Here is a 56,185-nt window from a genome sequence, read left to right on the forward strand (position 1 = left end):
GTCTGTACTGGTCAGAGTCAGAATCGAGTCTGTAGTCCCGCCCACCCCTTCAAGTCTAAACATACAAGCGGGCTTGCTCGCGAAGGCGTCGTGTCAGCCGGCATCATCGCTGACTGACACACTGCCTTCGCGAGCAAGCTCGCTCCCACAGGGATTGGGGGTTGAAGGGGCTCAGGGTTATTCGGTGCGGCCCGGCAACATCCGCACCAGCGTGTTATCCCGCACCCAGTAGTGGTGAAACAGCCCCGCCGCCGCGTGCAGGCCGATCAACCAGTAGCCGGCGCTGCCCAGCGTTTCATGCCAGTACTTGAGCTGTTTGGCGAAGTCCGGGTCGATGGCGACTGGTGCCGGGACGTGGAAGCCGAAGTACGGGAACGGTTTGTCGGCAGCAGCGAGCATCAGCCAGGCGAGGATCGGCGTGGCGATCATCAGCACGTACAGCGCCAGGTGCATCAGGTGCGAGATGCCGGTCTGCCAGGCTGGGGGCTTGGGAGTGATCGGCGGGCGTGGGCTCAAGCGGCCGAGGAGACGCACCCACACCAGCACGAAAATGCTCGCGCCGAACAGGCCATGGAAGCCCATCAGCAGGCCGCGCGCTTCGCTGCCCTTGGGCATGAAGCCTTTGATTTCGACACAGGCATAGACGCCGACGAACAGCGCCAGCATCAGCCAGTGCAACGTAATTGACAGTTTTCCATAACGGGTTACGGCGGTGTCGCGGGTCATAAGTAGCGCCTCGTGATTGTCGTGAGTGACGGTCGATTCGTTCGACAGTCTCGATCCGGTTGCAGGGCGAACCGACGGTGCCACCCTGCCCTTGCAGTCTTAAGACAATCTGAAGATTGCCCGTTGATTAACCTTTTTTCACCTTCAGACTTCGTTAAGAAACGCCTCCGATACTGCGCTCAAATCATTGAGGGAGGCGTTCTGCCCATGCCCGATTTCGACTGGAACATTCCCCTTCCCCTGCGCTTCGGTCAAGCCGAAACGCCGCAGATGACGTTGACCGGCGCCTTGCCCGACGACGCGCTGCGAGAGACTTTCGAAGCTTTCATCCAGCAGCGTTTTCGCAAAGCCCACGGCGCCGACATTCGGCACTTTATGCCCGAGCTGTTCGGCATGCACAACGGCGACGGTGAGCTGTGTGCGGTGGCTGGTGTACGTCGTGCACATCAAGAGCCGCTGTTTCTCGAGCGCTATCTGGATGAACCGATCGAACCGTTGATCAGCGCTGCAGCGGATCGTCCGGTGGATCGCACCGGCATCGTCGAAGTCGGCAACCTCGCCGCCAGCGACACCGGCAGCGCACGCATGAGCATCATCGCCATCACCTATCTGCTGGCCATGGGCGGCCTGGAATGGGTGACGTTCACCGGCAACATCGGGCTGGTCAACAGCTTCCATCGGCTCGGTCTGAAGCCAGTGACATTATGCGCCGCCGACCCGGATCGCCTGGGTGACGAGCGTCAACACTGGGGCAGTTATTACGAAAGCAAGCCGTGGGTGCACGTCGGCAACATCCGCGCCGGCTTCATCCATTTGCGCAATATCGGCCTGTTCACTCGATTGGGACTGCCGACCTCGATTGAAGGAGCCTGCCATGTCGCTTGAACTGCAACGCTTCCAGGAAACCCTGCGCGACCACGCCCGGCGCAATGACAACAGCACCGCGCTGTGGGGCGATACGCTGAAACTCGATTACGCCACTGTTTACGCCGAGGTGCTGTATCGCCAGGAGCGCCTGCGCGATGAACAGGCGCAGGTGATCGCCTTGGCACTGGATAACGGCGTCGATGCGATGCTGTGGGATCTGGCCGTGCTGTTCGAGGGCTTGACCTGCGTGACGCTGCCGGCGTTTTTCAGCTCCGCGCAACGTGCCCATTGCCTGGAACAGAGCCAGGCCGAACGGGTGATTGCCGAACCGGAGCTGGACGCCGAGCTGCTCGCCGCCGGTTACGAGAAGCACGGTGAGTTCTGGTGCCGCACGTTCGATGGCCCAAGTCGCCTGCCAGCCGGCACCGCCAAACTGACCTTCACCTCCGGCACCACCGGCACACCGAAAGGCGTGTGCCTGAGCGCCAACAGTTTGCTGCGTGTGGCGCGTGAGCTGGATCAAGCGAGCAAATCCACCGATCCGCAGCATCATCTGGCGTTGCTGCCACTGGCGATTCTGCTGGAAAACCTCGGCTGCTACGCCGCGCTGTACGCCGGTGCGACGCTGAGTCTGCCGAGCCAGAAAACCTTGGGCATACAGGGCGCCAGCGGCGTCGATGTACCGCACCTGCTGGGTTATCTGGCCGGACGTGCGCCGGAGAGTCTGATTCTGGTGCCGCAACTGTTGCTGATGTTGGTCAGCGCTGCCGAACAGAAAGCCTTCGATCCACAAAAACTGCGTTTCGCCGCCGTCGGTGGTGCGCGGGTCTCGGAGGACTTGCTGCACCGAGCGCAGCGTGTCGGCCTGCCGGTTTTCGAAGGTTATGGCTTGTCCGAATGCGCCTCGGTGGTGTGCCTCAATCGCCCCGGCGCACGGCGTCCGGGCAGCGTCGGCCAGCCGCTGCCGCACGTTGAAGTGCGCCTGGCCGAAGACGGCGAAGTACTGATCAAGGGCTCGGCGCTGCTCGGTTATCTGGGGGACGCGCCATACGCTGATGAATGGTGGCCGAGCGGCGATCTGGGCGAGTTCGACCCCGAAGGTTTCCTCTACCTCAAGGGCCGCAAGAAGCACCAGTTCGTCACCAGTTTCGGGCGCAACGTCAACCCGGAATGGGTCGAGTCGGAACTGACCCAGCGCCGCCATATCGCCCAGGCTTTCGTCTACGGCGAGGCCCTGCCGCACAACCACGCCTTGCTCTGGCCGCACCGTGCCGATTGCAGCGACGCGGAGCTGGCGGCAGCGGTCGCCGAAGCCAACGAAGCCTTGCCCGATTACGCCCAGGTGCACCGCTGGACGCGCCTGCCGCAACCGTTCACCGCCACCAATGGTTTGCTCACCGCCAATGGTCGCCCGCGCCGCGAGGCGATTGTCGCGCTGTACCACGCCCAATTGACTGAATCCGCTGTTTCCGAGGAGTCCGCATCATGAGTTTTTTCGACACCCTGCAAGAAGCCACGCAGCAGGAACGCCACGAGCTGTTCAACCTGCCGATCATCCTCGATGCCCTGCAAGGCAAGGTCAGCCTGGAAAGCTATCGGGCATTTCTGGCTCAGGCGTATTACCACGTGCGCCACACCGTGCCGTTGATGATGGCCTGCGGCGCGCGCCTGCCGACACGGCTGGAGTGGCTGCGCAAGGCCGTCTGCGAATACATCGAAGACGAATACGGCCATGAACAGTGGGTGCTCAACGACATCGCCGCGTGTGGCGGTGATCGCAACGCGGTGCGCGACGGGCAGCCATCGCTGCCGATCGAATTGATGGTCAGCTTCCTCTACGACCTGATCGCCCGAGGCAATCCGGTGGGCCTGTTCGGCATGGTCAACGTGCTTGAAGGCACCAGCATCGCCCTGGCCACCCATGCGGCGGGGAGCATTCGCGAGCGTCTGGCGCTGCCGGACACCGCGTTCAGCTACCTCAGCTCGCACGGTTCTCTGGACATCGAGCACATGCAAACCTATCGCCACTTGATGAATCAGCTGGAAGATCCAGAGGATCAGGCAGCGGTGATCCACGCCTCGAAAGTCGTCTATCGCCTGTACTCCGACATGTTCCGTGGCCTGCCGCGTGACGCGGAGGCTCAACATGCAGCTGCGTGATGCGCGGGTGGTGTTGACTGGCGCCAGTGGCGGCATCGGCATGGCCATCACCGAGGCCTTGTGCGCCGCCGGCGCCCAGGTGCTGGCGGTGGCCCGGCATGAGCAGGCGCTGGCGCCGTTGCTTGAGCGCTACCCGAATTCGCTGTGCTGGGTCGCCGCCGACCTGACCTTCCTCAGCGACCGGCGCAAAGTGCTGGCCGCCGCCGAAGCCATTGGCGGCATCAACCTGCTGATCAACGCGGCCGGGGTCAATCATTTCGCCATGCTTGAGCAGCTGGATGACAGCGACATCAACGCAATGCTCGCGGTGAACATCAGCGCACCGATGTGCCTGACCAAACTGCTGCTGCCACTGCTCAAACAGGCCGACAGCGCGATGGTGGTCAACGTCGGTTCCACTTACGGCTCGATCGGCTACCCCGGTTACGCCAGTTATTGCGCGACCAAGTTCGCCCTGCGCGGATTCTCCGAAGCGCTGCGCCGCGAACTGGCCGACACCCGGGTCAACGTGCTGTATGTCGCGCCCCGGGCCACGCGCACGTCGATGAACAGTGCAGCGGCGCAAGCCTTGAACGATGCGCTCAAGGCCAACGTCGATGACCCGCAAACCGTCGCCTCGGCGGTGATCCACGCGATCGCCGGCGACCGCCGCGACCTGTATCTGGGCTGGCCGGAGCGCTTCTTCGTACGCCTGAACAATCTGCTGCCACATCTGGTGGATCGAGGCCTGCGCAAGCAGTTGCCGCTGATTCGCCGCCTCAGTGAGAAACCTGACAACGAGCCGCCAAAATCATGAAAAGACTTTCCGCATGCCTGTTGCTCGCCGCCCTCAGCCAAAGCGTCTGGGCGCTGGAACCTGCCGATCAGCAACGCCTCAACGGCATCCAGCAGAGCTGGGCGCACATCCAATATGAAGTGGCAGAAAAACAGCGCGCCGCCGCGTTCGAGCAGTTGTCGTCCGAAGCCACTGCCTTTACCACCCAGCGTCCGGCAGTGGCCGAAGCGTGGATCTGGAAAGGCATCGTCACCAGCAGTTGGGCCGGCGCTCAGGGCGGACTCGGTGCATTGGGCAAGGCCAAGGACGCCAAGGCCGATCTGGAAAAAGCCCTGACACTCGACCCCAAAGCCTTGCAAGGCTCGGCCTACACCAGCCTCGCCGCGCTGTATGATCGCGTCCCGGGCTGGCCGATCGGTTTCGGCGACAGCGACAAGGCCGAGCAACTGCTCAAGCAAGCGCTGCAACTGAATCCGGAGGGCATCGACAGTCTGTACTTCTGGGGCGATCACCTCTACCGTCAGAAGCGCTACGCTGAAGCCAGGGTCGCGCTGCTCAAGGCCCAGCAGGCCGCCCCGCGCCCGGGCCGGGAAACCGCTGACACCGGGCGCCGCAAAGAGATCGCCGCCCTGCTGGTGGACGTGAACAAGAAACTCGACTGACAGGAGTCCGCGTGCGTTTATTACTGATTGAGGATGACGTAGCCCTCGGTGAAGGCATTCATCAGGCGTTGGGGCGCGAGGGCTACACCGTCGATTGGTTAAAGGATGGCAGCAGCGCGTTGCATGCGCTGCTCAGTGAAACCTTTGACGTTGCCGTACTCGATCTGGGCCTGCCGCGCATGGACGGCCTCGAAGTGCTGCGCCGTCTGCGCGACAGCGGTTCGAACCTGCCGGTGCTGATCCTCACCGCGCGCGATGCCACCGAAGACCGCATCGCCGGGCTGGACGCCGGCGCCGACGACTATCTGGTCAAACCCTTCGACCTCAATGAGTTCAAGGCACGCCTGCGCGCCTTGTTGCGTCGCAGTGCCGGGCGCGCCCAGGCGCTGATCGAACACGCCGGGATCAGCCTCAACCCCGGCACCCAGCAGGTCAGCTATCAGGGTCAACCTGTCGCGCTGACGCCCAAGGAGTATCAGTTGCTGCATGAATTGCTCTCGCCGCCGGGCCGGGTGATGACCCGCGACCAACTGATCCAGTTGCTTTACGGCTGGAACGAAGAAGCCGAGAGCAACACCCTGGAAGTGCACATCCATCACCTGCGCAAAAAATTCTCCACCGACCTGATCCGCACCATTCGCGGTGTGGGTTATCTGGTGGAGGAGCGTCGATGACCTCGATTCGTCGCCGTACGCTGACGCTGATCATCGGGCTGTTGCTCGCCGGTCTTGCGGTGCTCAGCGTGTTCAACCTGCACGACAGCAACCACGAAATCGCCGAAGTCTACGACGCGCAACTGGCGCAAAACGCTCGTCTGCTACAAGGCGTGATGCGTATGCCGATGGCGAGCAAGGATCACTCGCAGTTGTATCAGGCGTTCAATCAGGCGCTCGGCGAAGCCAAGCCACGCGTCGACGGCCATCCTTACGAAAGCAAGATCGCCTTCCAGGTGTGGAACCCGAAAAACGAGGTGCTGGTGCACACCGCCAGTGCCCCGTCGTTCACCGCCCCGCCGACGAAGCCGGGCTTCAGCGATGTGGTCGACTTGAACAACCGTCACTGGCGCGCCTTCATGCTCGAAGACCCGCAGAACGGTCTGCGCATCTGGGTCGGCGAACGCGATGATGTGCGCGCCGATCTGGTTGATCGCATCGTGCGCCACACGCTGTGGCCGAACGTGCTCGGCAGCCTGATACTCGCGGCGATGGTCTGGCTGGCGATCGGCTGGGGACTCAGGCCCTTGGCGAACATGGCGCAAACCTTGCGCGCCCGACACAGCGGCTCGCTGGAGCCGCTGCAACTGACGCCGCTGCCCAGCGAACTGGAACCGATGCAGGCAGCGCTCAACCGCATGCTCGCGCAGATTCAAGAAGTGCTTGGCCGCGAACGGCGCTTTATCGCCGACGCCGCCCACGAGATGCGCACGCCACTGGCGGTGCTGCGGGTGCATGCGCAAAACCTGCTGGAGGCCGGTACCGAACAGGAGCGCCGCGAGTCGTTGCAGTTTCTGATTTCCGGCGTCGACCGCACCAGCCGTCTGGTCAACCAGTTGCTGACCATGGCCCGCCTCGAACCGAAATCCAACCCGCCGCCGTTGCAGCGCATCGATCTCAACGAAACCGTGCGCAACAGCCTCGTGCAACTGACGCCGTGGCTGTTGAGCAAACACCTGGAACTGGCCTTCGAGGACGGCGAACAACCGTTCCACGTCATGGCCAGTACCGCTGCGATCGACATTGCCCTGGGCAACCTGATCACCAACGCCGCCAACTTCTCGCCGGAGCACGGCGTGATCACGGTCAAACTGAGCCAGGCCGAGGGCTGGTGCCTGCTGAGCGTGGAGGATCAGGGCCCGGGGATAGACGAAGCGGATCGGGCGCGTCTGTTCGAACGCTTTTACAGCCGCGGCAACACGCAAGGTGCGGGCTTGGGGCTGACCATCGTCAACACCATCGCATTGCGTCTGGGCGGACGGATTACCTTGGTCAACCGGCCTGAGGGCGGCTTGCGCGCCACCTTGTCGATGCCTCTTGGCTCAGTTGTGCAGCAACGCAGCAGTGGATGACACCACCAGCAACACCGCCAAAATCCGGTTCAGCCACTGCAACTGCGCCGGATTGCTCAGCCAGCGCGCCGCCCCACGCCCCAACAACGCCCAGACGCCAAGGCACGGCAACGACACCAGAAAGAACGCCAGACACAGCGCATTCAACCCCTGCCCCTGCGCGGTAAACACGCTGATCACGGCAATCGCCATGAACCACGATTTGGGGTTCACCCACTGCAAGAAGGCTGCGCCGATCAAACCCAGTTCAGACTTGGTTTCCCCCGCTTCCGGGTCGATGGCGGTAACGGGGGCGTTGAAGATCTGCCACGCCAGCCACAGCATCCAGCCCATCCCCAGCGCACTGATCACCGGGCGCACACCGGGCAGCATCAGCGTACTGGCGCCAGCGCCGGCCACCCACACCAACGAAGCGGCGCCCGCCCCCGCACCGAGAATGATCGGCAGGCACGGCCGCCAGCCGCGTCGGGCGCTGGTGCTGAGCACGATGAGGTTGGTCGGCCCCGGGGTGATCGAGGCAACGAAGGCAAAGAGGATGAACGCAAGCATGGCACGGCCCTGTAGAAAGTCAGGGCCCACTGTGATGGTTGAGCAAGGTGACGGTCTTGAACGTTTGTTCAGCGTCGAAAGGTACCAATGGCGCGTTGCTGATAGGCGCCCGGCGTGATGCCGTAGGCACGCACGAACCAGCGGCCGAGATGGCTCTGGTCGGCGAATCCGAGGCGACCGGCGACTTCCACTGGCTGCATGCCGGCGGCAAGCATCTGCCGGCCACGGCTCAGACGCAGCTGGATCAGCCATGCGTGCGGTGCGAGTCCATAGGCTGCCTTGAACGCGCGGGTCAGGCGAAAGCGGTCGGTGCCGCAGACATCGGCCAGGGTTTGCAGGCTGATGTCCTGTTCGTGATAGGCCATCAGGTAGTCACGGGCCTGACGGGCGATCAACGGTGCGCGGTTGGCAGCGGTCGGTTGTGGTCGGCGATACAAGTGAATCGCCAATCGTTCAAGCAAGGCATCCAGCGCCACGTCGCGCACCATGCGTACGTCCTGCTGATGCAGCGCATTGAACGCAAACAAGGTGGCCCGGGCCAGTTCGGGATCATCGTTGAGCACACTGCCGATCCCCGGCAAGCCGCTGCCATAACTGCCCAGATGCAAACCGTCCAGCGCCTGCTCCAGCCATGCCGGTTGCAGATAGAGCATGCGATAGGTGAAGCCGTCCGGGCTCGGCGCATCGCCGTCATGGATGTCGCCGGGTTCCAGCATGAACACCTTGCCCGGCGTGCTGTCATGCCGCGCCCGACGGCTGTTGAAGCGCTGCACGCCTTGCTCGGTGAAGCCGATCAGGTAGGTTTCATGCCAGTGCGGATCGTAGGCGTGCGCGTGCCCGGCGAAATGCGCGTGCAGGGTTTCGATGCCGGTTTCCCGGTCGTGGGCAAGGTCGATCCAGTTGCTCATGGCGTGCGTACAGTGGTGGGCTGGGGCCAGTAATCCACAATTGGCGGGTTGAGGCTAGAAGGTTTGTGCATTTCAGATCGAGCGCTGATTGACCCGCGCCATCAGTTGCTCGGCACTTTCCTTGCGCTCGGAATAGCGATCCACCAGAAAATCCTGGCGCTCGCGCAGCAGCACGGTGAACTTCACCAGCTCTTCCATCACATCAACCACGCGGTCATAAAACGCTGACGGTTTCATCCGCCCCGCCTCGTCGAACTCCGTGAACGCCTTGGGCACCGAAGACTGATTGGGGATGGTGAACATGCGCATCCAGCGCCCCAGCACCCGCAGTTGATTGACCACGTTGAACGACTGCGAACCGCCGCAGACCTGCATCACCGCGAGGGTTTTGCCCTGGGTCGGACGCACCGCGCCGAGCTCAAGGGGAATCCAGTCGATCTGTGCCTTGAACACCGCCGACATCGCGCCGTGGCGTTCCGGCGAACACCAGACCTGACCTTCCGACCAGAGCACCAGCTCGCGCAGTTCCTGGACTTTGGGATGATCGACCGGGGCGTCGTCCGGCAACGGCAAACCGGACGGATTGAAGATGCGCGTCTCGGCACCGAAGTGCTCCAGCAAGCGTGCGGCCTCCTCCACCAGCAGACGGCTGAAGGAGCGTTCGCGGGTCGAGCCGTAGAGCAGCAGGATGCGCGGTTTGTGTTCGTGCGAAGGTGATGTGATCCGGCCTTCGAACAGGCTGTGATCAAGATTGGGCAGGTGCTCTGACATACGTCCTCCGGCTCAGAGGGAGCCGATGCGATCCAGTTCGCGCTGAAGCTCAACGCGGCTGAGTGATTTGAAAGGAAGACCGAGGAAGGTTGCGCAGCGGCGCTCGATGATCGCCAGCGTGGCACGGAACGCGGCATCCACTGCGGCCTCGTCACCGCTCACATCAGAGGGATCTTCCAGCCCCCAATGACATTTGATCGCCGGGCCGAAGTACACCGGGCAGGTTTCGCCCGCTGCCTTGTCGCAGACAGTGATGACGATGTCCGGCGGGTTGCCTTCAAAGGCGTCGTTGCCTTTGCTGTACAAACCGTCGATAGCGATACCGGCCTGTTGCAGCGTCGTCAGGCTGCGTGGCAACACCTGGCCCTTGGGGAAACTGCCGGCACTCACCGCCTCGAAACCCTCGCGTGCCAGATGATTGAACATGGCTTCGGAAAGGATGCTGCGGCAACTGTTGGCCGTGCACATGAACAGGACACGCATGGATAGCTCCGGGGATATTAGAAGTTCAGCAGCACGCGGTTTCGCGGGCAGGACGGCCGTCCATGTTGTGCAGGCGACAGGCATTGTCCTTGAGCCAATCGGCGTTGGCCGTGGCCGTGACCTTGAGGATCTGGTGAACCCAATCCGGCAGATCCGGGTTGAGCCGGTAATAGACCCACTGACCCTGACGGCGATCGAGCAACAACCCATTGCTGCGCAGTTGCGCGAGGTGGCGGCTGATTTTCGGCTGGCTGTCATCGAGGGCGCACATCAGCTCGCAGACACACAGCTCACCCTGCTCGGCAATCAGCAAGGTGGCGCGGGCACGGGTTTCATCGGCCAGGCTTTTGAACAGTTCGGTGGGGGTGAGCATGGGGGGTGGGCTCGAACATATGGAAAACCGAATATACGGATATCCATATATTATTCAACCCCAGATGCGATCCCTTGTAGGAGTGAGCCTGCTCGCGATAGCGGCATGACTGTGAAGCAGAAGTCGCCTGATACACCGCTATCGCGAGCAGGCTCACTCCTACAAGGGAATTGTGTGGGCAGGATCAGCCGCGCAACAGGCCTTGCTCCGCCTCGCAAAGACCGACTACATAATCCCAGACCACCCGCAACCTTACTGACTTGTGCAGCTCGCGCCGGGTACTGATCCAGTAACTGCGCTCGATGCTGTCATCCGGCAGCAACCGCAGAACCCTGTGGGAGCGAGCTTGCTCGCGAAGGCGTAGTGTCAGTCGATATCTACTTCACAGACATACCGCCTTCGCGAGCAAGCCCGCTCCCACAAGGGGATTTGTGTGAGGCTGGACTAGCCGCGCAACAGCTCCTGCTCCGCCTCGCAAAGGCCGACGACATAATCCCAGACCACCCGCAACCTTACTGACTTGTGCAGCTCGCGCCGGGTACTGATCCAGTAACTGCGCTCGATGCTGTCATCCGGCAGCAACCGCAGAACCCTGTGGGAGCGAGCTTGCTCGCGAAGGCGTAGTGTCAGTCGATATCTACTTCACAGACATACCGCCTTCGCGAGCAAGCCCGCTCCCACAAGGGGATTTGTGTGAGGCTGGACTAGCCGCGCAACAGCTCCTGCTCCGCCTCGCAAAGGCCGACGACATAATCCCAGACCACCCGCAACCTTACTGACTTGTGCAGCTCGCGCCGGGTACTGATCCAGTAACTGCGCTCGATGCTGTCATCCGGCAATAACGCCACCAGATCCGGATCCGACGCGGCCATGTAGCAAGGCAACACCGCAATGCCCAATCCCGAGCGCGCCGCTTCCTGCTGGGCGATCACGCTGGTGCTATGGAACACCACGCGCGGACTGCGGCAGAAGCTGTTGAGGAACATCAGTTCCTGACTGAACAGCAAATCATCGACATAACCGATCCACGCATGCCGCGCGAGGTCTTCGCGGCTGCGCAACGGCGGTGCGTTGTCGAGGTAGCGTTGGCTGGCGTAGAGCGCCAACCGATAGTCGGTGAGTTTGCGCGTGACCAGCATGTCCGCTGCCGGGCGCTCCAGATGAATGCTGATTTCCGCCTCGCGGTTGAGGATGCTGACGAAGCGCGGCACGGCGACCAGTTCCACTTCCAGCCCCGGATAACGTTCGAACAGGCCGATCATCCGGCTGGCGAGAAACTTGATGCCCAGCCCTTCGGTGACGCCGACACGGATCTTGCCCAGCGGTGCGGTGGACTGGGTGATTTCTTCCTGGGCCAGCAGCGCGACGTTCTCCATGGCTTCGGCGTGCTTGAGCAGCGCCTCGCCTGCCGGGGTCATTTCATAGCCTTGGGCGTGCTGGACAAACAGCGCGGTGCCGAGGCTTTTTTCGATCGCCTCGATGTGCCGGGCCACGGTGGCGTGAGTGGTGTTCAAGCGCCGGGCAGCGGTGAGCAGGCGGCCGCTGCGTTGCAACTCCAGAAAGAACCGCAGGTCGTTCCAGTCGAACATGGGGTGTCCTTGTCAGCTATGGTCAATCCGGGCTGTTTGAAAACGCACAGCGGCTGCGCAAAAACTAACATTCTTTTAACGAAAGCTAACAACTAGAGTGTCCGACAATAAAAACAAAAAGCGAGGTCAGGGAATGCAGACTTCCCTTGAAGAATACGACTACATCGTGGTCGGCGCCGGCCCTGCCGGGTGCTTGCTGGCCAATCGACTGTCGGCGGATAAACAGCAGCGGGTGTTGCTGCTCGAAGCCGGCGGACGCGACAACTACGCATGGATTCACATCCCCGTGGGTTACCTGTTCTGCATCGGCAACCCGCGCACCGACTGGTGCTTCAAGACCGAAGCGCAACCCGGCCTGCAAGGTCGCAGCTTGAGCTACCCACGCGGCAAAGTGCTCGGCGGCTGCTCCTCGATCAACGGCATGATCTACATGCGCGGCCAGGCTGGCGACTATGACGGCTGGGCCGCCGAGGGCAATCCGGGCTGGGCATGGAACGACGTGCTGCCGCTGTTCAAGCAGAGCGAAAACCACTTTGCCGGCGCCGCTGAATTTCACGGTGCCAAGGGTGAATGGCGGGTCGAGCAACAGCGGCTGTCATGGCCGATTCTCGACGCGTTTCGCAGCGCAGCCGAGCAGACCGGCATCGCCAGCATCGACGACTTCAATCAGGGCGACAACGAGGGTTGCGGCTACTTTCAGGTCAACCAGAAGGCCGGGGTGCGCTGGAACGCGGCCAAGGCCTTTCTCAAACCTGTTCGCGAGCGGACCAATCTGACGGTGCTGACCGGGGTTGAAGTGGATCGGGTGCTGCTGGAAAACGGCCGTGCTTCAAAAGTCAGCGCGCGTCACGAAGGCCAGGTGAAAAGCTTCAAGGCGCGCAAGGAAATCGTCCTCTGCGCTGGCGCCGTGGGTTCGCCGAGCATTCTGCAACGCTCCGGGATCGGCCCGCGTCCGTTACTGGAACGCCTCGGCATCGGGGTGATTCATGAGCTGCCGGGGGTCGGCGGCAATCTGCAGGATCACCTGCAACTGCGCCTGATCTACAAACTGCAGAACGCTCGAACCCTGAATCAGATCGCCGGCAGCGTCTGGGGCAAGATGGGCATGGGCCTGCGTTATCTGTATGACCGCAGCGGGCCGCTGTCGATGGCGCCGAGTCAGCTCGGAGCGTTTGCCCGATCCGGGCCGGAGCAGACTTCCGCCAACCTTGAGTATCACGTGCAGCCGCTGTCGCTGGAGCGTTTTGGCGAGCCGCTGCACAGCTTTCCGGCGTTCACCGCGTCGGTGTGTGATCTGCGTCCGCAGAGCCGTGGCCGCATCGACATCCGTTCGGCAGACCCGCAGGAAGCACCGCTGATTCAACCGAACTACCTCAGCCATCCTGTAGACCTGCGCGTGGCCGCCGACGCGATCCGCCTGACCCGACGCATCGTCAGCGCCCCGGCCCTGCAAGCGTTCAAACCGGTGGAATATCTGCCCGGCGACAGCCTGCAAAGCGAGGAGCAATTGCACGAAGCGGCGGCGCGCATCGGTACGACGATTTTCCATCCGGTCGGCACCTGTCGCATGGGCAGTGACGCTGACGCGGTGGTCGACGCGCAATTGCGCGTGCATGGCGTGCCCGGCCTGCGCATCGCCGACGCCTCGATCATGCCGCGCATCACCTCAGGCAACACCTGTTCGCCTACGCTGATGATTGCCGAGAAGGCGGCACAGTTGATCCTTTCAGGACCTGTTCACACCCCCAATGTGGGAGCGGGCTTGCTCGCGAAAGCGGAGTGTCATTCACCCATGATTTGACTGACACAGCCCCTTCGGGAGCAAGCCCCCTCCCACAGGAATCAACAGCAGATTCAAGGCATCACGCAGTACCCGGACACGCAACACCAGTGGAACAACAAAAACAATCACTGTGAGGGATACCGACATGTCAGAACACGCTCAGCCGCTGGACGCCGCGAGCGGCGCCAGCACCAGCAATGCCACGCAGAAAGTCATCTTCGCCTCGTCTCTGGGGACGGTGTTCGAGTGGTATGACTTTTTTCTCTACGGCGCCCTCGCGGCGGTGATCAGCAAGCAGTTTTTCGCCGGGGTCAACGACACCACCGCGTTCATCTTCGCGCTGATGGCCTTCGCCGCCGGGTTTATCGTGCGGCCGTTCGGGGCGCTGGTGTTCGGTCGGTTGGGGGACATGATCGGACGCAAATACACCTTCCTCGCCACGATCATCCTGATGGGTATCGCCACGTTCTGCGTCGGCCTGTTGCCGACCTACGCCAGCATCGGCATTGCCGCGCCGATCATTCTGGTGGTGCTGCGCATGCTTCAGGGCCTGGCGCTGGGCGGCGAATACGGCGGCGCTGCGACCTATGTGGCGGAACACGCGCCAATCGGCAAACGCGGTTTCCACACCAGCTGGATTCAGTCCACCGCGACCCTCGGCCTGCTGCTGTCGTTGCTGGTGGTGCTCGGTTGCCGCTACTTCACTGGCGATCAGTTTGAAGTCTGGGGCTGGCGCATTCCGTTCCTGCTGTCGATCGTGCTGCTGGGCATTTCCACCTGGATCCGCCTGAGCCTGCACGAATCGCCGGCGTACCTGAAAATGAAAGAAGAAGGCAAAGCCTCGAAAGCGCCGATCCGCGAATCCTTCGGCAAATGGGAGAACCTCAAGGTTGTGCTGATCGCGCTGTTCAGCATCAACGCCGGGCAAGCGGTGACCTTTTACGCTGCGCAGTTCTACGTGCTGTTCTTCCTCACCCAGTTCCTGAAAATGGACCCGGCGGTGGCCAACAGCCTGCTGATCATCAGTGTGGTGATCGGTGCGCCGTTCTTCATCATTTTCGGCTGGCTGTCGGACAAGGTTGGACGCAAACCAGTGCTGATGCTCGGGCTGCTGCTGGCCACTGCGCTGTACTTCCCGATCTTCAAATCCCTGGCGCATTACGCCAACCCGGCTATCGATCAGGCCAGCCGTCAGGCGCCGATCACCGTACTGGCCGATCCGGCCACCTGCACCTTCCAGTTCGACCCGGTGGGCAAGGCCAAATTCGACAGCCCGTGCGACAAGGTCAAGACCTTCCTGGTCAAGCAGGGCCTGCCCTACTCCAGCGTCGCCGCCCCGGCGGGCAGCGGCGTGCAGGTGAGCGTCGGCGACGTGAAAATCGACGGCTACGACGAATCGGCCCTGCGCGGCGCGGTGACCCTCGCCGGCTACCCGCAACAGGCCGACCTGCAACAGATCAACAAACCGATGATCGTGGCGCTGATCGTCGCACTGATCATCATCTCGGCCATGTGCTACGGCCCGCTCGCGGCGCTGATGGTCGAACTGTTCCCGACCCGCATCCGCTACACCTCGATGTCCCTGCCGTATCACATCGGCAACGGCTGGTTCGGCGGTTTCCTGCCAACGGTGTCGTTCGCGCTGGTGGTGTACACCGGGGATATTTTCTATGGGCTGTGGTACCCGGTGCTGATTACCGGGGTCAGCCTGGTGGTGGGGATGATTTGTCTGCGGGAGACGAAGAATATCGATCTCGATAAGAACTGAATCTGAAACATGATCCTTTGGTAAAAAAACCTGTGGCGAGGGGATTTATCCCCGATGGGGTGCGTAGCGCCCCCCGTGAAAAAGGGGACTACTACGTAGTCCATCGGGGATGAATCCCCTCGCCACAATTAAATCTCTTCCTCCAGTAACTAAGCGTCAGCCTTGATCACCTCAAACTTCACCTGATCCGGATAAAACGCCACATAGTTCTTGATCGCATCGACCGAGATCTTCGGTTTCTCGTACGTCCACACCGCATTCGCCCCCTCATGCCCCGGCACTTGCAGGCTGAAGTAATTGGCATCGCCCTTGTACGGGCAGTAACTGGTGTGGTCGGTGCGGGCGAAGTATTTCTCGTCGATGTCCTCGCGGGGCACGTAGTACACCGGCGGGTAGTTGGCCTCATGGAGCACCAGCACATGCGAGGACGCCGCGACCTGGATGCCGTGGAACTTCACCAGCAGGCAACCGGGGAGTTCTTCGAGGGTGATGACGGGATTGAGGCCGGTGGTGCTCATTGGGGTTTCTCCAGGGACAAATGAACTGTGGCGAGGGAGCTTGCTCCCGCTGGGCTGCATAGCAGACCCAAATCCGGAAATCGCGCTGCATCAGGTATAACGCGATTTCAGGTTTTGCGACGGCTTCGCCGCCGAGCGGGAGCAAGCTCCCTCGCCACAAGCGTCAGGTTGGCCCTGTCATTTCACATCAAACCACGATATCAGTCGCCACCGCCTGCCCCACCACACCCACGGCAAAGTCAACCTGCCCCTGCCCGGTCAGATCGACCAGCAGCCCGGTCTGACCGTTCTGCGCGTAGTAAGTCAGGATCGCATCGCCCGCGTGGCCGGTGAAACTGCTGACGAAGTTCAGTGACGCCGCCCCCGTGGCAAACGCGGCGATGCCCGAGAGGTCGATCTTGTCCACGCCGCTCTTGAAATCCATGATCCAGTCCGGCTGGTTGTTGGTCGAGTCGCTGGCCGCGCCGAACACGAAGGTGTCTGCGCCCTCGCCGCCCCACAGCACATCCGCGCCGCCACCGCCGTAAAGGATGTCGTTGCCAGCTCCGCCGAACAGATGGTTGACGGCCGAGTTGCCGATCAGCAGGTCATTGCCCGAACCGCCAACCGCATTTTCCACGGTTACGCCATAGGCAATCGACACGTTGCCGACCAGACCGCCAACGTCGGAGAACGAACCCTCATTGAGGTTGATCTTCTGGTTCTGGGTGAAGCCGGAGAAATCCAGCCAGTCGTCACCGCCACCGTCCCATACCGAAAACACCACTTTCGAAGAGGCCGAAGTCGCGGTGTAGTAATCGCGTCCGGTATTGGAGTTGAAGCCATACCAGGTGTTATCGGCACGAGTTTCATAGTTGGCACCGTAGAGTTTCTGCACCGCCACAATATCGTCGAGCAACGGCGCGGAGGCGTAGGCGCCGCTGCCGTCCTTGCTGAAGTTCTGGTCGGTGTTGGCTTCGCTCCAGTAGCTCATCAGGCTGTAGCCACGGGTGTCTTCGGCGTACTTGGCGTCGTTGTAGGTCGGACTGCCGTTGCCGGCGTTGTAGGCGCCCGGGTGCGACAGGCCAAGGGTGTGGCCGATTTCGTGGGTCAGGGTCTGACGCCCGTAGTTGTTGGTGTCCGGAGTCTTGTTGACCTGATATTGATTGTTGATCAGGTACCACGACTGACCGTCATAGCTGCCGCCGCTCGGCAGGTAGGCGAACGCTGCGCCGCCGGTGCTGACGTCGTAGTTGCCGAAGGTCATGTGGCCGTCGCCGCCCTTGCCTTCAGTGAACGTGACCTTGGCCACGTCGGCCCAGGATTGCATGGCCAGTATGGCTTGAGCCTTTTGCTGAGCGCTGAACTGGCTGAAGTTGCCGAGGTTCGGGTTGTAGTTTGCCGGTTTCTCGGTAAGGAAGGTGTAGGTCAGCGAGATTTTGCCGTCGCCGTTCTTGTCGTGCCACGATAGGTTTTTGCGCAGGATTTCGTCGGCTGCCTGGTCGGCGGTAAACGACGGTTTGCCGTTCACCAGGCCGACGCCACGGTCGTACAGGTGGCTGAAGGCATTCACTTCGTCATAGGCGCTGCTGGTTTTCGCTTTGGCTTGAGCCATGGTGGGACTTCCTTGTTTCAGAGTTGGCAGTACGCGTCGAGCACGGCGATCCACGGCGAGATCGTCCGCTCACTCGCGTTTCTGAGAAGCCCGGTGAACCTGACACGGGCGTCAACTGCCCTGCCAATCGATTTCTCGATAGTCGCCCGCGCCGTCCCGGTAATACCGGTCATTCCCGGCAACGTTTTTATCTGTATATCCATACAGATAAAAGTTGCCCCAGGCGCGAACTCCGGCCATTCTGTGCACCTCCAGTGAACTGATCGACGACGGTGGTTATGCGGCTGTACCTCTGTGAAAAACCTTCCCAGGCCAAAGACATCGCGGCCGTGCTCGGCGCCAGACGTCGGGGCGACGGCTGCTGGCTGGGAACGGACATCACGGTGACCTGGTGCATCGGCCATCTGCTGGAAACCGCGCCGCCGGATGCCTACGACGCGCGCTACAAGCGCTGGGTGCTGGCGGATCTGCCGATCATTCCCGACAAATGGAAAATGACCGTCAAGCCGCGTACCGCCAGCCAGTACAAGGCGGTCAAGCGCCTGTTGGGCGAGGCCAGCGAACTGATCATCGCCACCGACGCCGACCGTGAGGGCGAAATGATCGCCCGGGAACTGGTCGAGCACTGCCGCTATCGCGGGCCGATCCGTCGCTTGTGGCTGTCGGCGCTGGACGAAGCGTCGATCCGAAAGGCTCTGGCCGCGCTGAAGCCAGGGGCGGAAACCTTCAGCCTGTATCACTCGGCGCTGGGGCGCTCGCGGGCGGACTGGCTGATCGGCATGAACATGAGTCGCCTGTTTACGCTATTGGGCCGGCAGTCCGGCTATCAGGGTGTGCTGCCCGTCGGCCGGGTACAGACGCCGACACTGCGGCTGGTGGTGGATCGCGACCGCAGCATCGCCGATTTCGTGCCGGTGCCGTACTGGGCGATCGATGTGCAACTGCTGCACGACGGCACGCCGTTCACCGCGCAATGGCGTGCGCCCTCCGACGTTTGCGACGATCAGGATCGCTGCCTGAATCAGGCGCTGGCCCAGCAGGCAGCCGCTGCTCTGAACAGCGCCGCCAGTGCGCGGGTGGTCAAACTGCGCACTGAACGCATGCGTGAAGTGGCACCGCTGCCATTCGATCTGGGCACCCTGCAGGAGGTCTGCTCGAAGAAACTCGGTCTCGGCGCCCAGGAAACTCTCGACATCGCCCAGGCCCTTTACGAAACCTACAAGGTCATCACCTACCCGCGCAGCGATTGCGGCTTTCTGCCGCTGAGCCAGCACAGCGAGGCGCCGGGGATACTGGCGGCACTGCGTCAGGCCGACCCGAGCCTTGACGTGTTGAACGGTCACCTCGACCCGCAGCGCCGCTCGCGGGCGTGGAACGACGCCAAGGTCAGCGCCCACCACGGCATCATCCCCACCGCCGCGGCGAAAAATCTCGAACGCCTGAGCGGCAAACACCGGGCGGTCTATACCCTGATTCGTGCGCGTTATCTGGCGCAATTTCTGCCCAACCATGAATACGATCGCACCCAGGCCGACTTCGATTGCGCCGGTGAAGCCTTGCGCGCCGTCGGCAAGCAGATCATCGAACCGGGCTGGAAACGCGCCCTGCCCGAAACCCTCGCCCCGGCCAAGGGTCGTGAAGCGCCAGCCCCGCAAACCCTCCCGGCGCTGAGTCAGGGTATCGATTGCGCCGTGGCCGGCGTGAACCTCAAGGATCTGTGGACCCAGCCGCCGAAGCCCTACACCGAGGGCGACCTGATCAAGGCGATGAAGAACGTCGCCAAACTGGTGGAAGATCCGTTGCTCAAACAGAAACTCAAGGACACCACCGGCATCGGCACCGAAGCGACACGCGCCTCAATCATTCAGGGCCTGCTGGATCGCGGTTATCTGGTGAAGAACGGCAAGGCGCTGGCAGCGACTGCGGCGGCCTTCAGCCTGATCGACGCCGTGCCCCGGGCGATTGCCGATCCCGGCACCACCGCCATCTGGGAACAGGCGCTGGACATGGTGCAGAGTGGCGAAATGAGCCTGGAGGAGTTCGTCACCAAACAGGCGGCGTGGATGAGCAAGCAGGTCAGCCGCTGTTCGGCGCTGAGCCTGACCATCAGCGGCCCGCCACCGGCCGGCAAGGCTGCGGCGCCGTGGAAGAAAAAGCGTAAATCGACCCGAAGCAAAACTGCCAGCGCAGCCAAACGCACAGCGAAGTAATGATCAGTCCTGTGGTGGGGGACTCTGTGGTGAGGGACTCTGTGGTGAGGGGATTTATCCCCGATGGGCTGCGAAGCGGCCCCAGCTTTTACTTAAACAAGAGGACTGCTGCGCAATCCATCGGGGATAAATCCCCTCACCACAAGGTATGAGTCGACAATACTGAAGTCGCAATCTTCAGGAATTCCCCCCAATGCCCACTATCGAACTGCACCCCGCCCACCGCGACGAACTGCAAACCATCGAAAACCTCATGCAGTTCTACATGTACGACTTCAGCCAATGGCTACCACTGAAGCTCGGCGAACATGGCTTCTTCAGCATTCAGCCGAAAGACGACTACTGGCGCAATCCAGCTACCCAACCGTTCCTGATCTGCGTCGACGGTGAACTGGCCGGCTTCGTGACCGTGGATGACGAAGCCCACATCGACGGCGCCGAACACAACATCGGCTACTTTTTCCTCTCCCGACGCTATCGTGGCCAAGGCGTCGCGCAGTTTGTCGTCTCTGCCCTCTTGAGCCGTCTGCCCGGTCAATGGCAGATTTTCCACATCGACGCCAACCTGCCTGCGCAGCGCTTCTGGGCCAGGTTGATCCCCGAATTGACTGGCGGCGCATTCACCCGCCAACAGCGCGCCGTGGACGGTTACCCCTGCACCTTCTACGTCCTGCGCGCCCCCGCATCCGTTGCCTGAACGGATCTTTTCTCATTCCAAAACAGCTTTGTCCGACAATATGTAGTGAACAAAAATAATCACTACAAAACCGTTGACGGCACCGTTTTGCTTTTGCATGATGAAGACGTTCCCCGATCGGGAACATCGGTAACACGCTTGAGCAAGCTCGTCTGACCGCCGAGTTGTTTTTTCCGGATACACGCTGCCCACAAGGCAGATTGAAGAAGCTGACCTGGCCTGAACGTCCAGTACAAGGACGAGAAGCGCTGGCGAAAATTCTCAAGACGCTTGTGGTCGACCCTGAAAACGTCGTCAAGGAGCCTCCCGGTTTTCGCTGCTTCTCCTCGTTGTGACGCTATTGCGTAGCAGTTATTCAACACGACTACATGCAACAGATGCATGACCCCGTATTTCACACGGGCGACCGCTGACGTCCTGGTTTCGGTGCCAGGGATCAACTAACCGATGGGCTACCTGTATTAGCGAATCAACTTTGAAAGATCACCAGACTGGTCAAGGGGCAAACACCATGAATCTGAACAATCAACCTACTATCGAAGAACTGGCTCGTATGTTCGCTGCGCAAAAAGACAGCCACGACAGCCACATTCTCTGGATCAGCAAGTCGGGTCAGGTGCATATCGACTGCCTGTCGCCCCACGCTGGTGAAGAAGAATTCGACCGCAGCAACCAGAACCTGCTGGCCCGCCTGAAGATGTACCGCCGCGGCCACGGTTATGTCGGCAAGAAAGCTGCGGCCGACAAGGACTTCATCAGTAATGTCCTGCAGACGCTGAAACAGGCGTGGGATTCGATGCAGAACAAGAATGAAGTTCGGGTGATTGACCGGTTCTACTGAGTTACAACTTCAATAAATAAAAGGGGCCTGCTTCCAACAGAAGCAGGCCCCTTTTATATCCGCAATTCACACACAATCCTGTGGGAGCGGGCTTGCTCGCGAATGGGCCGGGTCAGTCACCATCACCTCAACTGAGACACCGCATTCGCGAGCAAGCCCGCTCCCACAGGGGGCTGTGTTGTTGGTCAGATTTTCGTTTGCAGCACCAGATTCACAAACGCCAGCGCCGCCGCACTGTGGTAATTATTCTGCCGCCGCAACAACGCCGCCCCACGCTGCGGCGCTTCGTTCTCGACGCTCAAGCGACGCAACGCCCGGTCTTCGCTGGCAATCGCTTCGGGCAACATCGTCGCCATCGGCGAATGCCGCACCACTTCCAGCAACGTACTTACCGAGTTCACCTCGATCCGCACCTGCGGCGTGATCCCCTGCTGACGGAAATACTCATCGATCGATAACCGGGTGATGAAATCTGGCGCCAGCAAGGCGAAATCCAGTTGCGCAAGATCACGCGATGTCAGCACCGCACTGCTGTCGTACAGCGGATGCTCGCGCCCGACCATGATCCCCAGGGTTTCAGTAAACGCCGGAATATACTCGATGTCCGGGTGGCGCACCGGGGTAAAGGCAATCGCGATGTCCAGCGAATCGTCCGCCAGCCCCGCCTCGATGTCGTCCATCGACAGCTCGAAAATCTGCAGATGGATACCCGGATAGCGTGCGGCGAAATCACGTACCAACGGCCCGACCAGATAGGCCATGAACGTCGGGGTCATGGCCAGCCGCAAGCGCCCACGCGACAGATCCTTAACGTCATGCAACGCCCGCTTGCCCGCCTCCAGTTCCACCAGCACGCGCCGCGCACACTCAATGTAAGCCTCACCGGCATCGGTGGGTTTAACGGTGCGCGAGGTGCGGTCGAACAGGTTCACGCCAAGGGATTCTTCCAGTTGGCGGATCTGTTGCGACAGAGTCGGCTGCGACACATGCAACGCCTCCGCCGCCCGGGTGAAGCCGCCGTGATCGGCCACGGCCAGCAGATAACGTAAATGTCGCAACAACATGGGATCACCATCTATAGGTAGAGCTTATGCGAAGCATTGTATATCGGTCTTGGACGCTATGGATCAATCGGCAGAAGATTGCTCCCACACAGCAAGCCAACCCTGAAAGGAGTGACACCATGCAACAGTCCCACGCCTACAACGATGCCAGCCTGGCCCTGACCACGCGCATTCTCGACATTAAGGCCCGCAAGAATTTGTCATGGCAGGATCTTGCCGATGGCACCGGCCTGAGCCTGGCCTACGTCACTGCTGCCCTGCTCGGCCAGCACCCGCTGCCACAAGACGCCGCGCAAGTGGTTGGCGACAAACTCGAACTGGACGCCGACGCCGTTGCCGCCCTGCAGATCATCCCGCTGCGCGGCAGCCTCAGCGGCGTGCCGACCGACCCGACCATCTACCGCTTCCACGAGATGATCCAGATCTACGGCACCACCCTCAAAGCCCTGGTGCACGAGCAGTTCGGCGACGGCATCATCAGCGCCATCAACTTCAAGCTCGACATCAAGAAAGTCGAAGACCCGGAAGGCGGCTCCCGCGCCGTGGTCACCCTCGACGGCAAGTTCCTGCCGCTGCGTCCGTTCTGATCCACCCCGGCCCGCACCCCGTGTGCGGGCCCATCCAAACCTCAATTGCCAAGTCGTCACCACATCTGCCTGGAGGCTGCCCCATGCACAAAATTCTGTTGACCCTGACCCTGACCCTGCTCGCCGGCCTTGCCGCCCAGGCCCAGGCTGATGAAGAGGCGATTGCCTACCGCTACGGCATGACTCTGGATATTGCTGAAATCGTGAACATCACCCCGGTCGCCGACGTCTGCGGCGTTGTACCGGTCGAGATGACCTACCTCGACAGCCACGGCGCAAAACACATTCTTCAATACAGCGAATTCGGCACCGGCTGTTCGAACTGAGAGGACAACACTATGAAAAACCTGATCGAAGGCTTCCTGAAGTTCCAGAACGAGGCGTTTCCGCAACGCACCGAGCTGTTCAAGCACTTGGCAACCACTCAAACCCCGGGCACCTTGTTCATCACCTGTTCCGACAGCCGCGTGGTGCCGGAACTGCTGACCCAGCAAGAACCCGGCGAGCTGTTCGTGATCCGCAACGCAGGCAATATCGTGCCGTCCTACAGCCCGCATCCGGGCGGGGTGTCGGCGACGGTGGAATACGCGGTGGCGGTGCTTGGGGTGACTGACATCGTGATCTGCGGTCACTCCGATTGCGGCGCGATGACCGCGATTGCCCAATGCAAATGCATGGATCACCTGCCCGCCGTCAGCGGCTGGCTGCAACATGCCGAGTCGGCGAAAGTGGTGAACGAGGCGCGGCCGCATGCCAATGACGCGGCGAAATTGAGTTCGATGGTGCGGGAAAATGTGATCGCGCAACTGGCGAACATTCAGACCCACCCGAGCGTGCGCCTGGCCCAGGAGAAGGGCCTGCTGAACCTGCATGGCTGGGTGTATGACATCGAGACCGGCTCGATCGATGCGCTGGCGGCTGACCGCCGTACGTTTGTGCCGCTGGCTGAGCAGCCGGCGACGTGCGCCGTTCAGGCAAACGCCAGCGCAGCCGCCTGATACAAATCCGCTGAGGTGAAGAGGAACTTGTGGCGAGGGGATTTATCCCCGATGGACTGCGCAGCAGGCCCGATCTCTTGGGGCCGCTTCGCGCCCCATCGGGGATAAATCCCCTCGCCACAGGGCCGGTGTGCATCAATCGGGATAAGGCGTTTTCAGCGCTTTACGCTGAGGTCGATCTGGGTCATGCGACTACGCACCGTAAACACCCCATCCCCCGAAAGAATCGCACTGCGCGCAAACAAGCGCCCGCTCTCCCAGTTCGAAAGCCCCAGTTCCGGCTTGTTCAGCGCGTACTGACCATCGACCCAACGGGTAATCCCGTTACCCACAAACGGTGCGTTCACCGCGTTGTAGAAGCGTTCCTGGACAGCAGCATCCTCGCTGATCAGCGACACCGTGAACTGCGGGCTGTAGCGGTTGAACAGCGCGATCGCCTGATCCAGTTCGTCGACAATCATCAGGCTGACTTCCGGGGTTTCTTCCCACTCCCACTCGCGGCCCAATTCGGATTCCGCCAGCACTTCGGCCAGGGCTTCGGTCTGATAACCCTCGGCGCGATAGACCTCGACCGTTGCGTTGTGCCACTCGGCCGGCAGGTAACTTTCGCTGCCTGCGACGATGTGCAATTTGCAGCCCTGACCGCGTGCGGTACCGGCCTGCTGCAGCGCATTGAGGAACAGCGGGATCAGCTCGACGGCACGATCACGTTGAATCAGGCAGACGTTCAGCGTGTTGCAGACTTTGCGATCCAGCGAATTACGCACCACGGCGGCGAAGCGCGTGGCGTCGGCGTCACGATCGGCAATCAGCCACGCGCCACCAGTGCCGTGCAGGCTGACCGCCGTGCCCGCCTGCTGGGCGATGCTGCCCAACTGGCTGACCGCGCGGCCCGAACCCCGGGCCACCGCCAGCGACAAACGCCGGTCGGCGAACATCGCCCAACCGGCGGCGTGATTGACGCTTTCCACCAGCGACACCGCCCCCGCCGGCAGACCGGCATCGGCCAGCGCCGGGTTCAGCGCGTGAGTGACGATCGCTTGCGCGGTGCCCAATGCATCGCTGCCGATGCGCAGCACCGCGGTGTTGCCGGTGCGCAGAACGCCGGCGGCATCGGCGAACACGTTCGGCCGTCCTTCAAACACGAACGCCACGATGCCCAGCGGCGATACCACTTGCTCGACCTTCCAGCCGTCGTGTTCGACGCAGCTGATGACCTTGCCGCGCGTGGCCGGCGCATCCCGCCAGGCGCGCAGACCGGCGATCATGTCGCGGCGCATGCGGTCGTCGGCGAGCAGTCGGGTGGTCGAGCGACCACGGGCCTTGGCGCGCTCGATGTCGGCCAGGTTCGCGGTTTCGATCAAGGTCCAGCATTCCGGGGTTTCCAGGCGTTGCGCGAACAGGTCGAAGAAGCGACTGATGGCTTCGTCGGACACTGCCGACAATGCAGTGAATGCCGCTTCAGCACGCTCGATCGCCACCGAAGCCGCTTGTTGATCGATCACCGGAATCAGCAACAGCTCGCCACTCACCTGCTCGACCAGCAGGTGGTCACCGGGCTGAAACCGCGCCGCCAGTTCGGGGCTGACCACGGTCACGCGGTTACCAGCGAAAGGGATCGGCGTGCCAGCGACTAGACGTTCGAGCGCAAGAGACATGAAGCGGATTCACCATATGAGGGGCGGCCGGAAAATGTAGCGGATTCTGCGCTGAAACACACCTTCTACAAACACCACCGAACCTGTGGGAGCGGGCTTGCTCGCGAAGGCGTCGGCACCATCAACATGGATATTGAATGTGCTGGCCTCTTCGCGAGCAAGCCCGCTCCCACAGGTTTCGTGGTGTTTGGAAGATCAGGTCAGAACACCGACCAGCCAATCCGCGAACTGAGCATCTCCAGCGCCGCCATCCCCGCCAGCGAGTTACCGGCAGCGTTGAGTTCCGGCGACCACACGCACACCGTGAACTGCCCGGGCACCACAGCGACGATCCCGCCGCCTACCCCGCTCTTGCCCGGCAGGCCGACGCGATAGGCGAAGTTGCCGGCCTCGTCGTACAGACCGCTGGTGGCCATGATCGAGTTGACCTGCTGGGTCTGGCGCCGAGTGAGGATCTGTTCGCCGCTGTGTTTGCAGAAACCGTCGTTGGCGAGGAAGCAGAACGCCCGGGCCAGATCGATGCAGTTCATGCGCAGCGCGCAGTGGCTGAAGTAGCTGCGCAGCACCGCTTCGACGTCGTTGTGGAAGTTGCAGAACGATTGCATCAGGTACGCCATGGCCGCGTTGCGGGCGCGATGCTGGTATTCGGACTCGGCGACCTTGCCGTCGACGATCACCTGCGGATTGCCCGACAGGCGCCGCACGAAGTCGCGCATCGACAGGGCTGGCGCGGCGAAACGCGACTGGTTGATGTCGCAGATCACCAGCGCCCCGGCGTTGATAAACGGATTGCGCGGGCGCCCGCGTTCGAACTCCAGTTGCACCAGCGAGTTGAACGGCTGGCCGGACGGCTCGTGCCCCAAGCGCTCCCAGATCGCCTCGCCGGAATGCTCGATCGCCTGCACCAGGCTGAACACCTTGGAAATACTCTGCACCGAGAACGGCGTCTCGGCGTCGCCGGCGCAATACATTTCGCCGTCGTTGCCATACACGGCGATGCCCAGCTGATTGGCCGGCACGGTGCCGAGGGCGGGAATGTAGTCAGCCACCTTGCCCTGCCCGATCAAGGGCCGGACAGCGTCAAGAATCTCGTTCAACAGCGCTTGCATGCCGGGTTCCGAAGTCTCGCCCCATGGGATTGCGGGGACACTGGGGCTAGACGCTGCGCAACTGCCACGAATCACACTGGCTATCACAGGGGACTGTGGTAGATGAAAGATTCAGGGCTGGCCACGATCAAGGGTGGGAGTGGGCTTGCTCACGAAGGGGTCGGCACAGTCAGCATTGATGTTGGCTGACCTGACGCTTTCGCGAGCAAGCTCGCTCCCACTGGGGCTGTGGTGGATGAAGGATTCAGGGCTGGCCACGATCAAGTGTGGGAGTGAGCTTGCTCACGAAGGGGCCGGTACAGTCAGCATTGATGTTGACTGAACTGACGCTTTCGCGAGCAAGCCCGCTCCCACTGGGGGGATTGCTGCAAATCCGGGATTCAGTGTGCGCCGTCGAGACCGGCGAGCAGCGCACTGTCGCGGCTGTAGATATCCGGCGAATAACGCACCTGCCCATCCTTGCCGACCTGTGCCGTCCAGTAGGTCATGAGGATCGGCACCGGTGCCGACAGGCGGAATTCGTGGGTGCTGCCGGTGGCGAGTAAAGTGTCGGTGCGCGTACGTTCCGCCGGGGTCAGCAACAGGTCGCGCAGTTGCATCGGGTGCTCGACCCGCACACAGCCGGAGCTGAATGCGCGCGGCCCCTTGTCAAACAGCGCCTTGCTCGGTGTGTCGTGCAGGTACACCGCGAACGGGTTGGGGAAGCGGATCACCAGTTGCCCCAGCGGATTACGCGGCCCGGCCTCCTGGCGCAGCATGATGTTGCCGGGGTTGTCCCAGTCGATATCCGCTGCGGCCAACGGCTGGCCATGGGCGTCGAGCACCTGCAGATTCTGCCGGCTGAGGAAGGTCTGATCCTTGCGGATCGCCGGCAGCTTGTCTTCTTTCCAGATGGTCGGCGGCACGGTCCAGGTCGGGTTCAACGTCAGGCGCGTGACCCGGGATTTGAGCAGCGGGGTCTGCCGTTCGGCGCGACCGACCTGGGTACGGGTCTGCCAGACCGGCACGCCGGCCTGATATAGGGTCAACTCGGCGGCAGCGACGTTGACCAGCAAACCGTCGGGCTCCATGTCCTGCGCCAGCCAGCGGAAACGTTCAAGGTTGACGCGCAATTGTTCGCGGCGCGTCAGCGGGCTGATGTTGAGCTCGGCAATCGTCCCCGGCCCGACTACCCCGTCGGCCTGCAACGAATGGTTGGCCTGAAAGCTCTTCACCGCTTCCACCAGCACGCCCTCATAGGCATTGCCGGGCGTACCGATGGCGTGAGTCAGATAGCCTTCGTTGAACAGGCGTTGGGCCAGTTCCGGCACGCGTTTGTCTTCCATTGCCGGGCGCAGCAACGGGCCGTTGCCCACCGACTGCCAGTGCGGCAAGGCCTGCAGCCGCTGGCTGGCGTAGAGGTGGCGCAGGCTCTGGTATTGCGCCAGACGCGGACGCGCCAGATCGAACGCGGTCTTGATGTCGTGCAGACCGGGCACGGCGATCGCCAGCAATTCCGCCTGACGATCACGCGGGGTGTCATCGGAATGCCACAGCGGCTCGAAATGCGATTGCAGCAGACGACCGTAATGCAGGTCCTGCAGGGCTTGCAGATAAGAGCGGCTGATGTCGATATCGGCGCACAACTCGCCGTCCTGCGGCGGATTGGCCGCCACCGGGTAGCGCTTGGGATTGAGGCCATCATCGGCCAACAGCTGCAACTGCGCGCGCAAGGCCGGCAAACGCCCGGACTCGCTGGCCCACACCGGCAGCCAGTCCTGCTGCTGATAAAACGCCTGCAATTGCGTCAGCGCCGAGCCGCTCAGGTGCGCGGCAATCGCCGGGCACGCCTGGGGCAAACCGATCAGCACCGCTTGCAGCGGACTTTGCGGCTCGAGCGGCATTTCCGCCGGCGGCGTCGGCAGGGTCTGCAACGGCGGCAGCGGCTCATCGGCGCAAGCGACAAACGGCGCAGCGAGCAAACAAATGCTCAAGTAGCATGCGTACTTTTTGAACAACTGCTTTACTCCAATCCGTGGCCGTCTGAATGACGGTCAACCTTACATCAGGTGCGCTGAACAGTCAGGCTCGAAACAGGGGTCTGTCGGGTATGACTGGGAGTCAGGAGCCAAAGTGCCAAATAAGTAGCAAGTGAGGACACTTTATAAATGTTGACGTATTTGCGCCGACTTCTGCTGACCACCGCGACCCTCGTCGTCGTGAGCAGCCCAGCTTTCGCCGCCGGCAAACCATCGCCGGTTCTCTTCACCAGCCTCGCCCACGCCGCGCCGGAACTCAATCCCCAAGCGCTGAAAGGTGCCTTGAGCGCCATGCAATGCGCAGTGAACAATGGCGCGAGACCCTCACGCCACCTGGCGATCATCGACTATTCGCAGCCCTCCACCGCCCGCCGGCTGTGGATCTTCGATCTGAACAGAAAGAAACTGGTGCTGCGCGATTTGGTCGCCCACGGTTCAAATTCCGGGGAAAATTTCGCGACCCAGTTCTCCAACCGCGAAGGCAGTTACCAGTCAAGCCTCGGGCTGTTCCGCACCCAAGAAAGTTACGAGGGGACCCATGGTTATTCGCTGCGCATGGACGGTCTGGAGCCGGGCTTCAATGATCTGGCCCGCGACCGCGCCATCGTGATCCACGCCGCCGACTACGTGAATCCGTTGTGGAGCAAGCGTCAGGGCCGTATCGGTCGCAGCCAGGGTTGCCCGGCGGTGCGCCCACAAGTGGCGAAGCAGGTGATCGATAAACTCAAGGACGGCCAGTTCATGTTCTCCTGGTACCCGGACCAGCGCTGGCTGAAGTCCTCGCCGTACCTCAACTGCCAGCCGCAGCAAGTGGCGAGCATCTTGAGTACCCACGCCAGCTGACGATCAGGGCCACGACCATCAGCGCCGCCGCAACCCCGAACGTGTAGTGCAAGCCACTGCCGATGACCTCGGCCGGGGCTTGCGTCGGGTCACCCGTAGCGAAGGCGAACACCGCGCCCATGACCGCCGCGCCAGTGATCAGTCCGAGATTGCGTGACAGCCCGAGCAGGGCCGACACCACACCGCGCTGAGCCTGACTGACCGTCGCCATCAACCCTGTATTGTTCGCTGCCTGGAACAACGCATAACTGCTGGCAATGACCGCCATCGGCAGCAGATACGCCGCCAGACCGAGGCTCATCGGCAACAACGCCAACAAACTGCAACCGCCGGCCAACCCGAACAACGCCCCCGGCACCACCCGCCGCGCACCGAAGCGATCCACCAGACGCCCCGCCGGCACCCCGCCGCACGCCGCCAGCAGCGGCCCGACCGACAATGCCAGGCCGACCACGGTGCTGCCCAGTCCCAGGCCCCGACTCAGGTAAAACGGCCCGACCACCAGCGTGGTCATCATCACCGTCGTCACCAGCAACGTCAGCGCCAGGCTGCTGCTCAGACGCGCGTCGGCAAACAATGACAGGCGAATCAGTGGCGCCCTGGCGTTCATCTCGACCGCAACAAACACCCCTGCTCCGCACAGGCTGACCAGCAGCAACATCAGCGTGTAGCCATTGAGCGTCATCGCCAGCGCGTAGGCGGCCAGCGTCAATACCAGCACCACGGTGCCGAGGTAATCAAACGCGACTGCCGATTTGGCCGGGCGATCCGCCGGCAGATATCGATAAACCAGCCACGCGTTGAGCAGGCCCAACGGCACGTTGAGGACAAAGATCGACGACCAGCCGACATGCGCGATCAGCAGACCACCCAGCGATGGCCCGAGGCTGGTGCCGGTGGCCGACATGGTTGCCAGCAAACCCATCGCGCTGCCCGCTCGCGCCTTGGGCACCGCATCCGCCACCAGCGCCACCGTCAAGGCGAACATGATCGCCGCGCCAAGGCCCTGCACGGCCCGCGCGCCGATCAACCAGCCCAGCCCCGGCGCCAGCGCACAGCACAGCGAAGCACTGGTAAAAATGCCGATGCCGATCAGCAGCAGGCGTCGCCGCCCGAACACATCGCCCAGGCGCCCGACACTGACAATCAACGTGGTGACCGCCAGCAGGTAGGCCAGCACGATCCACTGCACCTGTTGAAACGTCGCCTCGAATGCCGTGGCCAGCGTCGGCAACCCGGCGTTGGCGATGCTGGTGTCCAGCGACGGCATCAACATCGACAGCGCCAGACTGGTCAGCGCCCAGCGGGCTTGAGGGGGCAAGGGGGATCCGGGCATCGGGCGCTCCTGGTGCAAAGGTCAGACGGCATAGCCTGCGTCTCGACAAGGCAAGGCGCAAGACGCATGCTTTGCACTTGATACCTGCATGGAACGCCATGTCATGAGCACACCGGATCTGAACCTGTTGATCACCCTCGACGTGTTGTTGCGCGAAGGCAGCGTCGCCCGCGCCGCGCACATTCTGCGGTTGAGCCCGTCGGCCATGAGTCGTGCCCTGGCCCGGCTGCGCGAAACCACTGGCGATCCGTTGCTGGTGCGCGCCGGCCGAGGTCTGGTGCCGACCCCGCGTGCGCTGGAATTGCGTGAGCGGGTCAGCGCTCTGGTGCAGGAAGCCGAGGCGGTGTTGCGTCCCGCCGAAGTGCTCGATCCCGGCCAATTGCAGCGCACCTTCACCCTGCGCAACACCGACGGTTTTGTCGAAACCTTCGCCGCCGCGCTGCTCGCGCGCATCGCTGAAGAAGCACCCGGCGTGCGCCTGCGCTTTGTGCAGAAAGCCGACAAGGACAGCACGCCGCTGCGCGAAGGCCGGGTCGATCTGGAGACCGGTGTGGTCGACGACAGCACCGACCCGACGCTGCACAGCCGCATTCTGTTTGAGGATCACTGGATCGGTGTGGTGCGCGAAGGCCATCCGTTGAGCTCGGGCAAGATCAGCAGCAAACGCTTTGCCGGCGGCCAGCACATTCTGATCTCACGGCGCGGGCGCAGCAGCGGCCCGGTCGACGAAGCGTTGCTCGCCGCAGGTCTGACGCGGGATATCGTCACGTCATTCGGCGGCTTTTCGGCGGCGCTGACGCTGGTGCGCGAATCGGACCTGATCGCCACGGTCCCGGAGCGTCACACCAGCAAGCTGCGCATGGGCCTGCACAGCTTCGCCCTGCCCTTCAGGATGCCGCCGATCAGCGTGTCGATGCTCTGGCACCCGCGCATGGACGCCGACCCGGCGCACCGCTGGCTGCGCAACTGTGTACGGGAAGTCTGCGTCTAACGCGCATCGCCGCCGGCCGGTTTATAGAACAGGAATTTGCCGACCGCGGCGGTCTTTTTGTACTCCTTGGCCCAGCTCGGATGCACCTGGCGATCATGGAAGTACAGTGCGCCATGGGTGCGATCCGGCAACTGGCGGTTGAGTGCCTTGCCGGCGATGTCCTTGGCCAGGGTGTATTCGGCGTCTTCCTTGACCTGATCGGCCTTGCCATCGCACCACCAGGAAAACTGGCAGCTCTTGGTTTCCGAACCTTGCTTGACGACTGCACACACGGTGTCGGGGAAGCCGTCATGGCCGAGGCGGTTCATCACCACGTTGGCCACCGCCTCCATTTCCAGCGTGTCGCGGCCCTTGGCTTCCCAGTAGATACTGCGCGCCAGGCAGGTGATCGGATCGTCCAGCGGCGCGGTGCCGGCGGGGTCAACCGCCTGCACTTCAGTGGGGGTGATCGCTTCGGATTTGGGTGCTGGCGCCGCGCTGACTTTGTCGGCGGCCTTCTCTTCCAGCACCTGGGCTTTCTCTTCGGCCTTGGCCTTGATCGGGGTCTGATCGGTGGCGTTCACAACGCCGGCCATAAGGGTTAATGCGAAACAGCCAGCCAACCATTTCAATCCCATGTCAGTTCTTCCGGCAGCGCCCGTTCCGGGCAAGGTGTTTCGTGGGGGAGACGTCCGGTTCCCGGGGCCTTCGGAGAGTGTAGACGGCAAATACCGACGTAACGTTCCGCAGAAAAAACCGCTCGATGAAGAAAAAGACATTGCACTGACCAGGGGCCTTTCGCGCATCATGAGCGCACTCAGCTCAAGGGAGATTTCCATGCGCTTCATGCCATCCGTCTTGCGTTTTGCCGCGCTGTCCGTGGGCTTGGCCGTGGCCGCCTCGGCCATGGCTGCCGACGAGTCGCAACTGATCGAGTCGATCAATGCCTACCGCAGCCAACCGCAGCGCTGCGGCAGCCAGGCGTCTAGTGAACTGCCACCGCTGTCGGCCGATCCACGGCTGAGACTGCCGGCCGCCGGTGCGGTCGATCTGCAACAGGCCATGGCCAGCGCCAGCTACCCGATGGTCAACGTGCAGGCGATCACCCTCAACGGCCCACGGGATGCAGCGTCGGCGATGAAGGCGATTGAGGAAAGTTTCTGCCAGGTGGTGCTGGACCCGCAGTTCGTCGATGTCGGGGTCAGCCGTGCTGATCGTGACTGGCGTATTGTGCTGGCGCGACCTCTACTGTCGGCGAAGCTCGGCGATGCGCAAAGCGAAGGCCAGAAGTTGCTCGAACAACTCAACGCCGCTCGCGCCCAACCGCGTCAATGCGGCGGCCAGGCCTTTGCCGCGGCCGGGCCACTGGCCTGGAACGCGAGCCTGGGCACGATCTCCCAGGATCACAGCCGCGACATGGCCAACAACAACTACTTTGATCACAAGGACCGCGACGGCCGCACCCCGGGCGACCGCGCCGAACTGGCCGGCTACAGCGGGCAACTGGTCGGCGAGAACATCGCTGCCGGCCAAGACACCGTGCGCAAGGTCGTCGACGGCTGGCTCGCCAGCCCCGGCCACTGCGCCAACCTGATGAACCCGCAATACAAAGAACTCGGCGCCGCCTACGCGACCGACCCAAAGAGCAGCGCCGGGATTTACTGGACCGCGATGTTTGGGGCGCAATAGCCCGCCTTCAGAAAACACCGAAGACCCAAGGTGGGAGTGGGCTTGCTCACGAAGGGATCAGCACATTCAGCATCAATATCGACTGACCTGACGCCTTCGCGAGCAAGCCCGCTCCCACTGGGGATCGTCGGTGAATGAAGGATTTGCGGCTGGCCGCGATCAAGGGTGGGAGTGGGCTTGCTCACGAAGAGGCCGGCGCATTCAGCATCGATGGCGACTGACCTGCCGCTTTCGCGAGCAAGCCCGCTCCCACTGGGGATAGGTGCTGGGTGAAGGATTTGCGGCTGGCGGCGATCAAGGGTGGGAGTGGGCTTGCTCACGAAGGGGCCGGCACATTCAGCATTGATGTCGACTGAGCGGACGCCTTCGCGAGCAAGCCCGCTCCCACTGGGGATCTCGTTTATTCTGATGCAAGGCGGTGAATGCGCATCCTGAGTTCAAACCCAGATCGCATCCCATAACGGATAGTCACCGAGTTTTTTTACCAGTCCGGCCCGCAGTGGATTAGCCACTACATAGCGGGCCAGTTTCACCAGGTCCTCCTCTCGACGTAATGCATGATCATGAAAACCGTGTTGCCAAAGGCTCCCGGTTCTACCGACCGCTGTGTTGACTGAACGAGTACTCAGGGATTTGACCTGGCACATCAATTGGCCAAGTGTTCCTTTTTGCAATTGGATCAGCCAATGAAAATGATCGGGCATAACCACCCATGCCAATGTGTCGGCAAACCCCTCCTCCTGCGCCTGCCTGAACTGATGCACAACCAACCGGCCGAGCCTGTAATCCGTGAACACTGGCTCACGCCCCAAGGTATTGGCGGTTAATAGGTAGATCTGATTTTCTTCGCAATGACGGCCGGTTCGCAGGCGATGTGATGAATAACGTTTGGGCATTCCTTTGCCTTGTCCATGGTTGAATTCAGAAAAAGGCTAGATCAGCCATCACAGTGCGCCGAACATGTTTGTTGGCAGGATGTGTCTGCGCACCGGATCAACTGTGGGAGTGGGCTTGCTCACGAAGAGGTCGGCACATTCAGCATCAATGTCGGCTGACCTGACGCCTTCGCGAGCAAGCCCGCTCCCACTGGGGGATCGTCGGTGAATGAAGGGTTTGGGGCTGGCCGCGATCAAGGGTGGGAGTGGGCTTGCTCACGAAGAGGCCGGCACACTCAGCATCAATGTCGGCTGACCTGACGCCTTCGCGAGCAAGCCCGCTCCCACTGGGGGATCGTCGGTAATGAAGGATTTGCGGCTGGCCGCGATCAAGGGTGGGAGTGGGCTTGCTCACGAAGAGGTCGGCACACTCAGCATCAATGTCGGCTGACCTGACGCCTTCGCGAGCAAGCCCGCTCCCACAAGGGATCGTCGGTGATGAAGGATTTGCGGCTGGCCGCGATCAAGGGTGGGAGTGGGCTTGCTCACGAAAGGGCCGGCACATTCAGCATCAATGTCGACTGACCTGACGCCTTCGCGAGCGAGCCCGCTCCCACTGGGGGCATCAGTGATGTTCAGAATTGCGGGCACAAAAAAACCGGAGTCATGGCTCCGGTTTTTTTATTGTCAGTGGGTCCTCATTCCTGCTGCATACATCGCCAGTTTCAGCACACTCGCCACCACGGCGAGTGACACGACGCTGCCGAACCAGATCAGCAACAACCAGCCCAAACGCTGGTACCAGCGGGAGGATCTGACCTCACGCGAATCAATGGTAGCCATCGCCAATCCTCACTTTGCCGCGGAATACGTAGTAGCTCCAGAAGGTGTACATCAGGATCACCGGCAGGATGAACAGTGCGCCGATCAAGGCGAACAATTGGCTCGAAGGCGGAGACGCCGCCGCCCACAGGCTCACCGATGGCGGGATGATGTTTGGCCAGATGCTCAGCGCCAGGCCGATGTAACCGAGCAGCATCAACACCAGAGTGAACACGAACGGCCAGTGGGTGTGACGCTGACGCAAGGTACGCAGCAGCCCGAACAACGCCAGCAGCGCCAGCACCACCAACCCGGCGAACACCATCAAGTGCCCGCTGGTCGACCAGCGAGTGGCCAGCTCCGGGTGCAACTTCAGTGTCCACGCACCAATCACCACCACCATCGCCGTCAGCAACCACGCCAGCGGCCGGGTGAACAGACGCATCCGCGACTCGAGCATGCCTTCGGTCTTGACCAACAACCAGGTGCTGCCCAGCAGCGCATAAGCCACCACCAGACCGACGCCGCACACCAGCGGAAACGGCGCCAGCCAGTCCAGGCCGCCACCGGCAAACTGCCGATTCACCACGGGAATGCCCGATACGTACGCGCCGATCGCCACACCCTGGGAGAACGTCGCCAGCAGCGAACCGCCGATGAACGCCTTGTCCCACCAGTGACGCTTTTGCGGCGACGACTTGAAGCGAAACTCGAACGCCACGCCACGGAAAATCAGCCCGCAGAGCATCAGGATCAGCGGCAGGTACAGCGCCTCCAGAATCACCCCGTAGGCCAGTGGAAAGGCGCCATACAACGCCGCGCCACCAAGCACCAGCCAGGTTTCGTTGCCGTCCCACACCGGGGCGACTGTGTTCATCATCACGTCGCGCTCCTGCTCATCCGGGATCAGCGGAAACAGGATCCCCAAGCCCAGATCGAAGCCGTCCATGATCACGTACATCATCACCCCGAAGGCGATGATCACACCCCAGATCAACGAGAGATCGATACCTTGAATACCCATGACTCAATGCTCCTTCATCGGGGCGGTAGCCGCCGAAATAGGCCGGCGCGGGGTCTGCAACTGATCGCCCTCCGGCGGATGTTCGTGATGCGGCTGCGGGCCCTTGCGCACCAGTTTCATCATGTAGCCGATGCCCACGGTGAACACCGAGCAGTAGATCACCACGAACAGCAACAGCGAGGTGCTCATCTGCGCCACCGAGTGGTGCGACGCGGCGTCATGGGTGCGCATCAGGCCGTAAACCACCCACGGCTGACGCCCGACTTCGGTGGTGATCCAGCCGGCCAGCAACGCGATCAACCCGCTCGGCCCCATCAGCAACACCAGACGCTGGAAGCCGCGATGCTGATAGAGCTTGCCGCCACGGCGCAGCGCCAGCCCCAGCAGACCGACGAGGATCATCAACATGCCCAGCCCGGCCATCACGCGGAAGCTCCAGAAGATGATGGTCGAGTTCGGCCGATCCTCTTTCGGGAAGCTCTTGAGCGCCGGGATCTGCTTGTCGAGGCTGTGGGTCAGGATCAGGCTGCCGAGGTACGGGATTTCCAGCGCATATTTGGTCTTCTCCGCCTGCATGTCGGGGATGCCGAACAGCACCAGCGGCGTCGGGCCGTTGTCGGCGTTTTCCCAGTGGCCTTCGATGGCGGCGATTTTTGCCGGTTGATGCTCCAGGGTGTTCAAGCCATGGGCGTCACCGACCACCGCCTGAATCGGTGCCACGATCAGCGCCATCCACAACGCCATGGAAAACATCCTGCGCACCGGCGCGGTATTGTTGCCGCGCAGCAAATGCCAGGCCGCCGACGAGCCCACGAAGAAGGCCGTGGCGACGAACGCGGCGATCGCCATGTGCGCCAGACGGAACGGAAACGACGGGTTGAACACGATCGCCAGCCAGTCCAGCGGCATCACCCGACCGTCGACAATTTCAAAGCCCTGCGGCGTCTGCATCCAGCTGTTGGACGCGAGAATCCAGAACGTTGAAATCAGCGTGCCGATAGCGACCATCACCGTGGCAAAGAAGTGCAAGCCACGGCCGACGCGGTTCCAGCCGAACAGCATGACCCCGAGGAAACCGGCCTCAAGGAAGAACGCCGTCAGCACCTCATAGGTCAGCAACGGCCCGGTGATGCTCCCGGCGAAGTCGGAAAAGCCGCTCCAGTTGGTGCCGAACTGGTACGCCATGACCAGCCCCGAGACCACGCCCATGCCGAAGTTGACGGCAAAGATCTTCGACCAGAAGTGGTAGAGATCGCGGTAGGTGTCGTCACGGGTTTTCAGCCACAGGCCTTCGAGTACCGCGAGGAAACTCGCCAGGCCGATGGTGATCGCCGGGAAGATAATGTGGAACGAAACCGTGAACGCGAATTGAATTCGCGCCAGGTCCAGTGCCTCCATGTTGAGCATGATGATGTCCTCATCCAGGCTGAAAAGCGGCAGCACGTCGCCGGGCCACCGCCAGGCGCGAACGCCTGCAGCCAGTGAAATTGCCAGTGTTTTTATAAGTTGCGGGTCAGGCCAGCGATGACGGGATCAGGTTGCTGACCTTGGCCGCTTCGAGGCGAATCGCGACGAATTTCGAGGTCGGCGTGTAGGTCCGGTCGCCATAGCTTTCCAGCGGCACCAGCGGGTTGGTTTCCGGGTAGTACGCCGCCGCCTGACCGGGCGGAATGTCGTAGGCGATCAGGGTGAACCCGCTGACCCGGCGCTCGCGCTCGTCATCCCACAGCGCCACCAGATCGACCTTCTGCCCCGGTTCGAAACCGAGACGCTGGATATCCTGTTCGTTGGCGAAGATCACGTCGCGCATGCCGTAGACCCCGCGATAACGGTCGTCGAGGCCGTACAGCGTGGTGTTGTACTGATCGTGGGAACGCATGGTCTGCAGGATCAGATCCGGCTTGACCGGCAGGTTACGCACGCCTTCGCTGATCAGATGTTCCGGCAGCACGCACGGGGTGAACTGGGCTTTGCCGGACTCGGTGTTCCAGACCCGATCCGAGGCATCGTTGCCGAGGTGAAAGCCACCCGGGGTCAGCAGTTTTTCGTTGAAGTTCTCGAAGCCCGGAATCACGTCGCCGATCAGGTTGCGGATGCGTCCGTAATCGCCCACCGCCCACTCCCAGTCGATTGGATGCTTGCCCAAGGTCGCGGCGGCAATCCCGGCAATGATCGCCGGCTCGGACTTCAAGTGCGCCGACTTCGGTTTCAACTGACCGAACGACAAGTGCACCATGCTGAAGGTGTCTTCCACGGTCACGCCTTGCGGGCCTTCGGCCTGGATGTCGATGTCGGTGCGGCCGAGGCACGGCAGGATCAACGCGTCGCGCCCGGTGACCAGATGGCTGCGGTTGAGCTTGGTTGAAATGTGCACGGTCAGGTCGAGTTTGCGCATTGCTTCGTGGGTGCGCGGGGTGTCCGGCGTGGCTTGGGCAAAATTGCCGCCCAGACCGATAAACACTTTGGCTTCGCCACGCTCCATCGCACCGATCGCCATCACCGTGTTGTGGCCGTGCATGCGCGGCACTTTGAAGTTGAAGCGTTTTTCCAGGGCGTCCATCAACTCCTTCGGCGCCAGTTCATTGATGCCCATGGTGCGGTCGCCCTGCACGTTACTGTGACCACGCACCGGCGACAGACCGGCGCCCGGACGGCCAACGTTGCCGCGCAGCAGTTGCAGGTTGATGACTTCCTGCAGGGTCGGCACCGAGTGCACATGTTGGGTCAGGCCCATGGCCCAGCACATGATCACGCTCTTGGCGCGGCCATACATGCGCGCGGCCAGTTCGATGTCGTGCAGCGGCACGCCGGATTGCTCGAGGATGTGCTCCCAAGTCGTGGCGTCGACTTCTGCCAGGTAGCTGTCCAGACCCGAAGTGTGCTCCGCGATAAACGCATGGTCGAACACCGGTTCGCCACCGCTGGCCTGGGCTTCACGCTCCCACTGCAGAAGGAATTTGACCATGCCGCGAATCATCGCCATGTCGCCACCCAGCGCCGGGCGGAAGTACGCGGTGTTGGTCGCTTCCCAACCGTTGCTGAGCATCTCGATCGGGTTCTGCGGGTTCTGGAAACGTTCCAGGCCACGCTCTTTCAGCGGGTTGATGCACACCACTTGCGCGCCACGTTTCACCGCTTCACGCAGCGGTTCGAGCATGCGTGGGTGGTTGGTGCCGGGGTTCTGGCCGATGACGAAAATCGCGTCTGCATGATGCAGATCCTCGTAGACCACGGTGCCCTTGCCCACGCCCAGCGTCTCGCCCATGCTCACCGCACTGGCTTCGTGGCACATGTTCGAGCAGTCGGGAAAGTTGTTGGTGCCGTAGGCGCGGACGAACAACTGATAGAGAAACGCCGCTTCGTTGCTGGCCCGGCCCGAGGTATAGAACTCGGCCTCGTGCGGCGATTTCAGACCCTTGAGGTGTTCGGCGATCAGCGCGAACGCATCTTCCCAGGTGGTTTCCACATAGCGGTCGACCCGCGCGTCGTAACGCATCGGGTGGGTCAGACGGCCCTGATATTCCAGCCAGTAGTCGCTCTGCTCGGCCAGGCTCGATACCGTGTACTTGTTGAAGAACGCCGGGTCGACCAAACGCCCGGTGGCCTCCCAGTTCACCGCTTTGGCGCCGTTCTCGCAGAACTTGAGCATGCTCGCACCGGGTGCTTCACCCCAGGCACAGCCCGGGCAGTCGAAGCCGCCGTTCTGATTGGTCTTGAGCATGGCGCGGATGTTTTTCAGGGCGTTTTCACTGCCCAGCCAGCTTTTGGTCAGGCTGATCACAGCCCCCCAACCGGCAGCGGCACCCTTGTAAGGTTTGTAACGGTCGACTTGTGACATGGGACATCTCCATGACGATGCACACAGGCATGAACCTGATCTTGGTTAAACAGCGACGGCCGACTTTGCACAGCAATAAAGTGGTCGTTTCAGTTGCCGGAGCAAGGATATGAACCGTTACAAAACATTGTCTAATCGCTATTTATGACCACATTATCGAAACCCTCTATCACGGCGAAAAACCCTTTATTTACGGGGTGTTGCGAAACTAAAGCGGTAACTTTCCAGAGAAAATAATTGATCATCGACGCGCTCAATCAAGCAGTCATAAACAGTGATTGGACGAGATCTGAAGTTGCCCATAATCTGCGCTAACCGGTTCCGTCCATGCGGACTTCCCACTTCTGCGAGGCTGTCATGTCAGAGCGTGTCTTGATCGATGGTTACAACCGCCGCGTCGACTATCTGCGCATGTCGGTCACCGACCGCTGCGACTTCCGCTGCGTCTATTGCATGGCCGAGGACATGCAGTTTCTGCCGCGCCAGCAAGTGCTGACCCTGGAAGAGATTTATCAACTGGCGCAGAGCTTCGTGGCGCTGGGCACGCGCAAGATTCGCCTGACCGGCGGCGAGCCGCTGATTCGTCCGGGCGTGGTCAAGCTGTGCGAGCAGATCGCCGCCCTGCCCGGCCTGCGTGAACTGTGCATGACCACCAATGGCTCGCAGCTGGGCAAACTCGCCGCGCCGTTGTTCGACGCCGGGGTCAAGCGGCTGAACATCAGCCTCGACAGCCTCGACCCGGATCGTTTCAAGCAAATGACCCGCACCGGTGATCTGGCACAGGTGATCAGCGGCATCGATGCGGCGCGCAAGGCCGGTTTCACCCGAACCAAACTCAACGTGGTGGTGATGCAGGGGCGCAACGATCAGGAGATCAACGATCTGGTGAGCTTTGCCATCGACCGCCAGCTCGACGTCTCCTTCATCGAGGAAATGCCGCTGGGGATCATCAGCGAACACAGCCGCGCCGAGTCGTTTTTCTCCAGCGCCCAGGTGCGCGAAAAAATCGCCGAGCGCTACACCCTGATCGACTCCGCCGAGTCGACCCAGGGCCCGTCGCGCTACTGGCGGCTGGCCGAGGCGCCGGACATTCGTCTGGGCTTTATCTCGCCGCACAGCCACAATTTCTGCGGTACTTGCAACCGCGTGCGGCTGACTGTCGAGGGGCGCCTGCTACTGTGTCTGGGTAACGAGCATTCGATGGATCTCAAAGCCGTGCTGCGCGCTCATCCGGGGCAACCAAAGCGGCTGGAGAAGGCCATCATCGAAGCGATGAAACTCAAGCCGTATCGGCACAATTTCGAAGTGAACGACGACGTTCAGGTCGTGCGCTTCATGAACATGACCGGCGGCTGAGCCGCCCTCACCCTGCGGAACCGGGATCGCCCAGCATGATCATCAGACCCAAGGTCAACCAATTCGCCATCCTCTTCACCCTCAAGGGTTCGATCGCCAAACGTATCGCCCTGCGCACCCTGATGGTCACCCTGCTGGCTTCTGCCATCGTGCTGATTGAAATGCTCCATCCGAGCAACTTCACCAAGGTCAACGCCACGCCGTTCACCCTGCTCGGGCTGTCGCTGTCGATCTTCATGAATTTTCGCAACAACGCCTGCTACGACCGCTGGTATGAAGCGCGCAAGGCCTGGGGCGATGTGCTGGTGCACATCCGTTCGGTGATTCGCGAAACCCATGTCATCCGCGAATCGGCGCAGCGCAAGCCGTTGCTGCTCAACCTCTGCGGGTTTGCTCATGCGCTGAATGCGCGATTGCGCCGGGAAAGCGAAGCGGCGGCCAGCAGCAAGTGGATCACCCCGCAACACAATGCGCAGGTGCCGGACTACAGTGGACGGATTCTGCAGCAGGTCGGCCAGCAATGTTCGGATATGCATCAAAGCGGTGAACTGAGCGAGTGGCGCTACATGCTGCTGGCCAATCACCTGACCAGCCTGACTCAGGCACAAGCGGTGTGCGAGCGGATCAAGAACACCCCGCTGCCCTTCCCCTACACCTTGCTGCTGCACCGCACGATTTACCTGTTCTGCATCCTGCTGCCGTTCGCCATGGCCGAACCGCTGGGCTGGCTGACCCCGCTGTTCACGGCGATTGTCAGCTACACGTTCTTTGGTCTGGATGCGATTGCCGATGAACTGGAAGACCCGTTCGGCCGCGACGAAAACGATTTGGCGACTGACTCGCTGGTGCGCACTATCGAGCGTGACATTCTCAGCGAACTGGGCGAAACCGACCTGCCGCCGATGTTGCTGCCGGTGGACTATGTGCTGAGCTGAGCTCGTTCCCTCTGTAGGAGTGAGCCTGCTCGCGATAGCGGTCGACCAGTCAGTGAAGATATTGACTGTGCCGCCGCCTTCGCGAGCAGGCTCGCTCCTACAGGTTCCAGGTACACCCCGCAGAATGGCTGATCATCCCACATTCGGATGTGTGTCGGGGTCAGAACAGTTCGCTGAAGGGAATGAAACGCAGAGGATCGCCAATGCCGTGGGTGCTGTTTTCCGGCACCTCCACCAGCCCATCGGCCCAGGTCGCTCCGAGCAAAACGCCGGAACTCTGGTTCGGATACAACACCGCGCGCCCCGCCTCCAGCCGCACCCGCAGATACTCTCGACGGCTGCCCGCCTTGTTCCAGGCGAACCCGGCATTCACCGTGAAGCTCAACGGCATGACCTCTTCCACGCCCTGAATGCGCAGCAGGTACGGCCGCGCCAGCAGGCCGAAGGTCACCAGCGCCGAGGTCGGATTGCCCGGCAGGCCAATCACCGGCACCGTGCCGAAATGGCCCACGGTCAGCGGTTTGCCAGGCTTGATCGCCAACTTCCACAGCAGCGGTTTGCCGTCCTCGCGCAGCACCTGCCCAAGGCAATCGGCATCGCCGGCAGACACACCACCGGTGGTCAGGATCAGGTCAGCCGCCACTTGCAGTTGCTCAAGTTTGAGCCGCGTCTGCGCCGGACGATCCGGGAGGATCCCGGCGTCGATCACCTCGCAGCCCAGTTCCTTCAGCCAGTGGCCGAGCAGCACACGATTGCTGTTGTAGATGCTGCCGGGACGCAGCGGCAGGCCCGGCTCGACCAGTTCGTCACCGGTGGACAGCAGCGCCACGCGCGGGCGCCGCACCACGTGCAACTGTGCCAGCCCCTGCCCGGCGGCGACCGCCAGTTCGAACGGCCCGAGGCGTTTGCCGGCACGCAGCAGGATGTCGCCGACGCGGTTTTCCTGACCCTGCGCGCGAATGTTCTGCCCCGCTTTCAGCGGCTGCAAAAAGCGTACGCGGCCGTCCTCGAGTACTTCGACGTTCTCCTGCATCTCGACGCAGGTAGCGCCAGGTGGCAACGGTGCGCCGGTAAAGATCCGCGCGCAGGTGCCGGGCAATAGCGCGTCCGGTGCCAGACCGGCGTAGACCTTTTGCGACACCTTCAGCGGCTGACGATGCAGATCGGCCAGGTTCAACGCATAACCGTCCATGGCACTGTTCGGCCACGGCGGCAAGTCGAGCGAGGCGACCAGATCACTGGCCAGTACCCGCCCACGTGCCTCGTCGAGCGGCAGAATTTCGCTATCGGCCAGACGTTGCTCATTGGCCATGCCGAGCAATTGGTCGAGGGCGTCCTCGACCGGCATCAACCCTGCCTTGCTCATCCGCGCGGCCCACAGGCAGCGACTGATTTGAGGTGCGGCACAAAGTTGCACGGGCGGTGGCGGTTATCCAGTTGCTCGGCGAGGATACCTTCCCACGCTGTGCGACAGGCACCGGTCGAACCCGGCAGGCAGCACACCAGTGTGCCGTTGGACAGCCCGGCCAGCGCGCGGCTTTGCACAGTCGACGTGCCGATATCGAGAATCGAAATGGCGCGGAACAACTCGCCAAACCCGTCGATCTGCTTGTCGAACAGACAGGCCACCGCTTCCGGCGTGCTGTCGCGCCCGGTGAAACCAGTGCCGCCGGTGATCAGCACCACCTGAATGCTGTCGTCGGCAATCCAGTGCGCGACCTGGGCGCGGATCTTGTACAGGTCATCCTTGAGCAGATTGCGCTCGCTCAGGGTATGGCCGGCCTCCAGCAAGCGGCTGACCAGCAATTGGCCGGACGTGTCGCTCGCGTAATCGCGAGTATCGCTGACGGTCAGTACGGCTATGTTCAGGGGGACAAACAGGGCATCCGCTTTCGCACTCATGGGAATCTCCGGCAGTAGTCAATCAGATTGCCGAGCAGCCTAAGTGCCACTTATGAGTACTGTCTAATCACTCTGGCCAACCACATTATCGAGCTGCTCTATCGGCGCCGTTGACCTCGGCCAAAGCGTTTGAAACCATGGGCGATAGAGCTGATCGATAGGCTTTTCAATGCTTCCGATTGGACGCAAACACGGTCAAATGAGATCGTCGCACCTCGCGTTTTCCGTGCGCTGCGCGCATCTGCGTCAATACTCCATTCAATTTCTCAACGAGCAGGTGCCTTCGTGGACATCAAACAACTCAAGTTCCTGATCGCACTGGACGAAACCCGACACTTCGGCCAGGCCGCCGCCCGCTGCCACATCACCCAGCCGACCCTGTCGATGCGCCTGCGCAATCTGGAAGATGAGCTGGATCTGGTGCTGGTCAATCGCGGTCAGCGCTTCGAGGGTTTCACGCAGGCCGGCGAACGGGTGCTGGCCTGGGCGCGCACACTGCTGGCCGCGCATGACGGTCTTTTCGCCGAAGCGGCGGCCTGCCGCGGGCAACTGGTCGGTAGCTTGCGCCTGGGTCTGGTGCCGCTGAGCAACTTCAACCCGGTCAATTACATTCAGAGTTTGTCCGGGACCTATCCCGAGCTGAAATTCAGCCTGTCGTCGGGGAGTTCCGACGAGATCATCGCCGGTTTGGGCAACAACCAATTGGATCTGGGCGTGTGCTACCTCGACCACGTCAACCCGAACTATTTCGATTTTTTCGAGATCGGCGAAACCCGCGTCGGTCTGCTTTACGACAACCGTCACTACCATTTCGAAGGCTCGGAAATGAGCTGGGAAGACGCCGCCGAACTGCCGCTGGGGATGATCACCACCGGCATGCATTACCGCAAATCCATCGACCTGAGCTTCCGCAGTCGCGGGCTGAATCCGCAGCCGATCCTGGAAAGTGATTCGACCTATCAACTGCTGCAGGCGATCCACCAAGGATTCTGCTGCTCGATCATGCCACTGGACAGCGGGCTGGAAGAGCCCATCGAACACCTGTCGTTCATGCAACTGCCGGATGCCAGCGTGCTGGCGCCGCTGGGGCTGGTAATGCGCAAGACCGAGCCGCGTTCGGCGATTGCCGAGAAGTGTTTTGCCGAGGCGCGAAAAATGTTTGGGGGTGAGGTGCCGGTTGTTTGAGTGACTATCCAGACATTGCTGTTGGACGCCTGGCCGCCTTCGCGAGCAAGCCCGCTGCCACAGGTTGAATGCATTTCAAATGTGGGAGCGGGCTTGCCCGCGAAGAGGCCCGGCCAGCCACACACATTTCGGATATGACAGCGGTGATCGACCCACCCAATCACCAGATCAGAACAAGCGATTGGACGCACTTTTGACTCCCCCGTAGCCTGAACCCACTTCAGCGCTTCGGGACTTTTCAAGATGCTCTGCCACGTCGAATCCAACACCGAACCCAACGCCCCCGCACCGCAACCGTCACAGGTGGCGTTTCGCGAATACCTGCCGCACGCCCCGCTCTCGCACGTCGCCCTGGCCGCGGAGATCGCCCTGGCGATCACCTTCAACGGCCTGAGCCAGGCGGTGATGATGGTCTCGCCCGGCAACCTTGAAGATTTCATCCGTGGCTTCAGCCTGAGCAACGCGATCATCGACAGCGTCGACGAGATCTACGACATCCGCCTGAGCCATTTCGATCAGGCCTGTCAGGCTGACGTGCAGATTTCCAGCCGGGCCTTCTGGGCGCTGAAAGATCATCGTCGGCAGATGGCCGGCACCAGCGGCTGCGGCATCTGTGGCGTCGAGGCGCTGGAGCAGGCGTTGCCGCAACTGCAGATTCTGCAACCCTGCGCGCTGCCGCCGGCCGCGCATTTCGACGGTATCCGCCAACGCATTGAACAGGCTCAGCAACTGGCCCGCAGCAGCGGCGCCCTGCACGCGGCGCTGTACTTCGATGCCAGCGGTGAGGCGCTGTTGTGCCGCGAAGACATTGGCCGGCACAACGCCCTCGACAAGCTGATCGGCGCGATGCAAATCGCTGACGTCGATGCGCGTCAGGGCTTCGTGGTGGTCACCAGCCGTTGCAGCCTGGAGCTGATCCACAAAGCCGTGCGCGCCCGCCTCGGCACCCTCGTCAGCCTGTCCGCCCCCACCGCAATGACCGTGCGCTGGGCGCTCAAGCATCACCTGAATCTGATCCACGTACCGCACCGCAACGCCCCCCGAATCTACAGCCCGATCCAGGAGCTTTTGCCATGAGCAATACCCTCACCCACATTGATGATCAGGGCCGCGCCAACATGGTCGATGTCAGCGACAAAGCCGCGACTCGCCGCGAAGCCACGGCGCAGGCCTGGGTGCAGATGCAACCGCAAACGCTGCAGATGATCCAGGCCAACGGTCACCCCAAGGGCGACGTTTTCGCCGTGGCGCGCATCGCCGGAATCCAGGCGGCCAAACGCACCCACGAACTGATCCCGCTGTGCCATGCGCTGCTGCTCAGCTCGATTCACGTTGAACTCAAGGCCTGCGAACCGGACCGCGTGCAGATCACTAGCACCTGCCGCCTCACCGGCCAGACCGGCGTCGAACTCGAAGCCCTGACCGCCGCCAGCGTCGCGGCGCTGACCATTTACGACATGTGCAAAGCCGTGGACCGGGCCATGGTCATCGGCGACATCCGCCTGCTCAGCAAACAGGGCGGCCGCTCCGGGCATTTTCAATGGGAGAACGCGCAATGATCCTGATCAACTACTTCGCCAGCTACCGTGATCGCCTCAATCTGGGCGGGGAAAAAATCCCCCTGAGCGACGATCTGACCTGTATCGAGGACGTGCGGCAGATGCTCATGGCCCGTGGTGAGGAATGGCGCGAAGTGCTTGGCGCCGGCAACCTGATGTGCGCGTTGAACCAAGAGCTGTGCCAACCGAGCGCGGCGATCGAAGACTTCGACGAGATCGCGTTTTTCCCACCGGTCACCGGGGGCTGAGCATGACGGTTCGAGTTCAGTACAAAAGCTTCGACGTCGGCCAGTTGACCGCCGACCTGCATGCGCGCAATCCACGGGTCGGCGCGGTGGTGAATTTCATCGGCTATGTGCGTGATCTGAACATTGGCCAGAGCGTGAACGAGCTGTTCCTCGAGCACTATCCGGGCATGACCGAAAAAGCCCTCGAACGGATCGCCGACGAGGCACGCGAGCGCTGGCCGCTGCTGGGTGTGGAGATTGTGCATCGGGTCGGCGCGCTGGCGGTCAGCGAGCCGATCGTGTTTGTTGGCGTCAGCAGCAAGCACCGGCACATGGCGTTCGAAGCCTGCGCGTTCATCATGGATGTGCTCAAGACCCGCGCGCCGTTCTGGAAGCGCGAGAGCACGGCGCAGGGTACGCATTGGGTCGAGGCGCGGGAGAGTGACCAGAATGCGGCGCTGCGCTGGAGTCTGGCACATGCCTGAAGATCAAGAGCCCCTCACCCTAGCCCTCTCCCCGAGGGAGAGGGGACTGATTGGGGGATATTGAAGAAATTCACCGAATTGAAAGATTGGTTCTGAATCCATAATCGACTCGATCTTTCAGGTCGATGGATAACGCCAGACACCTCGGTCGGCCCCTTCACGCGCAGGCGTATGGCTGAAGATCAAATCCATCATCGACTCGATCTCTCAGGTCGATGGATAACGCCAGACACCTCGGTCGGCCCCTTCACGCGCAGGCGTATGGCTGAAGATCAAATCCATAATCGACTCGATCTCTCAGGTCGATGGATGACGCCAGACACCTCGGTCGGCCCCTCCCCCTCTGGGAGAGGGCTGGGGTGAGGGTTGAAAGTCTGATTAGATAGCCACTCCGCCAGGATTAAACTCCGGAGTTTCGTTTGAGCACAGCGCCCAACAACCTGCCCCGCCCCGCTCCCGTCACCCTGCGCCAGGCCTGGCGCTTCTGGCTCAAGCTCGGCTGCATCGGTTTCGGCGGCCCGGCCGGGCAGATCGCGATCATGCATCAGGAACTGGTCGAGCGCAGGCGCTGGATCTCCGAGCGGCGCTTTCTGCATGCACTCAACTACTGCATGTTGCTGCCCGGCCCCGAAGCCCAGCAACTGGCGACCTATATTGGCTGGCTGTTGCATCGCACTTGGGGCGGGGTGATCGCCGGGGCGCTGTTCGTGCTGCCGTCGCTGTTCATCCTGATTGCGCTGTCGTGGCTGTACATCGCGTTCGGTGACGTGCCGGTGGTGGCCGGAATTTTCTACGGAATCAAACCGGCGGTGACCGCGATCGTCTTGCACGCCGCGCACCGTATCGGCTCGCGGGCGCTGAAAAACAGTTGGCTGTGGGCGATCGCCGGGGCGTCATTCGTGGCGATCTTTGCCTTCAATCTGCCGTTCCCGCTGATCGTCCTCGGTGCAGCGTTGCTCGGCTATTTTGGCGGACGCCTGGCGCCACAGCGCTTCAACAATGGCGGGCAGCGCAGCAGTGCCGAATCCTTCGGCCCGGCGCTGATCGATGACGACACGCCGACACCTGAGCATGCGCGATTCAGCCTGCCGAAACTGTGGCGTCTGCTGCTGGTTGGCGCAGCGCTGTGGTGTTTACCGATGGGCCTGCTGACCGCGCTGTTCGGCTGGGATGGCACCTTCACGCAAATGGGCTGGTTCTTCACCAAGGCCGCGTTGCTGACGTTTGGTGGCGCTTACGCGGTGTTGCCCTACGTCTATCAGGGCGCGGTCGGGCACTACGGCTGGCTGACGCCGACGCAGATGATCGACGGCCTCGCCCTCGGCGAAACCACGCCCGGGCCGTTGATCATGGTGGTGGCGTTTGTCGGTTTCATCGGCGGTTACGTGCAACCGGCGTTCGGCGCGGAACATGCGTTCGCCGCGGGCGCACTGGCGGCGACGCTGGTGACCTGGTTCACCTTCCTGCCCTCGTTCCTGTTCATCCTCGCTGGCGGGCCGTTGGTGGAATCAACGCACAACGAACTGAAGTTCACCGCACCGCTGACCGCGATCACTGCGGCAGTGGTCGGAGTGATTCTGAACCTGGCGTGTTTCTTCGCCTATCACGTGTTCTGGCCGAACGGTTTTGCCGGGCACGCGGATCTGTTTTCGATCGGGCTGGCGCTGCTGGCGGCGTTGGCGCTGTTCATTTTCAAACGCGGGGTGATCGAAGTGTTGATCGTTTGCGCCCTTGCCGGGCTGGGCTTGCACCTGCTGCGCTGAAGCCCGGCCTGCGAATCTCCCGTTTACACGCCCGCGAATTCCCCCTTACTATCCGGGCACACCGGTCGGCGGGCCTGCCCCGCCACCGACGTTTTCCGCCAACGGAAACACGCGTTATGAGCACGTCACCACAACAACCAGAAAGGTTGAACGTCTCCGCTGTGTGCGCCCTCTGTCACAGGGGCCGCGCATGAATCGCATCGTCAATCTCCCCATGGCCCTGCGCCGTTCCAAGCTGCGTCACTCCGCACGCCCGCCGGATATCGCCTGCTGACTCTCTCAGTCAACAAAAACGATGGATGCATGACTGTAGTGAGGGGATTTATCCCCGATGGACTGCGCAGCAGTCCTCACAGGTTCTGTGTCACGTCTGACTGATCTCCATTTGATATCCCTGCCGGGACGCCCTACATGCGTCCGGCCCGATCCTGCGCGCCCATGCGGCGCCATCGTGAGTGATTGACCATGAAATTCGCAGCCATCGAAGACGCACGCCTGTTCCTGGAACAGAATCCCGATATCGACATGATCGAGCTGTTCATCCTCGACGCCAACGGCGTGCCGCGCGGCAAGCTGTTGCACCGCGAAGAACTGCTGGCGGTCTACCAAAGCGGTCGCCCGCTGCCCAGCACCATCCTTGGCCTGACCGTGCAGGGCGAGGACGTGGAAAACTCAGGTCTGGTGTGGGACGTCGGCGACATCGACTGCCGCGCCTACCCGCTCGAAGGCAGTCTGGTGCGCCTGCCGTGGCGGCAGATTCCGACCGCAGCGGTGCAGGTCAGCATGCACCCGACCGAGGGCATGCCGGCGAGCATCGCCGACCCACGGCACCTGCTGATCAAAGTCATCGACGGCCTCAAGGCCGAGGGTTATCACCCGGTGATGGCGTGCGAGCTGGAGTTCTATCTGCTCGACGCCAAACGCGATCACAACGGCCGTCCGCAACCGGCGCTGGATGCCGACGGTGGCCGACCGCGACACACCCAGGTCTACGGTTTGCGCGAACTGGAGCAGATCGAACCGTTCCTCGCCGACCTCTACAGCGCCTGCAAACTGCACGGCATTCCGGCGCGCACAGCGATCTCGGAATACGCCCCGGGCCAGGTGGAAATCACCCTCGAACACGGCGACGCGTTGCTCGCGATGGATCAGGCGGTGCGCTACAAACGTCTGGTCAAAGCGGTGGCGCACAAGCACAGCATGCAGGCGACGTTCATGGCCAAGCCGTTCGATGATCTGGCCGGTACCGGCATGCACATGCACGTCAGCCTTGCTGATGGCGAGGGGCGCAATCTGTTCGCCGCCGAGGATCCAGCGGGCACCCTGCTGCTGCGTACGGCGATTGGCGGCATGCTCGCTTCGCTGCTCGATACGCTGCTGCTGTTCTGCCCCAACGCCAACTCCTACCGCCGCTTTCAAGCCAACAGCTATGCGCCTTTGGCGCCGACCTGGGGCGTCGACAACCGCACCGTCAGCCTGCGCGTACCGGGCGGCCCGGCCAACACCCGGCACATCGAACACCGCATCTGCGGCGCCGACGCTAACCCGTATCTGGCGGCGGCAGCGATCCTTGCCGGGATCCATCGCGGGATTCGTGAAAACCTCGATCCGGGCGCGCCGGTCGAGGGCAACGGCTATGCGCAAGCCAAGGAATTGCTGCCGACCGACTGGCTGACATCGCTGCAGGCGCTGGAGAATTCAGCGTGGGCACGGGATGCCCTGGGCCAGGAATTTCTCGGGGTGTATCTGGCGGTGAAGCGTGCCGAGTACCGGCAGTTCATGGCTGAGGTGGGTGAACAGGATTGGCGCTGGTATCTGACCGAAGCCTGAAGCCTCACACCATCCCCCCTGTGGGAGCGGGCTTGCTCGCGAAGGCGTCGGCACAGTCAATATTTCAGTGACTGACCCACCGCATTCGCGAGCAAGCCCGCTCCCACAGGGGATTGCACCCTGACTCCCGAATTTTGTGTGGACACCGACATGACCCAACGCTGCAATTCCTACTACACCGCCACCCTCAACCAGGACACCGACTACCCGACCCTGCAGGGCCGGCATCAGGTCGATGTGGTGATCATCGGCGGCGGTTTCACTGGCGTCGCCACCGCCGTCGAACTCGCCGAAAAAGGCCTGAAAGTCGCCATCGTCGAGAGCCACAAGATCGGCTGGGGCGCCACCGGACGCAATGGCGGACAAGTCACCGGCAGCCTCTCCGGCGACGGTGCAATGCGCAAACAGATGCGCCCGAAACTCGGTGATGAAGTCGACGATTTCATCTGGCATCTGCGCTGGCGCGGTCATCAAATCATCCGGCAGCGGGTCGAGAAGTACGGCATCCAGTGCGACCTCAAACACGGCCATCTGCACGCCGCCTACAAGCCAAGTCACATGGACGGTTTGCGCCAGGATTACGACGAAGCCGTGCGCCGCGGCCTGGGTGATGAAGTCAGTCTGCTCGACCGCAGCCAAGTGCGCGACCTGCTGCAAAGCGATCTCTACCACGGCGCAATCAAGAACACCCGCAACATGCACCTGCACCCGCTCAACCTGTGCATCGGCGAAGCGCGGGCGGCGGAAAGTCTAGGTGCCTTGATCTTCGAGAACAGTGAGGTGCTGGAGATCATTCACGGCAAAACCCCAGGGGTGCGCACCGCCCATGGCCAGATCGACGCCAATCAGGTGATGCTCGCCGGCGACGTTTATCACAAGCTCGAACCGGGCCAGCTCAAGGGCAAGATTTTCCCGGCCATGGGTGGCATCGTCACTACCGCGCCGCTGGGCGATCTGGCGCGGCAGATCAACCCCGAAGACCTGGCGGTGTACGACTGCCGTTTCGTCCTCGACTACTACCGGCTCACGGCCGACGGGCGCCTGCTGTTCGGCGGCGGCGCCAATTACAGTGGCAAGGATTCACGGGACATCGCCGCCGAGCTGCGCCCGTGCATCGAGCAGACCTTCCCGGCGCTCAAAGGGGTGCAGATCGACTACCAGTGGAGCTGCGCGATGGGCATCGTGATCAACCGCATCCCGCAACTGGGCAAGCTCTCGGACAACGTCTGGTATTGCCAGGGTTATTCCGGACACGGCATCGCCACCACCCACATCATGGGCGAAATCATGAGCCGCGCGATCACCGGGCAGATGGAACAGTTCGACACCTTTGCGCAGTGCCAGCATATTCGGGTGCCGATGGGGGATTTGCTGGGCAATCCGCTGCTGGCGGCGGGGATGTGGTATTACCAGATGCTTGAAAAGTTGCGTTGACCGCACCGGCCCCATCGCGAGCAGGCTCACTCCTACAAGGGAAACGCGTTCCAAATGTGAGAGCGAGGCTGCTCGCGAAGAGGCCAGCAGCCTCACTACAAATCTCACTCCGGCAACTGCTCCACCATTGAAATGCATTCCAAATGTGGGAGCGGGCTTGCTCGCGAAGGCGCCAGCAGCCTCACTACAAATCTCAATCAGGCAACTGCCCCCCCATTGAAATGCATTCCAAATGTGGGAGCGGGCTTGCTCGCGAAGGCTCCAGCCGCCTCACTATACAAATCTCAGTCCGGCAACTGCCCCCCCCCCCATTGAAATGCATTCCAAATGTGGGAGCGGGCTTGCTCGCGAAGGCGCCAGCAGCCTCACTACAAATCTCAATCAGGCAACTGCTCCACCACAATCCCCAATCGCCGATAATCCTCGACACTGCCCGACGCCACATGCCGCTCGGTTATCAGCGTATGCAGGCGCGTGCACGACGCCACCACAAACGGCTCCACCGCGCCGAGCTTGTCCGCCGTGGTCACCGCAATCACCCGCGCTGCGCTGTCGAGCAGCGCCTGTTTCACCGGCACTTCATCGAAATGCAGCGAGGTGATGCCCACCTCCGGATGAATCGCACAGACCCCGGTAAACGCCAGATCCGCCTTGATCCCGGCCAGCATGCGCACCGCCTCGTGCCCACTGGCCGACATCGTGCGCGGGTTCAGTTGTCCCCCGGCCAGAATCACTTTCACCCCCTTGTATTCGGACAAGGCAATCGCTGTCATCGGCGCGGCGGTCACCGCAGTGATCTGGATATCCGCGCGCAACGAGCGCGCCACCTGCAACGCGGTCGAACCGGAATCGAACAGCACAATCTGCCCGTCCTCGACCTTTTGCGCCGCCAACTGCGCCAGCCGCACTTTTACCTCATCGGTCTCTTCCAGCCGGGTGAAGTAATCCTTGCCGCTGTCCTTGGGCCTCGGCAACGCCCCGCCATGCACGCGCTGCACCAGTCCGGCGTGGTCCAGTTCGGCCAAGTCGCGGCGGATGGTGTCTTCAGACACAGCGAAGTGCTGGCTCAACTCGGAGGCCATGACCTTGCCGTCGCGTTCGAGGATCAGAAGGATTTTCTGCCGACGCAGGGATGGCAGTTCGGTGACCGAATGATCGTGCATGGTTTTGCCTGTTTATGCTTGTAGTTGCAGGTTTTGCCGAGACTAGCGAAAGCTTTGGGCAAACACAAACCGGCCGGTATCAATTGTTTCGATCATTGGAATCAACATGCCGAATTTTTTCTTTGCATTCAGCCTGTTCAGAATGGCCTCACTTTAAAACGGCTCAGGATGAACAGCTGATGAATCTCAATTTTGCGTTTGCGTGCATGATCGTGGTGTCTTTTGCGATTGCCCTGGGCCACGCCTGATCCGTCACACCGACGCTGCCAGATGCTCACGCAACCATTTGTGCGCCGGGTCGCGATGCGCGCGCTCGCCCCAGAACATCGCCATTTCGTAGCCCGGCACCGGCAACGGCGCATCGACTACCTGCAACGCCGGGTTGTCGCGAACCAAGCGTGACGGCAGCATCGCCACCAGATCGGTACTCGCCAGCACTGACATCACCATCAGAAAATGCGGCACCGACAGCACCACTTTGCGCGCCAGGCCGACCTCGGCCAGCGCCTTGTCGGTCACCCCGAAAAAGCCCCCACCCTCGCGCGACACCATCACGTGTTCCAGCGCGCAGAACTGTTCGCGAGTCGGCTTACGCTTCAACCCCGGATGCCCGACACGCCCGGCCAACACGTAATGCTCGGTGAACAGCACCCGTTGATGCAGATCCAGCGGCGCCTCTTCGGTGATGTGCAGCGCCAGGTCAAACACGCCCTGCTCCGCTTGCCTGGCCAACTGCGCCGGCATCAGATCGAGCACTGCCAACCGCGTGCCCGGAGCCTGAAGGCGCAAACCGCTGAGCGCTGGCAGCACCACTGTCGATTCGCCGTAATCCGTCGCCGCGACTTTCCAGACATGCCTGGCCTGCGCCGGATCGAACGCGCTGGCCGGCGCCACCGCGCGCTCCAGTGCTTCCAGCGCCTCGCGCAACGGCTCGCGCAATTCATCGGCCCGCGCCGTCGGCCGCATGCCCCGTGGCCCGGGCAGCAACAGCGGATCGCCGAAGATTTCGCGCAGCTTGGCCAGATGCACGCTCACCGACGGCTGCGACAGACTCAACCGCTCTGCGGCGCGGGTTACATTGTGTTCTGCCAACAACACGTCTAGGGTCAACAGCAAGTTGATATCCAGACGTCGTAAATTATTCATGGCTATACCTGACATATCAGACATTCATTTCCAATATACCGATCAAGGATTGATCCTGCCTGCATTCAACCAAGGAGTTGCCACATGAATGTGCTACTGGTCTACGCCCACCCCGAAGCCACTTCGCTCAACGGCTCGCTCAGGGACTTCACCGTCCAGCGCCTGCAAGCCGCCGGCCACACCGTGCAGGTCTCCGACCTGTATGCGATGAACTGGAAAACCACGATCGACGCCGATGATGCCCCCGGTCGCGATGAAAGCCGGCCATTCCATGCCTCGATTGATTCAAAACTGGCTTACCAACAGGGCCGGCAGTCGGCCGACATCGCCCGCGAGCAGGAAAAACTATTGTGGGCCGACGCGCTGATCCTGCAATTCCCGCTGTGGTGGTTCACCATGCCGGCGATCCTCAAAGGCTGGGTCGAGCGCGTGTATGCCTACGGATTTGCCTACGGTGTCGGCGAACACTCCGATGCGCGCTGGGGCGAGCGCTACGGCGAAGGCAAGATGAAAGGCAAACGCGCGATGCTGCTGGTCACCACCGGAGGCTGGGATTCGCATTACAGCCCACGCGGGATCAACGGGCCGATTGATGATTTGCTGTTTCCGATCCAGCACGGCGTGCTGTTCTACCCCGGTTTCGACGTGGTGCCGCCCTTCCTGGTGTACCGCGCCAGCCGCATGGATCAAGCGCGGTTTGCCGAGACCTGCGAGGCACTGGGCACGCGTCTGGATGAATTGTGGAGCACGCGGCCGATAGCGTATCGGCAGCAGAATGCCGGGGATTACGAGATCCCGGCGTTGACGCTCAAGGATGATATTGCTCCGGGTGAGCAAGGGTTCGCCGCCCACACTTTGTAAAGATCACTGAACCTTTGTGGCGAGGGAGCTTGCTCCCGCTCGGCGACGCAGTCGTCGCAAAACCTGCGATTTTGGTACACCTGAAACACCGTGGCATCGGGGTTTGGGGCCGCTGCGCAGCCCAGCGGGAGCAAGCTCCCTCGCCACAGGGGGATGTGCTTCAGACTTC

General features: G+C 61.8%; 55 protein-coding genes and 1 pseudogene (1 of these 56 cut by a window edge). 29 read left to right on the forward strand and 27 right to left on the reverse strand.

Annotated features, from left to right (window positions below):
* Window positions 1–177: 177 nt before the first annotated feature.
* On the reverse strand, window positions 178–726 hold the full coding sequence (locus J1G18_RS20140; RefSeq protein WP_098964407.1) for a cytochrome b: 549 nt from the start codon (window positions 724–726) through the stop codon (window positions 178–180).
* Window positions 727–933: 207 nt separating this feature from the next.
* On the opposite strand from J1G18_RS20140, the gene J1G18_RS20145 reads away from it, so the two are divergent.
* Genes J1G18_RS20145 through J1G18_RS20175 form a run of 7 tightly spaced genes read left to right on the forward strand, consistent with a single transcriptional unit; the run spans window position 934 to window position 7,255 of the window.
* Window positions 934–1,611, forward strand: coding sequence for a thermostable hemolysin (locus J1G18_RS20145; RefSeq protein WP_098964408.1), 678 nt, complete (start codon window positions 934–936; stop codon window positions 1,609–1,611).
* Window positions 1,601–3,082, forward strand: coding sequence for an AMP-binding protein (locus tag J1G18_RS20150; RefSeq protein WP_223008326.1), 1,482 nt, complete (start codon window positions 1,601–1,603; stop codon window positions 3,080–3,082). Before J1G18_RS20145 ends, J1G18_RS20150 begins: the two co-directional genes overlap by 11 nt.
* A complete protein-coding gene (locus tag J1G18_RS20155; RefSeq protein WP_135296077.1) occupies window positions 3,079–3,753 on the forward strand; it encodes a TenA family transcriptional regulator in 675 nt (224 codons plus the stop codon). The genes J1G18_RS20150 and J1G18_RS20155 overlap by 4 nt, the downstream gene beginning before the upstream one ends.
* Window positions 3,740–4,549, forward strand: coding sequence for an SDR family oxidoreductase (locus tag J1G18_RS20160; protein ID WP_098964411.1), 810 nt, complete (start codon window positions 3,740–3,742; stop codon window positions 4,547–4,549). The genes J1G18_RS20155 and J1G18_RS20160 overlap by 14 nt, the downstream gene beginning before the upstream one ends.
* Complete coding sequence (locus J1G18_RS20165; protein ID WP_223008327.1) at window positions 4,546–5,190, forward strand: tetratricopeptide repeat protein; 645 nt, start codon at window positions 4,546–4,548, stop codon at window positions 5,188–5,190. The genes J1G18_RS20160 and J1G18_RS20165 overlap by 4 nt, the downstream gene beginning before the upstream one ends.
* Window positions 5,191–5,201: 11 nt before the next feature.
* Entirely contained in the window at window positions 5,202–5,864 is a 663-nt protein-coding gene (locus J1G18_RS20170) for a response regulator (protein ID WP_098964413.1), read from the forward strand.
* Complete coding sequence (locus tag J1G18_RS20175) at window positions 5,861–7,255, forward strand: ATP-binding protein (RefSeq protein ID WP_223008328.1); 1,395 nt, start codon at window positions 5,861–5,863, stop codon at window positions 7,253–7,255. Before J1G18_RS20170 ends, J1G18_RS20175 begins: the two co-directional genes overlap by 4 nt.
* Here the strand turns inward: J1G18_RS20175 and J1G18_RS20180 are convergent.
* The 7 genes and pseudogenes from J1G18_RS20180 to J1G18_RS20205 all read right to left on the reverse strand — a co-directional run bounded on the left by J1G18_RS20180 (window position 7,226) and on the right by J1G18_RS20205 (window position 11,928).
* Window positions 7,226–7,804 (reverse strand): LysE family translocator, encoded by a 579-nt coding sequence (locus J1G18_RS20180; protein WP_223008329.1) that lies wholly within the window; start codon window positions 7,802–7,804, stop codon window positions 7,226–7,228. The two genes, J1G18_RS20175 and J1G18_RS20180, sit on opposite strands and share 30 nt — an antisense overlap.
* Before the next feature lie 68 nt (window positions 7,805–7,872).
* Window positions 7,873–8,712, reverse strand: coding sequence for a helix-turn-helix domain-containing protein (locus tag J1G18_RS20185; protein ID WP_223008330.1), 840 nt, complete (start codon window positions 8,710–8,712; stop codon window positions 7,873–7,875).
* Window positions 8,713–8,784: 72 nt separating this feature from the next.
* Complete coding sequence (gene arsH, locus J1G18_RS20190; RefSeq protein ID WP_098964416.1) at window positions 8,785–9,483, reverse strand: arsenical resistance protein ArsH; 699 nt, start codon at window positions 9,481–9,483, stop codon at window positions 8,785–8,787.
* A gap of 12 nt (window positions 9,484–9,495) precedes the next feature.
* On the reverse strand, window positions 9,496–9,966 hold the full coding sequence (locus tag J1G18_RS20195; protein ID WP_103368888.1) for an arsenate reductase ArsC: 471 nt from the start codon (window positions 9,964–9,966) through the stop codon (window positions 9,496–9,498).
* A 25-nt stretch (window positions 9,967–9,991) separates the two neighbouring features.
* Window positions 9,992–10,339 (reverse strand): metalloregulator ArsR/SmtB family transcription factor, encoded by a 348-nt coding sequence (locus tag J1G18_RS20200; protein WP_098964418.1) that lies wholly within the window; start codon window positions 10,337–10,339, stop codon window positions 9,992–9,994.
* A 184-nt stretch (window positions 10,340–10,523) separates the two neighbouring features.
* A pseudogene (locus tag J1G18_RS28090) lies at window positions 10,524–10,661 on the reverse strand (LysR family transcriptional regulator); the annotation flags it as partial.
* A gap of 382 nt (window positions 10,662–11,043) precedes the next feature.
* Complete coding sequence (locus J1G18_RS20205; RefSeq protein ID WP_098964419.1) at window positions 11,044–11,928, reverse strand: LysR family transcriptional regulator; 885 nt, start codon at window positions 11,926–11,928, stop codon at window positions 11,044–11,046.
* Between the two features lie 133 nt (window positions 11,929–12,061).
* On the opposite strand from J1G18_RS20205, the gene J1G18_RS20210 reads away from it, so the two are divergent.
* Complete coding sequence (locus J1G18_RS20210) at window positions 12,062–13,729, forward strand: GMC family oxidoreductase (RefSeq protein ID WP_223008331.1); 1,668 nt, start codon at window positions 12,062–12,064, stop codon at window positions 13,727–13,729.
* Window positions 13,730–13,856: 127 nt separating this feature from the next.
* Entirely contained in the window at window positions 13,857–15,479 is a 1,623-nt protein-coding gene (locus J1G18_RS20215) for an MFS transporter (RefSeq protein WP_027611735.1), read from the forward strand.
* Window positions 15,480–15,628: 149 nt separating this feature from the next.
* Here J1G18_RS20215 and J1G18_RS20220 read toward each other — a convergent pair whose 3' ends face one another.
* From J1G18_RS20220 to J1G18_RS28100, 3 genes are all read right to left on the reverse strand, one after another.
* Complete coding sequence (locus tag J1G18_RS20220) at window positions 15,629–15,997, reverse strand: DUF427 domain-containing protein (RefSeq protein WP_098964421.1); 369 nt, start codon at window positions 15,995–15,997, stop codon at window positions 15,629–15,631.
* 187 nt (window positions 15,998–16,184) lie between these two features.
* Window positions 16,185–17,591 (reverse strand): serralysin family metalloprotease, encoded by a 1,407-nt coding sequence (locus tag J1G18_RS20225; RefSeq protein WP_223008332.1) that lies wholly within the window; start codon window positions 17,589–17,591, stop codon window positions 16,185–16,187.
* Between the two features lie 111 nt (window positions 17,592–17,702).
* Window positions 17,703–17,831 (reverse strand): hypothetical protein, encoded by a 129-nt coding sequence (locus J1G18_RS28100; protein WP_262415633.1) that lies wholly within the window; start codon window positions 17,829–17,831, stop codon window positions 17,703–17,705.
* A gap of 38 nt (window positions 17,832–17,869) precedes the next feature.
* Between J1G18_RS28100 and J1G18_RS20230 the strand changes: the two genes are divergently transcribed.
* The 3 genes from J1G18_RS20230 to J1G18_RS20240 all read left to right on the forward strand — a co-directional run bounded on the left by J1G18_RS20230 (window position 17,870) and on the right by J1G18_RS20240 (window position 21,339).
* Window positions 17,870–19,801, forward strand: a complete 1,932-nt coding sequence (locus J1G18_RS20230) for a DNA topoisomerase III (RefSeq protein ID WP_223008333.1) — start codon at window positions 17,870–17,872, stop codon at window positions 19,799–19,801.
* A 193-nt stretch (window positions 19,802–19,994) separates the two neighbouring features.
* On the forward strand, window positions 19,995–20,498 hold the full coding sequence (locus J1G18_RS20235; RefSeq protein WP_223008334.1) for a GNAT family N-acetyltransferase: 504 nt from the start codon (window positions 19,995–19,997) through the stop codon (window positions 20,496–20,498).
* 511 nt (window positions 20,499–21,009) lie between these two features.
* Window positions 21,010–21,339: a hypothetical protein gene (locus tag J1G18_RS20240; RefSeq protein ID WP_027611729.1), complete on the forward strand. Its 330-nt coding sequence runs from the start codon at window positions 21,010–21,012 to the stop codon at window positions 21,337–21,339.
* A gap of 185 nt (window positions 21,340–21,524) precedes the next feature.
* Here the strand turns inward: J1G18_RS20240 and cynR are convergent, their stop codons facing one another.
* Window positions 21,525–22,403, reverse strand: a complete 879-nt coding sequence (cynR, locus tag J1G18_RS20245; protein WP_135296090.1) for a transcriptional regulator CynR — start codon at window positions 22,401–22,403, stop codon at window positions 21,525–21,527.
* A gap of 119 nt (window positions 22,404–22,522) precedes the next feature.
* Here cynR and cynS point away from each other — a divergent pair, with 119 nt between their 5' ends.
* The 3 genes from cynS (at window position 22,523) to J1G18_RS20260 (ending at window position 23,988) form a co-directional block, all read left to right on the forward strand.
* Window positions 22,523–22,990 (forward strand): cyanase, encoded by a 468-nt coding sequence (gene cynS, locus J1G18_RS20250; protein ID WP_097090280.1) that lies wholly within the window; start codon window positions 22,523–22,525, stop codon window positions 22,988–22,990.
* Window positions 22,991–23,073: 83 nt separating this feature from the next.
* Window positions 23,074–23,316: a DUF2790 domain-containing protein gene (locus J1G18_RS20255; RefSeq protein WP_098964432.1), complete on the forward strand. Its 243-nt coding sequence runs from the start codon at window positions 23,074–23,076 to the stop codon at window positions 23,314–23,316.
* A 12-nt stretch (window positions 23,317–23,328) separates the two neighbouring features.
* A complete protein-coding gene (locus J1G18_RS20260; protein ID WP_096796352.1) occupies window positions 23,329–23,988 on the forward strand; it encodes a carbonic anhydrase in 660 nt (219 codons plus the stop codon).
* 155 nt (window positions 23,989–24,143) lie between these two features.
* Here the strand turns inward: J1G18_RS20260 and J1G18_RS20265 are convergent, their stop codons facing one another.
* The 3 genes from J1G18_RS20265 to J1G18_RS20275 form a co-directional block, all read right to left on the reverse strand.
* Window positions 24,144–25,646: an aldehyde dehydrogenase family protein gene (locus J1G18_RS20265; RefSeq protein WP_223008335.1), complete on the reverse strand. Its 1,503-nt coding sequence runs from the start codon at window positions 25,644–25,646 to the stop codon at window positions 24,144–24,146.
* 200 nt (window positions 25,647–25,846) lie between these two features.
* Window positions 25,847–26,755 carry a glutaminase B gene (gene glsB, locus J1G18_RS20270; RefSeq protein ID WP_223008336.1) on the reverse strand — a complete coding sequence of 303 codons (909 nt, stop codon included), beginning with the start codon at window positions 26,753–26,755 and terminating at the stop codon, window positions 25,847–25,849.
* 380 nt (window positions 26,756–27,135) lie between these two features.
* Complete coding sequence (locus J1G18_RS20275; RefSeq protein ID WP_098964437.1) at window positions 27,136–28,752, reverse strand: murein L,D-transpeptidase; 1,617 nt, start codon at window positions 28,750–28,752, stop codon at window positions 27,136–27,138.
* A 150-nt stretch (window positions 28,753–28,902) separates the two neighbouring features.
* Between J1G18_RS20275 and J1G18_RS20280 the strand changes: the two genes are divergently transcribed.
* Window positions 28,903–29,616, forward strand: a complete 714-nt coding sequence (locus J1G18_RS20280; protein ID WP_027611721.1) for a murein L,D-transpeptidase catalytic domain family protein — start codon at window positions 28,903–28,905, stop codon at window positions 29,614–29,616.
* Here the strand turns inward: J1G18_RS20280 and J1G18_RS20285 are convergent.
* Complete coding sequence (locus J1G18_RS20285) at window positions 29,564–30,952, reverse strand: MFS transporter (protein ID WP_223008337.1); 1,389 nt, start codon at window positions 30,950–30,952, stop codon at window positions 29,564–29,566. The two genes, J1G18_RS20280 and J1G18_RS20285, sit on opposite strands and share 53 nt — an antisense overlap.
* A gap of 103 nt (window positions 30,953–31,055) precedes the next feature.
* Between J1G18_RS20285 and J1G18_RS20290 the strand changes: the two genes are divergently transcribed.
* Window positions 31,056–31,943 carry a LysR family transcriptional regulator gene (locus J1G18_RS20290; RefSeq protein WP_027611719.1) on the forward strand — a complete coding sequence of 296 codons (888 nt, stop codon included), beginning with the start codon at window positions 31,056–31,058 and terminating at the stop codon, window positions 31,941–31,943.
* Here the strand turns inward: J1G18_RS20290 and J1G18_RS20295 are convergent.
* Window positions 31,940–32,560, reverse strand: coding sequence for a cell wall hydrolase (locus J1G18_RS20295; protein WP_183780631.1), 621 nt, complete (start codon window positions 32,558–32,560; stop codon window positions 31,940–31,942). The two genes, J1G18_RS20290 and J1G18_RS20295, sit on opposite strands and share 4 nt — an antisense overlap.
* 199 nt (window positions 32,561–32,759) lie before the next feature.
* Here J1G18_RS20295 and J1G18_RS20300 point away from each other — a divergent pair, with 199 nt between their 5' ends.
* Window positions 32,760–33,611 carry a CAP domain-containing protein gene (locus tag J1G18_RS20300; protein ID WP_098964441.1) on the forward strand — a complete coding sequence of 284 codons (852 nt, stop codon included), beginning with the start codon at window positions 32,760–32,762 and terminating at the stop codon, window positions 33,609–33,611.
* 437 nt (window positions 33,612–34,048) lie between these two features.
* On the opposite strand, the gene J1G18_RS20305 is transcribed toward J1G18_RS20300, so the two are convergent.
* The 5 genes from J1G18_RS20305 to J1G18_RS20325 all read right to left on the reverse strand — a co-directional run bounded on the left by J1G18_RS20305 (window position 34,049) and on the right by J1G18_RS20325 (window position 40,170).
* Entirely contained in the window at window positions 34,049–34,507 is a 459-nt protein-coding gene (locus J1G18_RS20305; protein ID WP_135296095.1) for an REP-associated tyrosine transposase, read from the reverse strand.
* Window positions 34,508–35,173: 666 nt separating this feature from the next.
* Entirely contained in the window at window positions 35,174–35,329 is a 156-nt protein-coding gene (locus J1G18_RS20310) for a DUF2474 family protein (protein WP_098964444.1), read from the reverse strand.
* Window positions 35,316–36,332, reverse strand: a complete 1,017-nt coding sequence (cydB, locus tag J1G18_RS20315) for a cytochrome d ubiquinol oxidase subunit II (RefSeq protein WP_123588303.1) — start codon at window positions 36,330–36,332, stop codon at window positions 35,316–35,318. Before cydB ends, J1G18_RS20310 begins: the two co-directional genes overlap by 14 nt.
* Before the next feature lie 3 nt (window positions 36,333–36,335).
* Window positions 36,336–37,739, reverse strand: coding sequence for a cytochrome ubiquinol oxidase subunit I (locus J1G18_RS20320; RefSeq protein WP_223008375.1), 1,404 nt, complete (start codon window positions 37,737–37,739; stop codon window positions 36,336–36,338).
* A 106-nt stretch (window positions 37,740–37,845) separates the two neighbouring features.
* Window positions 37,846–40,170 (reverse strand): FdhF/YdeP family oxidoreductase, encoded by a 2,325-nt coding sequence (locus J1G18_RS20325; RefSeq protein ID WP_135296098.1) that lies wholly within the window; start codon window positions 40,168–40,170, stop codon window positions 37,846–37,848.
* A gap of 357 nt (window positions 40,171–40,527) precedes the next feature.
* On the opposite strand from J1G18_RS20325, the gene moaA reads away from it, so the two are divergent.
* Window positions 40,528–41,526 carry a GTP 3',8-cyclase MoaA gene (gene moaA, locus J1G18_RS20330; protein WP_223008338.1) on the forward strand — a complete coding sequence of 333 codons (999 nt, stop codon included), beginning with the start codon at window positions 40,528–40,530 and terminating at the stop codon, window positions 41,524–41,526.
* 35 nt (window positions 41,527–41,561) lie between these two features.
* Window positions 41,562–42,461, forward strand: a complete 900-nt coding sequence (locus J1G18_RS20335) for a bestrophin family protein (RefSeq protein WP_135296099.1) — start codon at window positions 41,562–41,564, stop codon at window positions 42,459–42,461.
* A gap of 160 nt (window positions 42,462–42,621) precedes the next feature.
* Here the strand turns inward: J1G18_RS20335 and glp are convergent, their stop codons facing one another.
* Together glp and moaB are read right to left on the reverse strand one after the other, a co-directional pair.
* Window positions 42,622–43,827, reverse strand: coding sequence for a gephyrin-like molybdotransferase Glp (glp, locus tag J1G18_RS20340; RefSeq protein WP_135296100.1), 1,206 nt, complete (start codon window positions 43,825–43,827; stop codon window positions 42,622–42,624).
* Window positions 43,824–44,363, reverse strand: a complete 540-nt coding sequence (moaB, locus tag J1G18_RS20345) for a molybdenum cofactor biosynthesis protein B (protein ID WP_098964450.1) — start codon at window positions 44,361–44,363, stop codon at window positions 43,824–43,826. The genes glp and moaB overlap by 4 nt, the downstream gene beginning before the upstream one ends.
* A 285-nt stretch (window positions 44,364–44,648) precedes the next feature.
* Between moaB and J1G18_RS20350 the strand changes: the two genes are divergently transcribed.
* The 8 genes from J1G18_RS20350 (at window position 44,649) to J1G18_RS20385 (ending at window position 52,846) form a co-directional block, all read left to right on the forward strand.
* Window positions 44,649–45,548 (forward strand): LysR family transcriptional regulator, encoded by a 900-nt coding sequence (locus J1G18_RS20350; RefSeq protein WP_098964452.1) that lies wholly within the window; start codon window positions 44,649–44,651, stop codon window positions 45,546–45,548.
* Between the two features lie 243 nt (window positions 45,549–45,791).
* The gene (gene fdhD, locus J1G18_RS20355) at window positions 45,792–46,625 is read left to right on the forward strand and encodes a formate dehydrogenase accessory sulfurtransferase FdhD (RefSeq protein WP_223008339.1); all 834 of its coding nucleotides are present in this window, start codon (window positions 45,792–45,794) and stop codon (window positions 46,623–46,625) included.
* On the forward strand, window positions 46,622–47,107 hold the full coding sequence (gene moaC, locus J1G18_RS20360) for a cyclic pyranopterin monophosphate synthase MoaC (RefSeq protein ID WP_223008340.1): 486 nt from the start codon (window positions 46,622–46,624) through the stop codon (window positions 47,105–47,107). Before fdhD ends, moaC begins: the two co-directional genes overlap by 4 nt.
* Window positions 47,104–47,355 (forward strand): MoaD/ThiS family protein, encoded by a 252-nt coding sequence (locus J1G18_RS20365; protein ID WP_095136553.1) that lies wholly within the window; start codon window positions 47,104–47,106, stop codon window positions 47,353–47,355. Before moaC ends, J1G18_RS20365 begins: the two co-directional genes overlap by 4 nt.
* 2 nt (window positions 47,356–47,357) lie before the next feature.
* Window positions 47,358–47,819, forward strand: a complete 462-nt coding sequence (moaE, locus tag J1G18_RS20370; RefSeq protein WP_223008341.1) for a molybdopterin synthase catalytic subunit MoaE — start codon at window positions 47,358–47,360, stop codon at window positions 47,817–47,819.
* 419 nt (window positions 47,820–48,238) lie between these two features.
* Window positions 48,239–49,582, forward strand: coding sequence for a chromate efflux transporter (gene chrA, locus J1G18_RS20375; RefSeq protein ID WP_223008342.1), 1,344 nt, complete (start codon window positions 48,239–48,241; stop codon window positions 49,580–49,582).
* Between the two features lie 465 nt (window positions 49,583–50,047).
* Window positions 50,048–51,412 (forward strand): glutamine synthetase family protein, encoded by a 1,365-nt coding sequence (locus J1G18_RS20380; protein WP_223008343.1) that lies wholly within the window; start codon window positions 50,048–50,050, stop codon window positions 51,410–51,412.
* A 150-nt stretch (window positions 51,413–51,562) separates the two neighbouring features.
* On the forward strand, window positions 51,563–52,846 hold the full coding sequence (locus tag J1G18_RS20385) for an NAD(P)/FAD-dependent oxidoreductase (protein WP_134786720.1): 1,284 nt from the start codon (window positions 51,563–51,565) through the stop codon (window positions 52,844–52,846).
* A gap of 377 nt (window positions 52,847–53,223) precedes the next feature.
* Here the strand turns inward: J1G18_RS20385 and J1G18_RS20390 are convergent, their stop codons facing one another.
* Window positions 53,224–54,009: a DeoR/GlpR family DNA-binding transcription regulator gene (locus tag J1G18_RS20390; protein WP_223008344.1), complete on the reverse strand. Its 786-nt coding sequence runs from the start codon at window positions 54,007–54,009 to the stop codon at window positions 53,224–53,226.
* 252 nt (window positions 54,010–54,261) lie between these two features.
* On the reverse strand, window positions 54,262–55,155 hold the full coding sequence (locus J1G18_RS20395) for a LysR family transcriptional regulator (protein WP_177416196.1): 894 nt from the start codon (window positions 55,153–55,155) through the stop codon (window positions 54,262–54,264).
* An 84-nt stretch (window positions 55,156–55,239) separates the two neighbouring features.
* Here J1G18_RS20395 and J1G18_RS20400 point away from each other — a divergent pair, with 84 nt between their 5' ends.
* Window positions 55,240–56,016 carry an NAD(P)H-dependent oxidoreductase gene (locus J1G18_RS20400; RefSeq protein ID WP_223008345.1) on the forward strand — a complete coding sequence of 259 codons (777 nt, stop codon included), beginning with the start codon at window positions 55,240–55,242 and terminating at the stop codon, window positions 56,014–56,016.
* 160 nt (window positions 56,017–56,176) lie between these two features.
* Here the strand turns inward: J1G18_RS20400 and J1G18_RS20405 are convergent, their stop codons facing one another.
* A protein-coding gene (locus tag J1G18_RS20405; RefSeq protein ID WP_223008346.1) for an AbrB family transcriptional regulator crosses the window boundary here: on the reverse strand, window positions 56,177–56,185 show its 3' portion. 1,011 nt of this gene lie beyond the right edge of the window; 9 of the gene's 1,020 nt are visible here — the last part of the coding sequence; the start codon falls outside the window, past its right edge; it ends in the stop codon at window positions 56,177–56,179.

Origin of the sequence: Pseudomonas sp. MIS38 (genome assembly GCF_019891575.1) — a bacterium.
GTDB lineage: Bacteria > Pseudomonadota > Gammaproteobacteria > Pseudomonadales > Pseudomonadaceae > Aquipseudomonas > Aquipseudomonas putida_A.

Bases quoted from the DNA above. Each gene is read 5' to 3' on its own strand.
- J1G18_RS20140 (WP_098964407.1), bottom strand. From the start codon at position 726: ATGACCCGCGACACCGCCGTAACCCGTTATGGAAAACTGTCAATTACG.
- J1G18_RS20145 (WP_098964408.1), top strand. From the start codon at position 934: ATGCCCGATTTCGACTGGAACATTCCCCTTCCCCTGCGCTTCGGTCAA.
- J1G18_RS20150 (WP_223008326.1), top strand. From the start codon at position 1,601: ATGTCGCTTGAACTGCAACGCTTCCAGGAAACCCTGCGCGACCACGCC.
- J1G18_RS20155 (WP_135296077.1), top strand. From the start codon at position 3,079: ATGAGTTTTTTCGACACCCTGCAAGAAGCCACGCAGCAGGAACGCCAC.
- J1G18_RS20160 (WP_098964411.1), top strand. From the start codon at position 3,740: ATGCAGCTGCGTGATGCGCGGGTGGTGTTGACTGGCGCCAGTGGCGGC.
- J1G18_RS20165 (WP_223008327.1), top strand. From the start codon at position 4,546: ATGAAAAGACTTTCCGCATGCCTGTTGCTCGCCGCCCTCAGCCAAAGC.
- J1G18_RS20175 (WP_223008328.1), top strand. From the start codon at position 5,861: ATGACCTCGATTCGTCGCCGTACGCTGACGCTGATCATCGGGCTGTTG.
- J1G18_RS20180 (WP_223008329.1), bottom strand. From the start codon at position 7,804: ATGCTTGCGTTCATCCTCTTTGCCTTCGTTGCCTCGATCACCCCGGGG.
- J1G18_RS20185 (WP_223008330.1), bottom strand. From the start codon at position 8,712: ATGAGCAACTGGATCGACCTTGCCCACGACCGGGAAACCGGCATCGAA.
- arsH (WP_098964416.1), bottom strand. From the start codon at position 9,483: ATGTCAGAGCACCTGCCCAATCTTGATCACAGCCTGTTCGAAGGCCGG.
- J1G18_RS20195 (WP_103368888.1), bottom strand. From the start codon at position 9,966: ATGCGTGTCCTGTTCATGTGCACGGCCAACAGTTGCCGCAGCATCCTT.
- J1G18_RS20200 (WP_098964418.1), bottom strand. From the start codon at position 10,339: ATGCTCACCCCCACCGAACTGTTCAAAAGCCTGGCCGATGAAACCCGT.
- J1G18_RS20205 (WP_098964419.1), bottom strand. From the start codon at position 11,928: ATGTTCGACTGGAACGACCTGCGGTTCTTTCTGGAGTTGCAACGCAGC.
- J1G18_RS20210 (WP_223008331.1), top strand. From the start codon at position 12,062: ATGCAGACTTCCCTTGAAGAATACGACTACATCGTGGTCGGCGCCGGC.
- J1G18_RS20215 (WP_027611735.1), top strand. From the start codon at position 13,857: ATGTCAGAACACGCTCAGCCGCTGGACGCCGCGAGCGGCGCCAGCACC.
- J1G18_RS20220 (WP_098964421.1), bottom strand. From the start codon at position 15,997: ATGAGCACCACCGGCCTCAATCCCGTCATCACCCTCGAAGAACTCCCC.
- J1G18_RS20225 (WP_223008332.1), bottom strand. From the start codon at position 17,591: ATGGCTCAAGCCAAAGCGAAAACCAGCAGCGCCTATGACGAAGTGAAT.
- J1G18_RS28100 (WP_262415633.1), bottom strand. From the start codon at position 17,831: ATGGCCGGAGTTCGCGCCTGGGGCAACTTTTATCTGTATGGATATACA.
- J1G18_RS20230 (WP_223008333.1), top strand. From the start codon at position 17,870: ATGCGGCTGTACCTCTGTGAAAAACCTTCCCAGGCCAAAGACATCGCG.
- J1G18_RS20235 (WP_223008334.1), top strand. From the start codon at position 19,995: ATGCCCACTATCGAACTGCACCCCGCCCACCGCGACGAACTGCAAACC.
- J1G18_RS20240 (WP_027611729.1), top strand. From the start codon at position 21,010: ATGAATCTGAACAATCAACCTACTATCGAAGAACTGGCTCGTATGTTC.
- cynR (WP_135296090.1), bottom strand. From the start codon at position 22,403: ATGTTGTTGCGACATTTACGTTATCTGCTGGCCGTGGCCGATCACGGC.
- cynS (WP_097090280.1), top strand. From the start codon at position 22,523: ATGCAACAGTCCCACGCCTACAACGATGCCAGCCTGGCCCTGACCACG.
- J1G18_RS20255 (WP_098964432.1), top strand. From the start codon at position 23,074: ATGCACAAAATTCTGTTGACCCTGACCCTGACCCTGCTCGCCGGCCTT.
- J1G18_RS20260 (WP_096796352.1), top strand. From the start codon at position 23,329: ATGAAAAACCTGATCGAAGGCTTCCTGAAGTTCCAGAACGAGGCGTTT.
- J1G18_RS20265 (WP_223008335.1), bottom strand. From the start codon at position 25,646: ATGTCTCTTGCGCTCGAACGTCTAGTCGCTGGCACGCCGATCCCTTTC.
- glsB (WP_223008336.1), bottom strand. From the start codon at position 26,755: ATGCAAGCGCTGTTGAACGAGATTCTTGACGCTGTCCGGCCCTTGATC.
- J1G18_RS20280 (WP_027611721.1), top strand. From the start codon at position 28,903: ATGTTGACGTATTTGCGCCGACTTCTGCTGACCACCGCGACCCTCGTC.
- J1G18_RS20285 (WP_223008337.1), bottom strand. From the start codon at position 30,952: ATGCCCGGATCCCCCTTGCCCCCTCAAGCCCGCTGGGCGCTGACCAGT.
- J1G18_RS20290 (WP_027611719.1), top strand. From the start codon at position 31,056: ATGAGCACACCGGATCTGAACCTGTTGATCACCCTCGACGTGTTGTTG.
- J1G18_RS20295 (WP_183780631.1), bottom strand. From the start codon at position 32,560: ATGGGATTGAAATGGTTGGCTGGCTGTTTCGCATTAACCCTTATGGCC.
- J1G18_RS20300 (WP_098964441.1), top strand. From the start codon at position 32,760: ATGCGCTTCATGCCATCCGTCTTGCGTTTTGCCGCGCTGTCCGTGGGC.
- J1G18_RS20305 (WP_135296095.1), bottom strand. From the start codon at position 34,507: ATGCCCAAACGTTATTCATCACATCGCCTGCGAACCGGCCGTCATTGC.
- J1G18_RS20310 (WP_098964444.1), bottom strand. From the start codon at position 35,329: ATGGCTACCATTGATTCGCGTGAGGTCAGATCCTCCCGCTGGTACCAG.
- cydB (WP_123588303.1), bottom strand. From the start codon at position 36,332: ATGGGTATTCAAGGTATCGATCTCTCGTTGATCTGGGGTGTGATCATC.
- J1G18_RS20320 (WP_223008375.1), bottom strand. From the start codon at position 37,739: ATGCTCAACATGGAGGCACTGGACCTGGCGCGAATTCAATTCGCGTTC.
- J1G18_RS20325 (WP_135296098.1), bottom strand. From the start codon at position 40,170: ATGTCACAAGTCGACCGTTACAAACCTTACAAGGGTGCCGCTGCCGGT.
- moaA (WP_223008338.1), top strand. From the start codon at position 40,528: ATGTCAGAGCGTGTCTTGATCGATGGTTACAACCGCCGCGTCGACTAT.
- J1G18_RS20335 (WP_135296099.1), top strand. From the start codon at position 41,562: ATGATCATCAGACCCAAGGTCAACCAATTCGCCATCCTCTTCACCCTC.
- glp (WP_135296100.1), bottom strand. From the start codon at position 43,827: ATGAGCAAGGCAGGGTTGATGCCGGTCGAGGACGCCCTCGACCAATTG.
- moaB (WP_098964450.1), bottom strand. From the start codon at position 44,363: ATGAGTGCGAAAGCGGATGCCCTGTTTGTCCCCCTGAACATAGCCGTA.
- fdhD (WP_223008339.1), top strand. From the start codon at position 45,792: ATGCTCTGCCACGTCGAATCCAACACCGAACCCAACGCCCCCGCACCG.
- moaC (WP_223008340.1), top strand. From the start codon at position 46,622: ATGAGCAATACCCTCACCCACATTGATGATCAGGGCCGCGCCAACATG.
- J1G18_RS20365 (WP_095136553.1), top strand. From the start codon at position 47,104: ATGATCCTGATCAACTACTTCGCCAGCTACCGTGATCGCCTCAATCTG.
- moaE (WP_223008341.1), top strand. From the start codon at position 47,358: ATGACGGTTCGAGTTCAGTACAAAAGCTTCGACGTCGGCCAGTTGACC.
- J1G18_RS20380 (WP_223008343.1), top strand. From the start codon at position 50,048: ATGAAATTCGCAGCCATCGAAGACGCACGCCTGTTCCTGGAACAGAAT.
- J1G18_RS20385 (WP_134786720.1), top strand. From the start codon at position 51,563: ATGACCCAACGCTGCAATTCCTACTACACCGCCACCCTCAACCAGGAC.
- J1G18_RS20390 (WP_223008344.1), bottom strand. From the start codon at position 54,009: ATGCACGATCATTCGGTCACCGAACTGCCATCCCTGCGTCGGCAGAAA.
- J1G18_RS20395 (WP_177416196.1), bottom strand. From the start codon at position 55,155: ATGAATAATTTACGACGTCTGGATATCAACTTGCTGTTGACCCTAGAC.
- J1G18_RS20400 (WP_223008345.1), top strand. From the start codon at position 55,240: ATGAATGTGCTACTGGTCTACGCCCACCCCGAAGCCACTTCGCTCAAC.